The sequence below is a fragment of the Clostridia bacterium genome, assembly GCA_014360065.1.
GTDB lineage: Bacteria > Bacillota > DSM-521 > Neomoorellales > JACIYF01 > JACIYF01.
This window is the reverse complement of record JACIYF010000006.1, coordinates 1-52967: the sequence shown is the minus strand read 5'-3', so window position 1 is coordinate 52967 and position 52967 is coordinate 1. Positions and strand designations below refer to the sequence as shown.

The following is a 52967-nucleotide window of genomic DNA, read 5'->3' as shown; positions in this document are numbered from 1 at the left end:
GTCGCGATTCTTGCGCTGGCAGTTACCCAAAGCAATCACCAGCTCGCCGTCCTTTCTAGTAATGGGTAATTCCGTTTCCAGGCCTTTTAAGAAGGTGACCCCTTGGAATTGTTCCAGCAGCTTTTCCAGATCTCCGTTCTTTTTCATCCGGGTGAGGGACAGGAATAGCGAGCCGCTGCAGCCGCTGCAGGCCCTTCCTTCTACCACCGTGACCCCGGGGAATTCCCCTGCCACCTCGGGCCGGTGGTACTCCCGGCGGACTTGGGCTAAAGGCTCACCGGTTACCTCGATATCTCTGAGATCAATTGGTCCTAGCCCGCGCTGGCTAGCCAGAAGAAGGTGGTTTATTTCCGAGGGCGTGTAACCAATTATGGCGGCAGCCACTGCGTCCACAGCTACGGTATTGACTCCGGCCAGCATTACTCCCAGCCCTGCCGGGGTACCGCTTACCGGTCCCAGACCTTCCTGGCCCACAATACCATCCACTATGTTGAGGGCGGGGCGGACTACCTGGTTGAGGTCGACTATGGCTCCGTCCAGGCCTCGGAAATGGAACTGTTTTTTCATGCTTAGAGGAAGGACGCCCTTAAGGTTTTTCATGGCGCAGGTCAGAAGGGTGAGAATATGGTTTTTAAGAACCGGGATATTGATGACCACATCAGCTTCCCAGGCGGGCTGGGAGATTTTGACCTTCTTCATGATTTCTCCGCCGGGGACATCCAGCGTCACGGTGGGATAGTCATGGAGATTGATAACTTGGCAGCCGGTTTCCTCCAGCTGCTTGAGGTTGGTGACCTCATAGACCTTTTGCCAATCAACCCCAATGATGGGCCCCTCGCCGATGGTAATTTTAGCTGCCCCCGCCTCCCGGCATAGCTCGGCTACTGCTTGAATGACCTCCAGGTGGGTAGTCACGCCGGAGCTGGCCGGTTGGGGATCACAAAGGTTGGGCTTTATCAGCACCGAAGCGCCCGGGGGGACAAAAGCCTTCATTCCGCCCCAAGGCATCAACATCTCGGCCACTAGTGTCTTAATCTCGATGGGAGAAAGGGCAGGTAGATATCCATTGGCATTCTTGATTGATGGCGCTCGGCGAACGACCACTTGCTCCACTTTGGTATGACTCCTTTCGCAAAATAACTGCATTTCTGGCTTAATTACAGCTAACACTTAGCCCTGTGAACCAAAGTTTGTCCGTCTCTACCTGGTACCAGTATAAACCTAAACTAGGGCAGGGTCAAAGAAAACATTCTCCCAATATAACAAGCAAGCAGGGCGAATGAGAAGGGAAAAGGGTGACCTCGTAGCTAGGCGAAAGATGGGGAGGTATTGATGCCCAGAAGAACTTGGCTTAATATGGGCGTAAGCACCATGAGAGAGAAGAAGGTGTAACCAGCCAAGATGAACAAGAAAGTCCTAGCTTTGTTGAGCATGGGTCATGCTGCCACCGACATCAATCAGGGTGCGCTACCGATGATGCTGGCGTTCTTGCAGCCGGTGCTGGCGCTGAGTCAGCTACAGATTGGTGCGGTGATGCTGGCTTTCAACTTGAGCTCCTCTGTCATTCAACCGGTTTTTGGCATCCTCAGCGATCGGTTTAGCGCTGCCTACCTGATCCCTATAGGCTGTTTGCTGGCGGGGCTGGGCATGGCTTTCACTGGGTATGCGCCCAATTACCCTCTCCTGCTCTTGATTGCACTGGCCAGCGGGCTAGGCGTAGCTGCTTACCATCCCGAAGGGTCGAAGTTCTCCCGGTTTGCCAGCGGCCCGCGCAAAGCCTCCGGCATGTCCTTATTCTCGGTGGGCGGGAACTTTGGTTTTGCGGCTGGCCCGGCCCTGGCAACTCTTTTCGTCGGCCTGGCAGGGTTGTCTGGCTCCCTGGGTTTTCTGGCGCTGAATGGCGTCATGGCCCTGGTGCTTTGGTTTTACTTGCGGGCCATCACCAGCCTTTCCCCTGGTACAGCTGAGTTTCCGGCTCCTGCGGGAGCGCGGCCGGAGGCTGCCAACGCCGGCAAGCCAGAGGCAGGAAAACCAGGGGCAGAAAAACTGGAGGCAGGAAACCCGGGGGCAGAAAGGCGGGCGGCAGGGAAGCTGGCGGTAGGTCGAGTGGTTGTCCCGGTAGTCTTACTGGTGCTGGTAATTATCATGCGCACTTGGGTTCACCTGGGCATAGTCACCTTCCTGCCCCAATACTACGTCCACTATCTGCACCACAGCGAGACTTACGCCGCTACCCTCACCTCGCTGTTCCTTTTGGCGGGCGCGTTTGGTACTTTGGTGGGTGGTCCAGCAGCTGATCGCTGGGGGCTGAAGACTATTATCGTCGCCTCCATGGCGGCCATGGTGCCCTTGCTGTTCCTCTTTGGGCAGGCCAGGGGTTTCTGGGTGCCGGTGGTGGTGGTCCTGGCCGGGTTTACAGTGGTTTCCACCTTTTCAGTAACCGTGGTGCTCGGCCAAGAGCTTCTTCCCAATAATGTAGGGTTGGCTTCCGGGCTAACTTTGGGCTTTGCTATCGGCACCGGGGGAATAGGAGCTACTCTTCTAGGCTGGATCGGTGATCATTGGGGGCTGCCGGCTATATTTCACACCATGATTATCTTTCCGGTGATAGGCCTCATGCTCGCCCTTTTCTTGCCTGGCCAGGAGGAGATTTCTGAGCGGAAAGCCGCTACCGCATCTAGTTCCTGACCTTTTTTATTTGACATCTGCGGGAGCGGTTGTTATAATTAACATCGCTGTAAGGCAGTGGAGCCGTGGTGCAGAGGTCTAACACGCTGGCCTGTCAAGCCAGAGATCGCGGGTTCAATTCCCGTCGGCTCCGCCAGCTGCCTCGGTAGCTCAGTTGGTAGAGCAGTGGACTGAAAATCCACGTGTCGGCGGTTCGATTCCGCCCTGAGGCACCGGATGCGGAAGTAGCTCAGCGGTAGAGCATCGCCTTGCCAAGGCGGGGGCCGCGGGTTCAAATCCCGTCTTCCGCTCCGTTCCCGTCCCGGGTATTCTGGGGCGGGTTTTTTGTTATTGCTCTGGAGTTGGTGGTGCTGTATAATGTAGCTGTATATATCTTTAAGCGGTTCAATCCTTGCCTTGGAAGGAGGAACCCATATGGCGGTTCGGACCCAAATTTATCTCTCTGAGAAGCTGTACAAGAGAGTTAAGGCTAGGGCAGCTAAGACCGGCAAATCCATGGCCGAACAAATCCGGGAGTCCCTGGAGAGATACCTCGATGAAAAGGAAGCCGCAGAAGCCAAACCAGATGACCCGATCTGGAAGCTAGCCGGCCAGATCCAAAGCACGGAAGGGGACCTCTCTTCTAAGCATGATACCTATCTTTATGGCAAGGAGAATAAGCGATAATGCGCCCTATTTTTGTCGATACTTCAGGGTGGTGCGCTATCTATGACAGAGGGGATAGCAATCATCGCCAAGCCCTGGCTTATTGGCAGGAGCTGTCTAAAAACTTGGGCCTACTTTATACTAGCGAGTATGTACTTGATGAGACCCTAACCTTGCTGAGATTGAAGGTGGGTCACTTGGCTGCTGTACAGTTCGGGGATACAGTTTTAGGTAGTGAAGCTGTTGACTTAGTCTCCATTACCAAGGAGAGATGGCATAGAGCGTGGGAGCTTTTTAAGCAATGCCATGACCAGACCTTTTCTTTTACTGACTGTACTAGCTTCATCCTCATGAAGGAGCTAGGTCTTACTGAAGTTCTCGCTTTTGATCACCATTTTCGCCAAATGGGATTCATTACCCGGCCGATCTAAACGGGCAGGCATTTCTTGAACCGGGCATGCCCTGTGATCCTTATCTTTACCCTCTTGAGCGTATTAATCTTGCAGCTTACAGCTCTTGTCGCCCAAATATTAGGACCGATAGTGCTACCAAGACTACGGTAAGGGCCAAAGTGATGCCGACTGCCGGCAGGGTGTCGGCCAAGACTACACTTCCCTCGACTAGCTTGGCTTGGTACCCAATTAACGCCCCTGGTGAGTAGTGGGCCAACCAAGGGTTTAGCTGCGGTAAAAGTGACAGTAGCAGTACGCCAGCTATGGCAATTCCTCCCGACAGAGCCAAAGAACGCCCAACTGTGCTGGCTAGCAAAGTCAGTGCCAAAACCAAGAGATAAAAGATCATTGCCAAAAGGGTGGCCGCAAGGGAGGTCGCTAGGTGGGTCTCATGGAATATGAGCAAGGTGTAATACAAGCAGGCGGCATAAGACAGAGCGGTGGATAGAAGCACTAGGCCAGCGCTCACCACGTATTTGCTAGTAATAAATGCCCACCTGGGTACCGGCTTAGTGATCATCATGATGGCGGACCCGCGCATCTTTTCGTCTACCACTAACCCGATGAGGCTAAAGATTACTGCGAGGGTACCTAGGTTGTTTAAGTTCTTGAATAACTGGGAGTAAGCGTCCACGGCAGTCGGAGGGGGTATCTGGATGCTCAACCCTGAGTCTTTGGCCATAGATCCCAGTATATCTGGCGCCATCTTGGCCAGCAGCGGGCTGGTAAACCCGATCAGGACAAAAATGGCGAGGATAACATAAAGCCTGTGGGTGCTCCAGGTCTCGCGAAGCTCTTTCTTGAGAAAGGCCAGGGTTCCGGTCACTTTTCTTTCACCAACCTCACAAAGATATCTTCCAATGAAGGCTCCAAGATCTCAAACTTCCGCAAGGCCAAGCCGTGGGCGGATAAAAATTCCGGTAGGCGGTATTGGGCTACCCGGATGTTCCGGGGGCGGAGCCGCCAACCTTCGCCGTACCGTTCTACCTGCTCCACCCAATCTTGGCCTTTGAGAAGCGATGTTAGGTCGGAGTTTCCCTCCACCTCGACCTGGATAGAACGGGAGGCGTAAGACTCACGGAGTTCATGGATGCGCTGTTGGGCAAGGAGCTTGCCTTGGTGCAGGATAGCCACGGTATCGCAGACCCGTTCTACGTCATTGAGGATATGGGTGGAAAAGAAAACGGTGGTTTGCCCTGCTAGCCGCCCCATAGTGTCCAGGACCTCCTTTCGGCCAATGGGATCCAGCGCCGAAGTGGGCTCATCAAGGAATATCAGTTCTGGCCGGTTAAGCAGCGCCTGAGCCAGGCCCAGGCGCTGCTTCATCCCTCGGGAAAAGCCGCCGATCTTGGTCTTGACCCCGGCCAATCCGGTGAGTTCCAGCGCTTCCCCGATGCGAATGGTAAGGTCTCGACCTTTGAGGCCAAAAATTTCCCCGACCAGTTTGAGAAAGTCATAGGGTCGCATCCAATTGTAAAACCCGGGCACGTCGGGCAAATAGCCGATGCGGCCCAGGTAGCGGCGACTAGGGCGAGAAATCGGCTCGCCCAACACCCACGCCTCGCCGCTGGTGGGCCGGGCTAGGCCCACCAGCATCCTCAAGGTGGTGGTCTTGCCGGCGCCGTTGGGACCCAGGAATCCAAAGATGGAGCCTTGGGGTACCACCAGATTAAGCTCATCCACGGCGACATGGCCGTTAAACATTTTGGTAAGCTTTCTGGTCTCGATGGCGTTCATAACTCGATCCCAGCCCTTTCCCTCAATCCTTTCTTCCAAAGGCGAAATAAGCAATAGGGCCGATAATGTTGATGAATACTATTACCAAGGCCCAGATCAATTTGTTGCCGCCGGTTACTTGTTCTCGCCGCAACAGGTCCACTAGGCCGGCGATCATTAGTCCCAGTTGCAGGATAATGATGGGCAGTAGGAGGGTGAAGTTTTCGCGGAGAAATTCCATGATTATCCTCCTCTTGGCAAGTTCTTAATGATTCCTCAACTGTAATAGCCTAAACTCGGCAGCAAAGCTTGGTGGCCTGAAGATTATAGCCTTGTCGCTTGTACTAATACAACCCAAGCTCATTCTACCTTGTTCTAATACAAATGTCAAGTTAGTTGGAGTGGCGATTGAGTGGCAAGTGGCGAAATTACGGATGTGGCTTGGGGCCGGCTTACGTTGGACCAAGGCCGAGATCGGTGCCTGTAGCGCTATTGTAGTGAGAGGCTATAGAGAACCAGCGGGAATCAAATTTCGCTGAAGTACCGGCGTAACCAGCCTGTTTTTGGGACTTCCCTTTCGAAAACCCGGCGGCAAAACGGCGGCAAGCAAAAAGGCTTGAAGCCCTGTCCCGTATGGTCTTGTAGGAACGGGTTGGATCTACTTGGGCGGTTTTAGGGGCTGCAAAGGGCCGTGCACGGCGAACCCGGAAGAAGGTGGAACCCTTGATTTTCCTGTGCCCGAGGCCGGAGTCGAACCGGCACGGGGAGTACTCCCCACAGGATTTTAAGTCCCGTGCGTCTGCCTATTCCGTCATTCGGGCATAACTGAAGCCGCTTCCGATATTCCTAACCCTATTGCCACTGGATTTGAAGTCCGGTGGGTCTACCACCTTTACTGCTACAGCCATGATTATAACACAGCCCCAGTGCTTAGACAAGGTAGCGGGCTGGTGGCTGTAACGGGCTGGTGGCCACGGTCGGCTGCGCAATGGCCGTTCTTTCTAATTCTTGGATTCATTCTAGATTTTAGAAGAAGACGTATGAGCACCCAGGGAAGGTGCCTCCGGTGAGCGTTCTCTCCGGGCTGAGAGAAGTCGGTTGGGAGTGCCTCAAACAACCGATAGCCCAAAGCATCATATGGCATTACTTTTGCATGATGGTATAAGCAGAGGTGTACCTTGGAGGTGAGGTAGGTAAGCAAGCAGGTTCTGATTTGGCAAGGCCAACCTTAACTAAATACTGGCCAGCTGGGGATGGTAGCCACGGTCGTTGTCAGAGTAATGGCCAAGGTAGGCAAAGACATTAACTTCGCAGTATTTAAGCTGAATAGAAGGTGATCAGTTTTGAGCTGGCAGTTTGTGCACGACCTTTGGTTGAATGGTGTCTTGGCGGGTTTTTCCCACCTAACTTGGCAAAACGCAGCCATGATCGTTATTGGGTGCCTATTGATTTACCTAGCTGTAGCTCGTGGCTATGAGCCGTTGCTTCTCATCCCCATTGGCTTTGGCTGCATATTGGTCAACCTCCCCCTTTCTCACCTCATGGGAGAGGGAGGGCTGCTCCGCTACTTTTACGAGGCGGGGGTGGCGACGGAAATATTTCCTTGTCTGATCTTTATAGGCGTGGGGGCCATGACTGATTTCGAGCTTCTCCTTCAAAACCCGCGACTGCTGCTCTTGGGAGGAGCGGGGCAATTTGGCATCTTCTTGACTCTGCTTTTGGCCTTAGCCTTAGGGTTTAAAGAACTGGAGGCGGTTTGCGTAGGGGTGATTGGCGCCTGCGATGGCCCCACTTCCATCTACGTGACCAGCAGGTTTGCCCCCCATTTGCTCGGTCCCATCAGCGTTGCAGCTTATTCTTACATGTCGCTGGTGCCTCTGATCCAGCCGCCCATCATGAGAGCTTTCACTTCCAAATCAGAGCGGCAATGGAGAATGCCACCTTGGAACGGAAAGCCGGTTAGCAAAACTACCAAGGTCATGTTCCCGATTATAGTGACCATATTGACAATCTTGGTGGCGCCCATGGGAGCCCCCTTGATGGGTTCCCTAATGCTGGGAAACCTGCTGAAAGAATGCGGCGTGGTAGAAAGGCTCTCCAACGCTGCCCAAAACGAAATTACCAACGTGGCTACGCTGCTTTTGGGATTAACCATCGGGGCGACCATGGACGGAGAAATCTTTTTGAACATCCGCACCCTGTTTATTTTTGCTCTGGGCCTTATTGCCATCGTAGGCGACACTGCTGCCGGCATATTGCTGGCTAAGCTAATGAATGTGTTCTCAAAGTACAAGCTTAACCCCCTTATCGGCTCGGCGGGAATTTCCGCTTTTCCCATGGCAGCTAGGGTTTGCCAGCGAGTGGGGCAGCAGGAAAACCGCCGCAATTACCTCCTAATGTATGCTATGGGAGCCAATACTGGCGGCCAGATTGGCTCGGTTCTGGCGGCAGGCATCATGCTTTCAATCTTGAAGGCGCTGGGGGTGTGATCACCTGTTGGGGTCGCAGGCCGCCAACGATGGCCAAGTGACCTTGCCGCCAGCGCCCGGTCAAATAGCCAGCCAGGCATTGAGGTTACCCCTGCTGGTATTTGGCTATGAGGTCCTTCCAAAAGCCTTCTCCCGACGTCCCTCGGAGGGCGGTGTAAAAGCGGTGATGCAAGTAAGGATGGTTAGCTTCCAGCATGCTGATAATCTGAGCTGCCTCTTGGCGCTTGGTATTGCCTTGGGCTGGGCACAGGTTGGGTACTACTGGCAAGTTTTCCTTCCTTGCCAGAGCAGCTAGAACCTTTCCTTCCACGTAAACCAAAGGCCGGATGAGGGTGATTTGAGCGCGCTGGTAGTCGATGCGGGGTGGGAAAGTGGCCAGCCGGCCGTTGTATAAGAAATTCATGATCAGGGTTTGAGCGGCATCGTCCAGGTGGTGGCCCACGGCCACCTTGTTGCAACCCAAATCCTTGGCGGATTGGTTTAGGGCCCCGCGGCGGAGGTTGGCACACAGCGAACAGGGGTTTGTCTCCTGGCGCACCTCGAAGACAATTTTGCCGATTAAGGTCTTTTCAATGTGCAGCTTCAGCCCTAGCTCACGGCAGTAGGATTCCATAGGGCTCATATCCATCCCGTAGCCCAAGTCGAGAAAAATGGGGACTAAGCTGAAATCTACGGGCAGCCGCTGCCGGAGCAAGGATAAGATAAATAGGAGCGAACTGCTGTCCTTGCCACCGGACAATCCCACCGCAATGCGGTCACCATTGGCAATCATTTGGAAATCCTTGCAAGCCCGGATTACTTTGGAAAGAAACCACTTGGAGTAGTTTTTGCTCACTCGCTGATGCACTCTGGCCACCCCTGCTGGCCGGTTAGCCGCTTTGGGCATTCTAATGTATGGGATACCACAACCACCCGAGTTGGCGCAAGCCCACCCGTGGTTATGAATACGAAGACCAGTTGTCCGGCATTGATCCTGCCGTTTTCCAGCATTTCCCTTGCCCATCCTCCATTATCCACTTGCTCACTTCAATAGCTCCGAAATGGGCCTGAACAACGCCTCAATGGCTTTGGTCGGATTGGGCAGTTTTACCCCCAGGGCGTGGGGGATGCTTAGGGCCATACCTATGGCCAGGTACACCGCAAAGGCCGCCAGTTCCCGCCACATCTTCTTCTTGATCAGGCCTGGCGCCTCGAACAGGATAATGCCGATGAATAATGCGATCAACAGGGCGATCACGTTCCTCGTCCCCTTCATGATTTGGGCTCTTTCCCAAATCTATTCTTCTGGGGTGCTACCCGGCTTGGTTAAAAGGCCAATCTCCCGCACGTGCGCCTCCACGGCAATGTTAACCCTCGCCAGGGCAAATTCCTCGTCCCACCGGTCTTTCAATTCCCGCCATTCTTTTTTGTACCTCCGGTGGAAAACGTCCCCAAAGCCGAAGATGTCCACGCCGTACTCCCCCTGGGCTTTCTCCAGGGCGACGACGGCTCTTTTTTTGATCTCCCCGGCTATTTCTTTTTCCAGGGCTTTGATTTGCTCAGGCTTGGCCAGGTCTTCGCGGCTTTGCTGTTCAACCATGTCCCCTTCCACATTCACTTTTACGTCAAACCGCAGGTATTCCCCGTCGTATTCCGGCCTAACCTTTGTACTTCCCCGCCGGATCCTGATAGATACCTCTTTATCCGGCTCGCCCGGGCTGGGCACAGTGATTACTCCCTGCATGGCCTCGCCCTTCAGCCAGAGCAGACCCCTGGTCTCGTAAGCATCCAGCCAACCGATCAGCTTGTCTTCTTTAAACGCCGCTGCGCCGGAAAGGACCACCTGTTTAAGGGGCGAAGACCTGTTTTTCTCCGGCCCCGGTGTCACCCCCACTTCTTTTACCTCCACCGCCGTGGCCACCGGATGGATTCCCTTGCTGGCCAACATTTCAGCAAATTCGCGGAGTTGCACGGAGTAGCCGGTGCGCATCCGGGTCAAAAAACCGGCGGCCTGGGCCGAAGTCTTCGCTAGAGTCGAATAGGTTTCCAGGAAGTCTTTTGCCTCTCCTTTAGCCACCATTACCCACATGGTTTCCCGGGGCTGCCTGTCGCGAAGAAAGAAATCTGTCACCGTCTGCGTCTCCCTTTTGGCCATTTCTTCCCCAATAACCAGGATAACGCTGTGCCCCCAGTAAATGTCGCGGGGGACCTTCATGGCCAGGTATCTTTCAGCCTCTTCAATGGTCTTACCTTCCGCGGAGACCACCCAACTTGCTGCGGCAGCCTCCCTTCCTCCGCCCCCAGCCTCGCCGCCGCCAGCAAAAGCAGTTGGCCTGGCGATCTGGACCGTTAACCGAAGTCGGCCGTCCGCCGTCCAATCTACCCCCGTCCCCAGGACAACGGCCACCTCGGTTATTTCCTTGCGGCTCCAGCAGCCTCCCAGGAGGCTGGCAAGAAGCGCCAGCAAAAGGAGGATGGCAAATTTCTTAACCACCCGCTTCCCCTCCCTTTCTCCTGGTCAGGGCAACGATCAGCAATAATAATGGAATCCCCACCTCAAAGATGATCAGAAAAAAAGGCGCTTCAACTAGGGAAATGTAATGGAGCATTTCTACGATATTCTCGCCGTGAAGAAGGATGGAAAATGCCGCCAAGATCACCCCCGCCGGCAGCACCAGGGGCCGGTAGTCCTTAAGCCCCAGCCACTGGGCACTGCCCAAAACGGCGGCGTAGTAAAACACCCCCACCTTGACGAAGCCCCCCAACACCCATACTACCATAATGATGTAATCCAGCCGTTCTAGAAAATTGGCGATGGAAACCGCCCGGACCGCGTTGAAAGCTGGAAAGATCCAATAGCCTGCCAGGTTGGGGCCGAAGATCAGCAGCGCCTCTAGAATGCTCGCCGTTAAAAAAAAGGTGCTTAGCAGGACAGACAAAACGGCCACCCGGTAGGCTTCCTGTGGTTTGTTCAGGTAAGGAATGAGCATGGCCAGGGTGACGATCTCCCCCAGCCACATGGCGGGCGCAACGCTTCCCTTAATAACAGGGATCAAGCCGGTATCGAAAACCGGTAGCAGCCTGGCCAGCTTCATATCTTTGGCAGACAAAATGAAAGCTATGGCCAACAGTGCCGTAACGGGGATAAACAACTGGTTAAACCGACTTAATACCTCTAGCCCGTTGCGCACCGCGTAGGCCGCCACGGCAATTACCGCGATTTGAAAGACTATGATCGGGGTGTCGGGCATCATGGCCGTCACCAGAAAGGTGCCGAACTCCCTGACCGCTCCGGATCCTATATAAAGGAAAAACAGCCATATGTACAGGAAGCTGACAATCTTCCCCGGCACCTTGCCTAAAATTTCCTCCGCGAATTCCAACAGGGTTTTTCCCGGGAAACGGAGGCTCAGGCTTACCACCAGCATGGCGATCAATAATCCTGCCAGAGTGGCGAAAATGATCGACAGCCAGGCGTCCTGCCGGGCGTGCTTCACGACAACAGTAGGGACGGTGAGGATGGCCGTGGGCAAAATCGTGCTCAGCATCAACATCACGGCCTGTTTGCTGTCGATTTTCCCCGGTTCCAAACCTTGCTTCATCCCCTTCGCGTTTCCGGCGGGATGCTTCCGAAACATTTCCCATGCCGGGGCGCTGGCGCCGGCGAAAGACTGGCCTCGCCAGCGATCCGTACGGCTCCCCCTCACCCTTCGGCGGGGTTCCCGGCCAATTCGACCTCCTGTCTCAAGAGGCCGGCCTCCCCAGCACTCAACCAGCAAAACATACCATGGCCTATTGATACTCGCTTTCTGGGCAGGGTAACCCCATTACCAGGTTCGTAAGTTGAGTGCTGGGTCGGCCCCGCCTCCGGGCTCGGTCTCGCCAACGGCTCGCAGGGCTCCCCCAAAGTCGCCTTACGCCAGCATCCCCGGCCATTTTCATACTTCTTTCGGATGCACCTCCAGCGGGGTCGGTTTTAACCCCTGTTGCTGCCTTTTTTGATCCTGCCTTGCGATCAGCCGGGGGCGGGAAAGCATGGCCCACCAGGGCGCACGCCAGACCGCGTCCTTTAAGTCGGCGTCAGTCGTAGGAACCAGCGGGGAAAGGTAGGGAACCCCGAAAGAGCGCAGACAGCACAAGTGGATGCCGATGACCGCCAGCCCTCCGATCAATCCAAACAGGCCCAGGGTGGTCGCCAGCACCATCAAGCTGAACCGCAGCAGGCGAAAAGCAATGCTGAAGCTGTACACAAAAGCAAAGGAGGCAATGCCGGTTAAGGCCACCACGATGACCGTGGCGGCGGCCACCAGGCCGGCCCGCACAGCAGCCTCCCCGATGACCAAAGCTCCCACGATGCTGACCGCCTGACCGAGGGGCCGCGGCAGACGGATCCCAGCCTCCCTTAAAAGTTCGAAACTTAATTCCATGATTAACACCTCAATCAACACCGGGAAAGGAACCGCCTCGTGCTGGGCGGCGACACTCAACAAGAGCGCGGTGGGGAGCAGTTCGTAGTGAAAACTGAGCACGGCAATATACAGCGAAGGCAGCGTGAGCGAGATAAGCATGGCCAAGAACCGGACGAGCCGGACGGCGGAGGAAAAAATAAAGCGTTCGTAATAATCCTCGGGGACGTGGAGATACTCGACGAACAAATTTGGCACGGTCAGGGCAAAGGGAGTTCCGTCCACCAGAATGGCGACCCTTCCCTCCAGGAGCATTGCCGCTACTCGGTCCGGCTTCTCAGTGTGGTTGATCGTGGGAAAAGGGCTCCAGGGGTTATCCTCGATCAACTCTTCGATGTAGCCGCTTTCCAGGACGGCGTCGACCTTAATCCTTTCCAGCCGGCTTTTCACTTCCGCCAGCAGCTTGTCGTTGACGATGCCTTCGATATACACTACCGCCACGTCGGTACCGGTAACCTCGCCCAGCCTCAGGGCCTCGATTTTCAGGTCAGGGCTTTTTATTCTCCGCCGGATGAGCGATGTATTGGTCCGTAGGGTCTCAACAAAGGACTCCCGCGCCCCCCGCACCGTCGGTTCCGATTCCGGATCGGTAATGCTGCGCGTTTCCCAGCCTCTGGCCCCGTTGATGATGGCGGTGGCGTGCCCGTCCACCAGCAAAACGGTATCCCCGGACAGGATGGCGTGGACGAGATCCTTTAGCTTATCGGTTTCCTTGACTTGATGTATGCACAGGCCTCGCTGTTTGATGAATTCCAGGGCCCGGGCTTTGGTGATCTCCTGGCCGGGCACGGCCATGGGCACTTCCAGGGCCAGGGCCCGCATGATTTGGTCACTGACTTGCCTTTTGTCCGCCAGGCCGTCCGTGTATATCAGGGCCAGCCTGATCTCTTCATTCTGGGCAAAGACAAACTCCCGGTAAACCACGTCGCTGCATTTATTCAGGACGGCTTTAATTTGCCGGAGGTTGGCCTCCAGGTCCGGGCTCAAAACCTGGTCCTTTAGGGTGGCCTGGGTAAAGGGGCTGTCCCCAGGTTCTTGGGGTGAAGGATTACCCTGGCTCTTTGGCCTGCCCTGGCCCGGCCACCCGGCTCTGATCGGGTTACGGAAACGGATCATGGTTGAACCCCCTTGACGGCGCTACGCCACTTGCCTCAAGCGCCGCACCCCACACCCCGTGCCTCAGCTTTTGGCTGGCCTGGCTTCCGCCCGGCCTGGCGCCGCTGTCGCAATCCCTCCGCCAGTTGCTCCAGGGTCATGGACATACCCAGTCTTCCAGGATAAAGGCCTGGTACATTTAACTTCCATCGGTACCAATTTGCCCCGCCCCGTCGAAATTATACATTTGGAAAAAGGCGACAAGTTCCGTCCGTACGTCCGCTCGGCCCCCAGATCCACTGTGGAAGTGCTTGGGAAAGGTATTGTATCCAGACAGGCGAAGGTTACCAACGAGGCCTAAGTTGGTGATATGACTGGCCCAGTATCGGTTAGTCAGATCGAAAGTGGTTGTAACCTTGGGGGAGGAGCTGCTCGGCGCTACCGTCCCGGCGAACCAGCCTAATCCCTTGTTCTTGGGGCAGTATTTTTCCTACCACCCAAAAGCGGCTTTCCAGGCGCTTTAGGGCTTTGCTGATGCAAGCTCTGGCCTCGGGGGCAAAGGTGAACACCAGTTGGTAATCTTCCCCGCCAAATAGGGCCCAGCTAAGGGGATCGGCGCCCAGGGCTTCAGCCGCAGCTAGGGTGGCCTGACTGATGGGCACGTCCTCGCCATAGAGTATCGCCCCGACTTGGCCTTCCTCGGCAATGTGGTTGATTTCACTGGCTAGGCCATCGCTAATGTCCATCATGGCGCTGACGGCACCGGTGGCGGCAAGTTGCCTGCCCTCCTCCACCCGGGGGATAGGCTCCAGGTGAGCCCGCACCAGCTCTTGTGCCCAGGGCGGGGTCGAAACCGGAGTCGGGGAACCGATCGGGGAGGGGCGGGCAGGCCTGGCCTGGCTTTGCAGCCAGGCCAGGCCTGCCGCTGAACTTCCCAGATACCCAGTCACGCCAATTAAATCGCCCGGGCGTGCCCCCGATCGAGTGACCGGGTGGTCGCTCTCTCCCAGAATCGCCACATCTACAACTAACGGGCCTGGTGATTTGACTATGTCCCCACCTACCACCTTCACGCCGAAGCGGCTGGCCACGGCCGCCAAGCCTTGGTAAATCTCATCCACGTAGGCATCATCGATGTCATGGCTAAGGCCCAATGAGACCAAAGCGTAAAGCGGGGTCCCTCCCATGGCGGCAATATCGCTGATATTCACCGCTAGGGCTTTCCACCCCAGTTGCCAGGGGGTAATGTAACTCTTTTCGAAATGTATTCCTTCCACCAGCATATCTATGCTGGCCAAGAGCTTTCCTTTCGGTGGCTGGAGGATGGCAGCATCATCGCCGATCTTGCTGCCCATTTGTTCCCGGATGCGCTTGATGAGGCCGAATTCCCCGCCCTTGATGACCACTTCCTCAAGCAACCGCCTTTCCTCTATTTCTTTTTGCTTAAACGTACCTTGGGCATACTTAAGTAGAGCATCTACCTCAGTATAGCACAAGATGGCAGCATGCCAGGACATCGTGGCAGCCATGGAGCGCTAGAGGGAAGGCGGTGTTGGAGTCTTTTATTTGCCTCTAGAAGCAAAGGGGTTGTCATAGTAAATGATGATATCTACCCGGCGGTTCTTGCGGCGTTCTTCTTCTGAAGTGTTGGGAAAGAGGGGGTGATACTCGCCGTAGCCTACAGCAATAAAGCGCTCCGGCTTGAGACCCGTGGTTTCAGTAAAGAAACGAATTACGGTAGTCGCCCGGACCACTGATAGTTCCCAGTTACTGGGAAATTGGGAAGTATTGATGGGCAGATCATCAGTGGAGCCAGCTACGCCAATGTAATTGGGGATTTGCCGCAGGTAGTCACCGATCTTTTTCAGGATGGGCAAGGAACTTGACCGTACGACCGCCTGGCCACGCTCAAAAAGGACGGACCCCGTAAAACTGATAATAACCCCTTGGCTGGTAGTGGTGACAAAGACCTGGTCCTGAAGTCCGTGTTCCGCCAGGTAGGCTCGCAGGTTCTGGGTCATCTGGGCAAGCTCGTCCGGCGGCACCACCTGGTCGCCACCGTTGGGTTCGGGCAAGAGCATCCCGCCTCCGCTGCCGACGAAAACCTGGCTTAAGGCTCGGGCCAGCTGCTCATAGCGAGCTAGATCCACTTTGGATATGGCATACATGACGATAAAGAAAGCCATCAGCAAGGTGATCAGGTCGGCGTAAGTCAATAGCCAGCGCATGCTGCCGGAGCCAGCATGGGCGCTAGGCTGGCTGTCTTCCTCAGGCCCGATTTTGTTGGTCCAGAATGGCACCCGTTAACCCTCCTTTCAGCCAAGACAGCCCCCAACAGCCTCGCACCTGGTTACGGCTCGATAGGGCTCTCAATCCCAGCCAGGATTGCCAATTCACGGCGGATCAAGCGGGGGTTTTTGCCCTGGACGATGCCGATAATCCCCTCCATGATTATTCGGTCTGCCAGCATCTGCTGCTCCGCCCGGGCTTTTAGTTTAGTGGCAATTGGTAGCCAGAGAATATTGGCACTGGCTATACCGTACAGGGTGGCCAGAAAAGCCACGGCGATGGCAGCTGCCAGCTTGGTGGTGTCAGCAATGTTGCTTAAAACGTGTACTAGGCCGATAACGGTACCGATGATTCCCATGGTGGGGGCATAGCCACCAGCAATCTCGAAAATTTTGGCGCCGCTCTTGAAGTCTTGCTGGCGCCGCATGATTTCATTCTCCAGAATATGATGGATTTGTTCTGGATCCACCGCATCGACGGCGAAGGACAGACCATCGCGCAGGAGACGGTCATCAAACTGTTGGATGTAGCTGTCCAAAGCTAGAAGCCCCTCCCGCCGAGCGGTTTCCGCCAGCTTTACCAGAGTATTGATGGTGTCCTCGACGTCGTTGCGCTCAGATTGGAATACCTTGCGCAAAAGCTCCGGGATCCGCAGCAACTCCTTTACTGGGCAAGAAAAGGCGGTGGCACCTATGGTTCCCCCGAAAATAATAATAATGGCGGGAACATTGAGCAAGGCAGCCAAGCTGTTTCCTTCCATGATTAGAGCCACGATGATGGCTAGGACGGCGCCAGCAAGACCTAAAACACTGGCTAGGTCCATAAAACGTCTGGCGGCACCCGAGTGCTACCAGTTTGCCTCCCCTCTGTAAAGGTATTCGTTGGCGAGCCCTCACGCTACTGCCTCTCCCACCAAGACTATCGACAGAACCAGGGACAAGATTAAGGGGAGGGAACAAAGGCCATGGTAGGAAGCTGAGATTCTATATTGAATCAAATGGTGCGCAATAAATAACACCGTAGTTGCTGCTGCAGGGAGGCAAGAAAATGGTTGCTGGGAGCGAGCCTTTGTATGATAAACGCTACCAATGTCTTTTGTGTGGGCGGGAGTTCACTAACAAGAGGGTGCGACTAAGGCACATCCGCCAAATTAGCCGCGACAGTGACTTCTGCGGGCACTTTGAGGGTGAAAACCCCTATTTTTATGAAGTCATGGTTTGTCCTAACTGCGGCTACGCTTTTACGGCTAGCTTTGGGCCGGTCAAAAAAGAACGGCGCCAATTAATAATCGACCAGTATGCGAGCAAAATCAGCCGCAAGGATTATAGTGGGCCCCGAACTCTGGCCGATGCCTTAAGTGTATATAAATTGGGCCTACTCTGTGCCAACCTAAATCTGGAAAGAAGTTCGGTCATGGCGGGTTTATGCTTACACATCGCTTGGTTTTATCGTTACAGTCAGGAAGAAGCCGAGGAAAAAAGATACCTTCGCTATGCCTGCGATCTTTACCGGGAGGCCTACGAAAAAGAAAGTGGATCCGCCAAGGAGATGGATCCCAACTTAATGCTCTACCTGGTTGGGGAGTTGGAGGGGCGTTTGGGCAATTACCAGGCTGCGGTTCGGTGGCTAAGCCGCCTAATGCAGGAGCGGGGATTGCAACCTTACCTACGCGAGTTATTGCGCGAGCGTTGGGAGGCCTATCGTGAGCAAATGAAGGCGGCACAATCATAGTGCTTTTGACCTGGGCCTGGGGGCGGTATGTCCTGGCCATGTTGATCTTAAGCCTGCTCTTAGGTAAGGCGGAATGAAGAAACCTGCGGTATCGGGGAGGTAGCCGGTGGATCAGCCGGGATCAGCCGGCCAGGCCTTGACAATTTTTGACCATTGATCTATACCTAATCTTGTGCAATTCCTGAAGATATCGAGGTGACAATCATGCCTACTTATCAGTATAGGTGCGAGCATTGTGGTATCTTCGAGGAGACGCAAAAGATTACGGCTCCCCCCTTGGAGCATTGTCCCCGGTGCGGGGGTCAGGTACAGCGCTTAATCAGCCCTAATATAAACATCATTTTTAAAGGCCCAGGCTTTTACTGTACCGATAACCGGAAGCCCAGTTATACCCCTTCGCACGAGGAAAGCTCTACCGGCGCCTCCAATGGCGGTTCCTCGGGCGCCTCTTCCAGCACTTCTGGTGGTACCAGCAGCTTAAAGAAGGCCGTCCCCGACGATTGAGGTGGGAATATTAGCAGCGCTGGTGCCTATAATTGGTTAGCGGCATGGCAAGCCACCCAGTGATGGGGGGCTAGTTCCACCAGCTGGGGATCGGCTTCCCGGCAAGGCTCGCTAACCAGCGAACAGCGGCTCTGAAAGCGGCACCCGGGCGGGGGATTGACCGGGCTAGGGACATCGCCCTGGAGCATGGTCCGATGCCGCTCGCGCTCGGCCCGCGGGTCGGGGATAAGTATGGCGGACAAAAGCGCCCGGGTATAAGGGTGCAAGGGTTCCCGGAACAAGTCGTCGCTGGCTGCCAGTTCCACCAGCTTCCCCAGGTACATTACTCCTACCCGGTCGCTAATGTGCCTGACCACCGAAAGGTCGTGGGCGATAAAGAGATAGGTAAGTCCCCTTTGTTCTTGCAAGGAGAGGAGTAAGTTGATGATTTGGGCCCGTACCGATACGTCCAGGGCGGAAATGGGCTCATCGGCAATTATGAACTCCGGCTCCAAAGCCAGGGCCCGGGCAATGCCGATGCGTTGTCGTTGGCCCCCGCTGAATTCATGAGGGTAGCGGTTGGCATGTTCTCGGTTTAGCCCCACCGTCTCCAAAAGCTGTACTACCCTGTCTATCCTTTCCTTTCCGGAGGCCAATTTGTGGATGTCCAATCCCTCGGCCACTATGTCCGCCACCGTCATCCGCGGGTTCAAGGAGGAATAGGGATCCTGAAAAATCATTTGCATTTTTCTGGTTAGCCCCTTAACTGCCTTGCGCTTGGGGCGAGAGCCATTAATGGGTTGGCCCAAAAAGCGGATGTGGCCGCTGGTGGGCGGGTATAGCCCGATGATGCTCTTGCCCACCGTGGTTTTGCCGCAGCCGCTCTCGCCCACCAGGCCAAAGATTTCTCCGCGATTAATGGCAAAGCTGACGTCATCGACGGCGTGCAGCACCTGCCGGCGGCCAAAATAGAAGTATTTCTTTAAGTGTTGAACTTCAATTACTGGAGCTTGCTGCGCCAGTGTCATCTTCAGCCCCCCTGGACTTCTAAATTCTTAAGTGCCTGCTCTCTGGCCAAGGGATGAAGCAGCCAGCAGCAAGCCGAATGTTCAGCTTCTACGGTGTGAGTATCCGGCGGCATCTCTAGGCAGACCTGCATGGCCCTGGAGCAGCGGGGCGCGAAGGCGCATCCGGCCGGGGGACGAAATAGGTCGGGCGGAGTACCGGGGATGGCGACCAACTTGCTTTTGCCGCCAGCATCCAGCCGGGGGATAGATCCCAAAAGGGCCAGGGTATATGGGTGCTGAGGGTTATAGAATACCTGTTCGCTTTTCCCTTCTTCCACGATTTGGCCGGCGTACATGACCACGATCCGGTTGGCCAGCGCTGCCACCACTCCCATGTCATGGGTGATGAGGATGATGGAGGTCTCCAGCTGTTTTTGCAGGCTCTTCAAAAGTTCCAAGATCTGTGCCTGAATGGTAACATCCAGCGCGGTAGTGGGCTCATCGGCAATGAGAATGGTAGGCCGGCAGGCCAAGGCGATGGCGATCATCACCCGCTGGCGCATGCCGCCGCTAAACTGGTGAGGGTAATGGTTGATGCGCTCGCTGGGGCGAGGTATGCCTACCAGAGAAAGCATTTCCAAAGCTTGAGCCCGGGCCTGATGCCGGCTCAGCCCGCGGTGGCGCTCCAGCCCTTCCATGATCTGGCGGCCTATGGTCATAGTGGGATTGAGGGAGGTCATGGGATCCTGAAAGATCATGCCTATATTGGATCCGCGCAGCTTGGCCAGCTCCTTTTCGTTGGCGGCCTGGATTTTTCGGCCCCGAAACTGGATCCAGCCGCTGGTAATCCTTCCGGGAGGGGTGGGGATGAGGCCCATCAGAGCTTGGGCGCTGACGCTCTTTCCGCAGCCCGACTCTCCCACTATGGCTAGGGTTTCCCCGCGATCGAGGTAAAAGCTTACTCCCCGAACGGCGTGCACGATGCCCGCGTAGGTATGAAACTCAACTTTAAGATTTTTTACTTCCAGCAGATGTTCCATGTCAGCCACTTCCTACCACCTACTCCCTCAGGCGCGGGTCCAGGGCATCCCGTAGGCCATCGCCCATGAAGTTAAAACCCAGCATCAACAGGCTTATAGCGGAAGCTGGAAAGAAGAGCAGGTGGGGATAAATGCGGAGGTATTGGTAACCGTCATTGACCATGGTTCCTAGGCTGGCCTGGGGCAGGGGCACGCCTAGGCCGATGAAGCTCAAAAAGGCCTCGCCAAAGATGGCCACCGGGATGGTAAAGGTGAGCTGCACCACCATTACTCCCAAGGTGTTGGGCAGCAGGTGGCGAAAAATTATCCGGGCTGGGCTCGCCCCCAAGGCTTTGGCAGCTTGGACATAATCCTGCTCCCGAAGCTGGAGCACCTGGCCTCTTACTAGCCTGGCCATTCCTACCCAGTTGGTAATGCCCATGGCCAAGATGATGGTATTTATCCCCGGGTCGAGTACCACCAGCAGCAAGATTACGATCAAGAGGTAAGGAATGCCGTAGAGGATGTCCACGATCCGCATCATGATGTCATCTACCACGCCCCCCAGATAGCCAGAGATGCCGCCGTAAATAGCTCCAATGAAAAGGTCCAAGAGAGCGGCCATGACGCCGATGTAAAGGCTAATGCGGGTGCCGTAGCAGAGGCGGGTAAAGATATCTCGCCCTAAGAAATCAGTGCCCAACCAGTGCTGGGCGGAGGGCAAGGCAAAAGTATTGTCAAGAAATTGCTGCCTATACGTATAGGGGCTGACCAGAGGACCGATGACCAAGGCTACCAGCACCATGGCAATGATAATGCCCATCCCGGTCAGGGCCAGTCGATTTTGAGAAAAGCGGTGCCAAGCATCCCGCCAATAGGAGATGGGAGGGCGGTGCAGGGCCTCGCTTTCTAGCTCCGGTAAGCGTACTGGTCGAAACAGGCTAGCGTCAAGCATCTAATCTCTCTCCCTTACCAGGCGGATGCGCGGATCGATCAGGCCGTACGCTATATCCACCAAGAAGTTCATCAACAGCAGGATAACCGCGTAGAAAATGGTGGTACCCAGGATGAGGGGGTAATCGCGATTGTAAATGCTGGCCACATAATAGGACCCTAGCCCAGGAATACCAAAAATCTGCTCGATAACGAAGGTACCGGTAACGATGGTGGCAACCAGCGGTCCCAAGATGGTGACGATGGGCAAAAGGGCATTGCGGACAGCGTGCCTCCAGATCACCTGGCCGGTGGGCAGGCCCTTGGACTTGGCGGTACGAATGTAGTCTTGATTGAGCACATCCAACATGCTGGTTCGCATCATCCTAGCCATGAGAGCCAGGGTGGATAGACCTAGGGCAAAGGCGGGAAGAATGCTGTGCTGGAAGTCTCCCCATCGGGATACCGGAAGAATGCCCCACTTCACGCTTACTACATACTGGAGTACGGTGGCAACTACAAAGTTGGGCACGGAAATCCCGATGAGGGCAATGATCATAGCCACATAATCCCAAGTGCGGTTGTGGTAGAGGGAGGCGATTATACCTAGGGCTAGACCAGTGGTTACAGCAAAGAGGAGCGCCTCCAATCCCAAGGCAGCTGACACTGGAAAACCAGTAGCGATCATGCTGGTAACGGTGCGGTTGAGGTCCACCAGTGAAGTTCCCAGATCGCCCCGCAGCAAATTGGCAATGTAGATGAAGTATTGCTCCCACAGGGGCTTGTTGAGCCCGTACAGGTTGAGCATGGCCTGGCGGATGTGCTCAGGGACCCGGGGATTGAGAAAAGGGTCGCCGGGTATGGCGTGCATAATGAAAAAGGTAATGGTAACTATGGCCCAAAGGGCAATTAACATGAACGACAAGCGCCTCAAGATGTAACGACCCAATGTAGATCACCTGGCTCGGAAGTTGGTTTGGTATCGGGGGCAAGGCAATTGGGGCTAGGCCTTTGAGCCCTAAGGGCTCAAAGGCCTAGCCCCACCCATCTTACGCCTTGGGCATCTTGTAGCCTAGCTCTTTCAACCCTTCTTCTAGAAGTTTCTTGGCTTTTTCCGGATCCGCTTTCACCGGCAGGACATCCTTGACGTAAGTCTTCTGGAAGCTTTCGTTGGGTCCGGAATGAATCACTGGCGGCGTGTAAGCGGTGGCCGGCCAGGAGCCGTCTTTGGTTACGTTTTTAACGAAGGACTCGCGATCTACGGCTAGGGCAAAGGCTTGGCGGATCTTGGCGTTCTTAAACAGTGGATCTTGGCAGTTGAACTCCAGGTACCAGCAGGTAGCTTCGGAGATGGTCTTTAGGCCTTTGTCTTTATACTGATCGATGAATTGCCCTGGTACCCGGTAGAGGAAGTCAAGCTCGTTTTTCTCAAACATGTTGAGCGGAGTGTTGATGTCCTTGATCATATCCATATGGATCTTGGTGAGCTTAACGGTAGCAGCATCCCAGTAATTGGGGTTTTTCACTAAGGTGATTTCTGATTTGTGCTTCCAGGATTGGACCATGAAAGGCCCACTGGCGGCCATGAGGTTGGCCTCAGAGGCGTACTTATCGCCGTATTTTTCCACCAAGTGCTTGGGCTGAGGTAGGTAAGTGGGGAAGCTGGTTAGCCACAGGAAGAAGGGAGTGGGTTGCTCCAAGGTAACTTCTAAGGTCTTGGCATCCTTAGCTTTGACTCCTACGTTGGCCATGGCTTCCTCGATCTTCTTTACGGCTTGATCGTAGCCGGCCTTATCCTTGTTGGGGTCGGGGAGCTCGATGGTGTTTAGAGCTTGACCGCCTTTGAGGTAATACAGCTGGTAAGCGTATTGCGACCCGGTTCTAGGATCCAGAGCCCGCTTCCAGGAGTACTCGAAGTCTTCTGCTGTAATTGGCTTGCCGTCGCTCCATTTGGCATCCCGGAGGGTAAAAGTATAGACCTTGCCGTCGGGGGATACGGTCCAGTCTAGGGCTAGGCCGGAGCCTTTTTTGATCTCCCCATTGGGATCGGGGCGAACTAAGCCCTCAAGGACAGCATTCAAAATGTCGAAGGAAACTACGTCGGTGGATTTTTGAGCATCGAGGCTGGGTGGCTCTTCTCCTAGGTTCCAGTAAAGCTCATTTTCCTTGCCGGGGCGGCCTTCGGTGTAGGCCCACTTGAAGTCAAATTCGGCGCCCACGGCTTTGCGGACGATGCCCTTAACCCAAGGCTTGTCGACGAAGGGCCAGGCTCGCCAGTAGACCGGGGCAATGGGCAATTCCTGAAGAAGAATCTTTTCGGCTTCCGCCAGTGCCTGCATGCGCTCCTTTTGATCGGAGCTAGCTTTAGCCTTGTTAATCAGCTCATCGTATTTGGGGTTGGACCAATAGCAGTCGTTGAAGTCTCCGCCAGTGACCCAGAGGTCAAGGAAAGTGGCCGGGTCGTCGTAGTCGGCCCCCCACCCGGCAAACACCATGGAGAAATCTTTATTGCGCATTTTTTCCAGGCGAGTCTTGAAGTCGACTGATTGGATCTCGACCTGGATGCCCAGGTTGTCAAGAAACATTCCCTGCAAGGCTTGGCAAAGTTGCTTGGCCCGCTCGGTATCATCGGCGACCATTACCACTTTGGGCATTTCTTGTTGAGCAGCTTTCCCGCCGCCACACCCAGAAAGGGCTACGCTGGCAAGCAGCGCAATCAAGACTACCATACTCAATGCCTTAAGCTTACGCAAACTAGACCCTCCTCCTCCTTCATGCCAGGTTAATACTTCAAGTTCCACCGCCTGGCTCTACTTACTCCCCAACTCTCCTACCTACGTCTCATCTCCCTTCTCCCCACCGGTGGGGTGAATCCCGACAGGTACACGCCGAAAATCCAACAATGGGAATGTTCGCCAACATTAGCTAATCTCCTGTAACTCTCGGCAATTTTGGCTGGAAGTTTATTAACCATAGTTTCTGCTATAATTACCGATGAACACGAAAACTGCTAAGAGGAGAGTTGCACTTGAAGGGATTATGGTTTACCGAGCTGCAGACGCCGGAGTTAGCTATTTCTTTGCGGGCCCGGAGGGTCCTCCATCACCAACGTACTCCCTACCAAGAGCTGGCCGTGCTGGAAACGGAAGCGCTAGGCAAGATGCTGACCCTGGACGGAGTAATCCAGACCACAGTGGGTGATGAATTTGTATACCATGAGATGATCACTCTAGTGCCCCTAAACACCCATCCTAACCCCGAGCGGGTCTTGATCATCGGCGGAGGAGATGGAGGCAGCGCCCGGGAGTGCGTACGCCACCCGCGCACCCGCGAAGTGACCATGGTGGAGATCGACGGAGCAGTGGTGGAGGCGGCCAAAGAGTTCCTGCCTGAAATTGGAAGCGGCTTTGATTGCCCGAAGCTCAACTTGATCATCGGTGACGGCATCAAGTATGTGCAGGAGAAGCGCGATTACTATGACGTGGTGGTGGTAGATGCTCCCGATCCGGTAGGTCCGGCGGTAGGACTATTTACCCGGGAATTCTATGCCCAGGTGCATGCGGCCTTGCGGGAAGATGGGATCATGGTGGCCCAAACCGAATCCCCTTTTTTCAATAAGGACTTGGTGCTCAAAGCTTATCAGGATATGCAGAGCTTGTTCCCCATCGCCAGGGTATATCTGGCTACCATTCCTACTTACCCTGGGGGTTTATGGACCTTCACCTTGGGAAGCAAGCGCTACGATCCGGTGGCAGTGCAGCCAGAGACCATCCCTCCTTTGGAAACTAAGTATTATTCGCCCCAGATGCACCAGGCAGCCTTTGTCTTACCACCCTTTGTAAACAAGCTCTTGGGCAAGGCTTAGCTGGCCAGGCAGCATGACCAGGTAATGAAAAGCCGAGTGAGCGGCGCCAGCACGTTGGTCGCGAAGCGACAGTGCGCCAAGCTGCTCTGCACAAGCTTACGGAGCGGAGAACTAACGCGTCAGTTGAAACTAATGCCCTTGCAAAGGAGTGCCTAGTTTGCTTGAGCGGATCAAGCCCAATTGTCGCTTTTTAGCCAGCGGCGAGGATCTGAGCCGGGCCCGGATAGTGATGGCGGGAGCGCCCTTGGATGTTACTGCCAGCTTCCGCCCCGGCGCCCGAGAAGGGCCTACAGCTATTCGCTTGGCTTCCGCCTGCCTGGAAACCTATAGCTCCAAGTTCGACCGGGATTTGGAGGAAGTACAATTTTTTGATGCTGGGGATTTAGAGCTCGTAGGGGCGGATCCGGAGCAGAGCCTGAGGCAGGTGGAGGAGCTAATTCATGAAGTAGTGGCGGCAGGAAAGAAGCCGCTCCTTTTAGGGGGCGAGCATCTGGTTACCTTGCCGGCAGTAGAGGCCATGTTTTCCGCTTACCCTAATCTTGCGGTAGTGCAGATGGACGCCCACGCTGACTTAAGGCCCGAGTACTTGGGGCAAGCCCTCTCCCATGCCACCGTCATGTATGGGGTGGCCACAAAGGTGGGGGCAAAAAACTTGTTCCAGTTGGGAATCCGATCTGGGGTTAGGGAAGAGTGGCAATGGGGTGGCCAGCACACTAACTTCTATCCTTACCAGCTGCTAGCCCCATTGGCGCAGATTAAACCCCAGCTGGTCGACCGGCCCATATACCTTACCGTGGATATTGATGTGGTGGACCCGGCCTATGCCCCGGGGACCGGCAGCCCGGAACCGGAGGGGGTAACCGCAGAGGAGCTCTTGCAGGCCATAAGGATCCTGGCCGGGCTCAAAGTTGTGGGGGCTGACATCGTGGAGGTGGCTCCGGCCTGGGACCCCAGCCAGCGCACCGCCCTTCTCGCCGCCAAGATCGCCCGCGAGCTGCTCCTGGGCGTGCTCTAGCGTGGTTTTGCTGGCGACCACCTAAAACTCCTACTTGATTATGCCCGGGAATTAGAGGAGGAACTGACTTCGGAGGAAGCTGCCCATATTGAAGCTGGGAAGGCAGAAACAGCTCGGGGGGAATGGGTAGACTGGGATGAGCTCAAATGAGACCTCGATCTTTAAAGTCAGGCTATCTCGCCGGGCTGAAAACTACTTACGGCGTACCGATCGGAGCACGCAGAAGCGCATCGCAGCTGCCATAGAAGCCATTCGTCAAAGCCCGATCGGAGGTCCTCGCATCAAGGCTCTAGAAGGGTCTGATGGCGATTATCGCTATTTTCTCACCTGCGCATAGCCTATGGTGTTGATTGCGTGGAAGGATTATTGATATTGTCACCATCGGTCCACGGGGAGACGTTTACAAGAAATAGCTTTCGTACACTGTGATCAATGAGGCTTATGTTCCTGGTGCGGTGGGCGAGATTTGAACTCGCACGCCCGAAATGGGCACTACCCCCTCAAAGTAGCGTGTCTGCCTGTTCCACCACCACCGCATGCCCCCGGGCCTAATACCCTCAGGTATAGATTATACTACTCAAAAACTTTCGCCCTGTCAAGATTCAGCCGTACGCCGTTTAATCGTTGTATTCCCAAGGCGGTAAGTATATACTATGTATAAACCAGAAAAAGAGGGGGTACTTTTAGCTATGCAGCCACGGGTACAGAAGTGGGGCAACAGCTTGGGGGTCCGTATCCCTTCGCCGCTGGCCCAGAAAATTGGAATTACAGAGGGTACGCCGGTTGACTTCGAGCTTGGCGAAGATGCCATCATCATCCGCCGGAAGCGGTACAGCCTTGAGCAGATGCTGGCTAAAGTTACGCCAGAAAACATCCACACTGAAGTGGATACCGGGCCCCGGGTTGGTCGGGAAGCATGGTGAGAAAAGAGAAAGCCTATGTCCCCGAGCGCGGGGACGTGGTGTGGCTCCAATTTGATCCCCAGGCGGGACATGAGCAGACCGGAAGTCGCCCCGCGTTGGTTATCTCCCCAAAAGCATACAACGGCAAGGTGGGGCTGGCCCTTTTCTGCCCCATCACCACCAGAGCTAAGGGCTATCCCTTCGAGGTAGCGCTGCCTGAAGGTTCGCCAGTTTCGGGAGTAGTCCTTTCCGACCAGATAAAAAGCCTCGACTGGCGGGCGCGGAAGGGAGAGTTTGCCTGGAGAGTACCGGCAGAGGTAATGGCGGAGGTGCAGGCCAAGATCCAGCTGTTGATCAAGTAGGGCCAAGTCCGGGTTAGTGCCCTGGGCCTGCGGCCACGGCTGCTCTTTCTGGATGTTTTGGGCTTGCCGAGCTTCTCACCCTCCATCCAGCTTCACCTTCCTAGCTTCCCCTCAATCTTGATCTTTTCTTTACATCCCACCGGGATCTGCTGACACCTAATTGACTGCCAAAGCGGGTAAAATAAGCCCGACCAGGAAACAGTGGCCACCCAACTACGGGTAGCGGTGCCTCCAACCCATCCATGACCGGGCCGGCGAACTGGCACTGGCATGGGAATGATTCGGAGGCCCCGGGCACCAACAAGGAGGCGAATTCTTGATGCTGGACATCATTCTCGGTGGCCTGGTCATCCTGTTCTTACTGGCATATTTAGTCTATGCTCTGATGAAAGCTGAGGAGCTTTAAGGTGGAGTGACTGATGGCGGCCATCAATGCAGATATCTTGCAGATGCTTTTGTTCTTGGTGCTGTTATTGCTCCTGGCTGTACCTTTGGGGCGGTACATGGCTCGGGTCTTCACCGGCGAAAGGACCTGGCTCGACCCGGTGCTAAAGCCTTTGGAAAACCTTATCTACCGCCTTACCAGGGTAGATTCCTCACGGGAAATGAACTGGCGTGAGTATGCAGTCGCGTTACTGCTCTTCAATTTTCTGGGCATGGCGTCCCTCTATTTGCTGCAGCGCTTTCAAGGGTGGTTGCCCTTTAATCCCCAACAGTTTGGTCCCGTGCCCCCGGACCTGGCCTTTAACACCGCGGCCAGCTTTATGACCAACACCAACTGGCAGGCCTATGCCGGCGAAAGCACCATGAGCTATCTTACCCAAATGGCAGGGCTGACGGTGCAGAACTTCCTTTCTGCCGCTACCGGCATGGCCGTGGCTATCGCCCTGACCCGCGGCCTGGCCCGAAGGACGGCGGCCACCATTGGCAACTTCTGGGTGGACTTGACCCGGGCCACGGTGCGGGTGCTATTACCCCTCTCCCTGGTACTAGCGTTGGTGCTGGTTTCCCAGGGGGTAATCCAGAATCTGAGCCACTACCTGACGGTGACCACCTTGGAGGGTGGACGACAAACCCTGGCTCTAGGGCCGGTAGCTTCCCAGGAGGCCATCAAGGAGCTGGGTACCAACGGCGGTGGCTTCTTCAATGCCAACTCCAGCCACCCCTTTGAGAACCCGACCCCCTTGACCAATCTTTTGGAGATGCTGGCCATCCTGGTTATCCCCACTGGGCTGACGATTACTTACGGCCTGATGGTGGGCAATCGCCGTCAGGGTACGGTGATCCTGGCCGCCATGCTGCTGCTCTTTGTCCTGGACTTGGGGGTGGTCTACGGGGCTGAACATTATGGCAATCCTCAGCTGGCTTCCCTGGGGCTCAGTGGCCCTACCGCCATGGAAGGAAAGGAAGTTCGCTTCGGCGTCGCCAACTCTGCTCTCTTTGCCACCGTGACCACCGCCGCTTCTTGTGGCGCGGTCAATGCCATGCACGATAGCCTCACGCCCCTGGGCGGCCTCATTCCTTTGCTGCAGATGATGCTGGGCGAGGTAGTCCTGGGCGGCGTCGGCGCCGGCCTTTACGGCATGGTGGCTTTTGTAATTCTCACCGTGTTCATCGTCGGCCTAATGGTGGGGCGAACCCCCGAGTACCTGGGGAAGAAAATCGAGTCCCGGGAGATGAAGATGGCTACCCTGGCAGTCCTCATCCCGGCCGCCAGCATATTGCTGGGCAGCGGCCTGGCGGCGGCTACTACTGCTGGCACCTCCTCCATCGCCAATCCCGGACCGCACGGTTTGAGCGAGATCCTCTACGCCTTTTCCTCAGGTACGGGCAACAACGGCAGCGCCTTTGCTGGTCTAAACGCCAACACTCCCTTCTATAACCTGGCCATCGGCCTGGCCATGCTGATTGGCCGTTTTGGGGTTATCTTGCCGGTCTTGGCCATTGCTGGGAGCATGGCTGGCAAGAAGACGGTGCCGCCGGGCCCGGGCACCTTCCAGACTACCAGCTGGCTGTTCGCTGGCCTGTTGGCGGTGGTGGTGCTGGTGGTGGGTGCCTTGACCTTCTTCCCAGCTCTGGCCCTGGGGCCGGTGGTGGAGCACTTGCTGATGCTGGCCGGCAAGACCTTTTAAGAGTTGGGGAGGAAAGCTCTGATGCCGAAATTAGACAACGTTTCTAACCGGCTGGCTGGATCGCGGGGTAGCTTTAACCGAGCCCTGGTCATCCCGGCCATTAAGGATGCCTTTCGCAAACTAGATCCTCGGGTGCAGGTGCGCAACCCGGTGATGTTCGTGGTCGCCATCGGTGCCTTGCTCACTACCCTTTACACCCTGCGAGATCTGCTTGGGGGCGGAGGGACGGCGATAGCCCTCAATCTGCAACTGGCCCTGTGGCTATGGATAACCGTTCTCTTTGCCAACTTTGCCGAAGCTTTGGCGGAGGGGCGGGGTAAAGCCCAGGCCGAATCCCTGCGCCGCACCCGCAGCGAGACCGTGGCCAAGAAATTGGTGGGCGGTCAAGTGCAGCTGCTGCCAGCTTCTGGGCTGCGCAAAGGCGATGTGGTCTTGGTGGAGGCGGGAGATATAATTCCTGGCGATGGTGAGGTGATCGAAGGTATCGCCTCCGTAGATGAGAGCGCGGTCACCGGCGAGTCGGCGCCGGTCATCCGGGAGTCGGGTAGCGATCGCAGCGCTGTGACTGGGGGTACCCGCGTCCTCTCCGACTGGATTAAGGTGCAAATAACTGCTAACCCGGGCGAGACCTTTCTGGATCGGATGATCAGCCTGGTGGAAGGAGCGCGGCGGCAAAAGACGCCCAACGAAATCGCCCTGACCATCTTGCTGGTGGGGTTGACTATCGTCTTTCTTCTAGCGGTGGCAACCCTGGAGCCCTTTGCCATGTATTCTGGCGCCCCAGCTCCGGTGCCCATCTTGATTGCTCTATTGGTATGCCTGATCCCCACCACCATTGGCGGGCTGCTCTCCGCCATCGGCATCGCCGGCATGGACCGCCTGCTCAAGCGCAACGTCCTCGCCATGTCGGGTCGGGCGGTGGAAGCAGCTGGCGATGTGGACGTCCTGCTCCTGGACAAGACGGGCACCATAACCTTGGGCAACCGCATGGCTACTGCTTTCCTTCCGGCCCCCGGGGTAAGCGAGGAGCAGCTGGCTGATGCTGCTCAGCTGGCTTCCCTGGCGGATGAGACTCCGGAAGGGCGCAGCATCGTGGTGTTGGCCAAGAAGCAATTTCAGCTGCGGGAGCGGGATTTGGCCAGCCTAAAAGCTTCGTTTGTCCCCTTCAGCGCCCATACCCGCATGAGCGGCGTTAACTTGGAGGGGAGGGAGATTCGCAAGGGAGCTGCCGATGCTATTTCCGCCTACGTAGGGGAAAAGGGCGGTTCCCTGCCGGCACAGGTCAAGGACACGGTAGAGAAGGTGGCCAAGGAAGGTGGCACTCCCCTGGTGGTAGCCGAGGGTGCCCGGGTGCTGGGGACCATTTACCTCAAGGACATAATCAAAGGCGGCATCAAGGAGCGCTTTGCCGAGCTGCGCCGCATGGGCATAAAGACGGTAATGATCACCGGGGATAACCCGCTGACGGCGGCCGCTATTGCTGCCGAGGCCGGGGTGGACGATTTTTTGGCTGAAGCCACCCCCGAAGCCAAACTAAAGCTTATCCGCGATTATCAGGCTAAAGGTCACCTGGTGGCCATGACCGGTGACGGCACCAACGATGCCCCGGCCCTGGCCCAGGCCGATGTGGGCGTGGCCATGAATAGCGGTACCCAGGCCGCCAAGGAGGCCGGCAACATGGTGGATCTGGATTCCAATCCCACCAAGCTGATAGAGGTGGTGGAGATCGGCAAGCAGCTTTTAATGACCCGCGGCTCGCTTACCACCTTCAGCATTGCCAATGATGTAGCCAAATACTTTGCCATCATCCCGGCTCTGTTCACGGTCACCTACCCGCAGCTTCAGGCGCTAAATATCATGCGATTGGCTACCCCCCAGAGCGCGGTGCTTTCGGCGGTGATCTTTAATGCCTTGATCATCATTGCTCTGGTGCCCTTGGCCCTGCGCGGGGTGGCGTACCGGCCTTTGGGGGCCAACGTCATTCTCCGCCGCAACCTCCTGGTCTATGGTTTGGGTGGCCTGGTGGTGCCGTTTGTGGGCATTAAGCTGATCGACTTGGTCGTCCACGCCCTGGGCCTTGCCTAGCTTGGGCACCCGGAAATAAATGGGCGGTCAAAGGAGTGCCCTTGCGGCCAGCCGCACAACCAGACAGGAAAAAAGCACGTACGGGATGCTAGGGGCTGGTCCGGAAGCGATATTAAGCCGGGCGGATAAGCCGCCTTAGCGACGCGAGGACCAACCCAGCTTTCAACTCCGGAACCTGCCGGTAAGGGCTAATAAGGCGGTCCGGAAAGCAAGTACCTACGAGCCAGGATCTTCGGCCGGTTGAGGGCTGGGCGACCGGAAATAAATGGGTTGCTGCAGGAGGAGGATGCTCGATGGCTAAAAGACTGCTAACGGCGGTTTCGATGCTGGTGGTGATGACGGTTGTGACCGGGATCATTTATCCTCTGGCCGTCACCGGCCTGGCGCGGGTGCTTTTCCCGCAAAAGGCCTCCGGCTCCTTAATCTATCGCAATGGGCAACCAGTGGGGTCAGCTCTTATCGGCCAGAACTTTAGCGACCCCCGTTACTTTCATGGCCGACCCTCGGCTGCGGGCAAAGCGGGCTATGACGCTACTTTCTCCGGAGGTTCCAACCTCGGCCCTACCAACGGGAAACTGGTAGCGAGCGTGGCCCAGCGTTTGGCGGCAGTGCGGGCGGAAAACAGCCTGCCTGCTGGGGCGCCAGTGCCGGCTGACCTGGTAACTGCCTCGGCCAGCGGCTTGGACCCAGATATCAGCCCCGAGGCGGCTTACCTGCAAGTTCCCCGGGTGGCTCGAGCCCGGAATCTTCCTGAAGAAAAAGTGCGGGCTTTGGTAGAAAAGAACATTATCGGCCGCCAGTTTGGCATCTTGGGAGAACCGCGGGTAAATGTGCTAAGGTTAAATTTGGAGCTGGATAAGCTCTCCTGAAGGAGTGAGCCGGTTGGAAAGAGAGGCGGAGCGCCCGGATCCAGAGGATCTGTTGGCCCAGGCCCAAACTGAGAGCCGGGGACAGATGACCATCTTTCTGGGGGCGGCAGCGGGGGTGGGCAAGACCTATGCCATGCTGGAGGCTGCCCATGAGCGCTTGGCCGATGGCGTAGATGTGGTGATCGGCTGGGTAGAGACTCACGGCCGGCCCGAGACTGAAGCCTTGGTCAAGGGCCTTCCGATCATCCCGCCTCGAAAGCTGGAATACCGGGACAAGATCTTTTTGGAGATGGATTTGGATGCCATTCTCCAGCGCCGGCCCCGGCTAGTCTTGGTGGATGAACTAGCCCACACCAACATCCCTGGCTCCCGCCATGTGCGGCGCTACCAGGATGTAGAAGAGCTTTTAGCGGCGGGCATCAATGTGTATACCACCTTAAACATCCAGCACTTGGAGAGCCTCAACGATATTGTGGCTCAAATCACCGGGGTGCGAGTGCAGGAGACGGTACCGGATCGGTTCCTGGAGGAAGCTAGCCAGGTCCAGCTCATCGATATCCCGCCGGAGGAGCTGATCGAGCGTTTGCGGGAGGGCAAGGTCTACGTTCCCCCCGAGGCCGAACGGGCGCTAGAGAATTTCTTCCGGCCAGGCAACATCAACGCCCTGCGGGAACTGGCCCTGCGCTATACCGCCCAACGGGTGGAGGGGCAGCTGGACCGTTATATGCGCGTCCACGGTATTGCTGGCCCTTGGCCAGCTGGGGAGCGGGTTATGGCCTGCGTCAGCTCCAGCCCTTTCTCCGCCCAGGTAATCCGGGCTGCTAGGCGCATGGCGGCCAGCCTCAAGGCCGAGTGGCTGGCCGTCCACGTGGAGCCGCCCGATGGCCTCCCCGGCGACGAATCCCAGCAAGAGCAGCTGGCGCGAAACCTGCACTTAGCTGAAAAGCTGGGGGCGGAAGTAATAACTTTGGTGGGCGAGGATCCAGCTGAAGAGCTATTGAATCTAGCCCGCCGCAAAAACGTCACCCAGATCGTCATCGGGCGGCCCTTGCACCCTCGCTGGCAAGAGCTGTGGCAAGGGTCGTTGGTGGAGAAGATCGTTAGCGGCAGCCAAGGCATCAGCGTCCACATTATTCCTGGAAAGATGAGGCCCCGGGGCAGAACCCGGGCTCCGGAGCGGCGTTACCGGCGCGGCCCGTCTCCCGGCTCCTATGCCGGAGCGGCGGTGGCGGTGCTAGTGGTTACAGCCTTTGGCAAAGTCTTGCATCCGGCTTTTGATCTGGCCAATATCGAGCTGCTCTATTTGCTGCCGGTGTTAATCAGCGCTGTGCGCTGGGGTAGGGGACCTTCGATTCTGGCATCGCTGCTTGGAGTATTGGCCCTGGATTTCTTCTTTGTGCCGCCGACTTTAAGGTTTACCATTGCTGACCTCCGCTATTTCTTAAGCTTTGCGATTTTTTTAGTGGTTGCGATCATCACTGGCACCATGGCCACGCGCTTAAAGACCCAGGCCGAGAATGCCCGGCGCCGGGAGAACCGGCTAGCCGCCCTTTACTCCCTCAGCAAGAAACTGGCGGCCAATACTGACGCTCAGGAAATATTGGGGGCAGTAGCTAAGGCGGTGATGGAGGCTACCGATGGCGAAGCGGTCATCCTGATGCCTGACCAGGGCGGGCAGCTTGGCATCCGGGCAGTGGCGCCTTCTCTTCCTGGGAAGTGGCTGGACCACAATGAACAAGCAGTGGCCAAATGGGTTTTTGACCACGGCCAGATGGCCGGCTGGGGAACGGAAACTTTGGCTGGAGCCGAGGGCTTGTATTTACCCATGAAAACCCAGGAGAAGATCCTGGGAGTTTTGGGGGTACGGTTGGGACATCCCAAGCGCTACCTGAGCCCGGAGCGGCAGCGCTTGCTGGAGGCCTTTAGCAGCCTGGCGGCCATGGCAATCTTGCGGCTGCAATTGGCGGCCGAGGCTGAACAAGCCCGGTGTCTTGCGGCTTCAGAGCAGCTCCGTACCGCTCTCTTCAATTCCATTTCCCATGACTTGAGGACACCCCTCGCCTCCATCACTGCGGCGGTGACCGGATTGCTGGAAGGGGGAGAAATCTACCAGTCCGAAGCCCGGGAGGCCCTGCTGCAGACAATCAAAGATGGGGCTAGGCGCATGAACCGTCTGGTGAGCAATCTCTTAGACAAGGCGCGCTTGGAGAGCGGGATGTTGAAACTTAACCGGGAATGGTGTGACATCCAAGATATCGTGGGAGTAGTCTTGGACCAGCTGCAGGAAACCCTCGAGGACCATCCGGTGGAAGTGGATATCCCTCCCGAACTTCCTTTGGTCAAAGCTGACTTCAGCCTGATCGAGCAGGTGCTAACCAATTTGCTGGAGAATGCCAGCAAATACTCTCCGCCGGGGACGGAGATTGCCCTCAGCGTGCGCCAGGCAGGAGAAGAATTACAGGTGAGCGTAGCCGACCGGGGCTGCGGGATTCCCGAGGGCGATCAGGAGCGCATCTTTGACCCTTTCTACCGGCTGCACTTGCCCCACCGGGTAAGCGGTACCGGACTGGGCCTCTCCATCTGCAAGGGAATTGTCGAGGCCCATGGTGGCAGGATCTGGGCGGAACCGAGATCCGGGGGTGGGGCCGTGTTTACCTTTGCCCTGCCGATAGACCAGCAGCCGAAAGCCCAATTGCCTCCCCTGAAAGAAGGTGAAGCTGGTGGCCGATAAGGGCGCTCGCATTCTCATTATCGATGACGAGCCTCCCATCCGCCGCTTGCTGAAGGTGGGGCTGTCCGCCTACGGCTACGAGCTGGCAGAAGCGGCCTCGGGCTGGCAGGGGATACAGGAGGCTGCTTTTTTCCATCCGGACTTGATCATTCTAGATCTAGGATTACCCGACCTGGACGGCCTGGAGGTAGTGAAACGGTTACGAGAGTGGTGTCAGGCCCCCATAATTATTCTCTCGGTCCGGGAACAAGAAGGCGACAAGATCCAGGCTTTGGATGCGGGGGCCGATGACTATGTGACCAAGCCCTTTGGGATGGGCGAGCTCTTAGCCAGAATCCGGGTAGCCCTGCGCCACGCCGCCAAAAATGAAGATGAACCGGTGCTGACCCTGGGCGGGCTGACGGTGGATCTGGCCCGCCGGCTAGTATTGGTGGAGGGAGAAGAAGTAAAGCTTACCCCCACGGAGTACGAGATCCTGAAAAACCTGGCTACCCATGCCGGGCGGGTGCTTACCCACCGCCAGCTGCTTCGCACCATTTGGGGACCGGAATATGAGGGCGAAACCCATTACCTTCGGGTCTATATTGCCCAGCTGCGCCGGAAGATCGAGCCCGATCCTACTCGCCCCCGTTATATTCTTACCGAGCCCGGAGTTGGTTACCGGTTGGCTGTAAGCGAGTAAAGCAACTATAGCCCCACTGCTGCCAAGGCGGATGAATGGATCCGGCTTAAGCCCGGCTCCGATGCTGCCCTGGCCTTGGGGCTGGCCCGGGTGTTGATCGAGGAAAATTGGTGCGACCGCGACTTCATCACTAGCTTTACCGATTTGCCGCTCTTGGTTCGCCTGGATAACGGCAAGCGGCTACGGGCCGAGGAGGTCGAAGGATTAGATGTACCTTCCGGCATACCCCCTTACCGGGAAGCCTTTGTGGCCTATAACGGCCATCTCGTGGTCGTCCACCCGGAAAGGCTGGATCTGCCTGCCGACGTTATCCTGGACGGACAAATCGAAGTCCGCCTGAAGAACGGCAGCCGCACCAAGGCCAAGCCGGTATTCTCGCTCTTAAGGGACAAGCTTCGTACCTACACCCCTGCCTACGTGGAAGGGGAAACTGGGGTGAGGCGAGAGGTATTAGTTCGGTTGGCGCGGGAGATGGCCACCACCCGGCCTCTGCATGTGATCTACGGCGCTAGCGCCTACCAGTGGTACCACGGCGATTTAAAAGGCCGGGCTTTAGCGCTTTTGCCGGTGCTCACCGGCAATCTAGGCCAGCCTGGCGCCGGCATATCCACCTATGCCGGCCAGTACCGCATCAGGTTTGACATCAAGAGCTGGTGGTTTCCACAAAGCCCCAAGTGGGTACCCTGGCTCTATTTTCTCCATGGTCCTACCCGGGAGATGGCCGCCAAGTACCCGGCCCAAGGCATCAAGGGGCTGATCTTTGGTTGAACGAGCTGGAGGATTATCGGCCCAAGGTTTTTTTAAACCCCAGCGATGCTAAAGCCAAAGGCATCAGCGATGGTGATTTGGTGGAAATCTATAATAGCCGAGGCCGGGTACGGGGCTACGCCGCCCTTGACCCGGGAGTGGGCCCCAAGGTGGTGGTATTTGAGCAGGGGTGGTGGAGCCGCTACCTGGAAGGTGACTCCTATAACTCCCTTACTTACCCGTTTATTAAGCCTACCCATGAAGTCTACTTCATTCCTGGCATATGGTCTCCTAATACCGCTTGGAACGAGGCCCTATGCGATGTCAGGAAGGTAGGTGAGGAGAAGTGAAGCTGGCCATGGTAATTGATCTTGGCCGCTGCATCGGCTGCCGCACCTGCATGGTGGTCTGCAAAGGGCACAATTCCCAGCCTCCCGGTACCTGGTGGAACCGGGTTTTTACCCCTGGCAGCCGCTACCACCAGAGTGCCCATCCCAACGCTGGGGGGATAGGGATGTCTTTTTTGCCGGTCTCCTGCCAGATGTGCGAAAACGCGCCTTGCGCCAAGGTATGCCCGGTGGGAGCTACTTATATTGACAGCCGGGGTCGGGTGCTAGTCGATTTTGAGCGCTGCATCGGTTGTCGGTACTGTATGGCCGCCTGTCCCTATGGAGTCAGGCAATTCAACTGGGAAGATCCCAGAAGGGCTAAGGCCAGGGCTGGATATATGCCTGGTTACGATTACGGATACCCCTTTCAGCACCGAGATGGGGAAGGGCGCTTAGTCTATTTGCCCGATCGCCCCCGCGGGGTGGTGGAAAAGTGTACTTTTTGCGTTCAGTATACCGACCGCGGCCAGCTGCCCATCTGCGTTCAGGCCTGCCCGGCGCAAGCTCGTACCTTTGGCGACCTGGACCAGCCTGACTCCGAAGTTAGCCGTTTGGTGCGGGAGGAGGTGCCGGTGCGGCTGAAGGAGGAATTGGGGACCAGCCCCAAGGTCTTCTACCTTGAGGCTGGCCGGCGTCGTCCAGCCCTGAATTCGGGGACGTAGGTGCGGAGTTCACATTGCTCGGGCACTGCTCAGGCAGCCAAGATTCTGCCAAGGTGCAATGACCAATAGTTGAGTCTGGGGGATCCGGCCACGGACATGAACGTCCGATTGGCCGCCCAGCACTCAAACCACCGCAGTGGTCTGGCCTTGTAGATAGCTGGCGCATGGGCTTTGCCACCAGGCCTGGACTGGAGAGTTGAGTGCTGGGCGCCGAAGGGCGAGGGGGAGCCATACGGATCGCTGGTGAGGCCATTTGGAGCCGCGACAGCGCCTCGGCATGGGGAATGTTTCGGAAGCATCTGGTTTGGGGGGAGAGGATTGGGCCCATGAAAAAACATAACCTGGCATCCTATGTAGCTCTGGCGCTACTGGCGCTAAGCCTGTTGGCCTGGGGATATCAGCTGAAAGCCGGCCTCATCGTTACCCACATGCGCAACCCCTTCAGTTGGGGGCTCTATATTGCCACCTTTGCCTTCTTTGTGGGCATTGCTGCTGGCGGGTTAATCGTTTCTTCGTCAGTCTACCTGTTCAATCTCGCCTGACCAGGTGGTACTTGTTGGATAGATTGGTGGGTTGAGTGCTGGGACTTAGGCGGGTTGGCTGGGGTGGGCGGCTGGCCACCTCAGGGTTCGCATGGCGTTAAGTACCGCCAGCAAAGCTACCCCCACATCGGCAAAAACCGCCTCCCAGATGGTGGCCACCCCCAAGGCGCCTAGGCCTAGGAAGAAAGCCTTGATCCCTAAGGCTAGGGCCAGGTTTTGTTTGACGATGCCGGCGGTTCGCCGGGCGATTTCCACCGCAACTGGCAGCTTAAAAAGATCATCTTCCATGAGAACCACATCGGCGGCCTCGATGGCGGCGTCGCTTCCCAGGCTGCCCATGGCTATCCCCACATCAGCTCGGGTAATCACCGGGGCATCATTGATGCCATCGCCCACGAAGGCCAGCTTATGCCGGCGGCGATCGGGGAGGGCAGCTTGTAACTCCTCCAGCTTGGATACCTTGTCCTCAGGCAAAAGTTCAGCGAAGTAGCGATCCACGCCTAGCTCACTGGCTACCTGGCGGGCTGCTGTCTCCCCATCGCCGGTCAGCATGACCACTTGCTTTATGCCCAGCTCCCGGAGCCGGTCCAGGACCTGAGCTGCTCCTGGCTTTACCTGGTCGGAAATGACAATGTAGCCCGCAAAGGTGCCGTCAATGGCTACATGTACTCCGGTACCTCCCAAATTGCATATGTCATGGGCAATATCCTCCCGATGCATCAGCCGGTCATTTCCGGCCAACACCCTTTTGCCGTCCACCAGGGCGCTAATGCCGTGGCCCGGTATCTCTTGGTATTGGCTTACCCTCTCGGCGCCAATTCTCTCTCCGTGAGCCAGGCAAATGGATTGGGCCACTGGGTGGCTGGAATGGACTTCAGCGGCCGCGGCCGCCGCCAAGAGCTCGCCAGCTTGAAACCCGTTGTACGGGACCATATCAGTAACCTCAAAGCTCCCCTTGGTCAAGGTGCCGGTCTTGTCAAAAACTACTGTGTGCAAGCTAGTCAAGGCGTCCAAAAAGTTGGCGCCTTTGACTAGGATGCCTTGGCGGGAAGCGGCGCCGATGCCGCCGAAATAGCTGAGGGGGATGGAAATCACCAGCGCGCACGGGCAGGCGATTACTAAAAGCACCAAGGCCCGGTAAATCCAGGTGGCGAAAGTGGCTTCAGGAATTACTAGGGGCGGAATGATGGCCAAGGCCAAGGCTCCCATGACCACAGCTGGAGTGTAATAACGGGAAAAGGCGGTTATGAACTTCTCGGTAGGGGCCTTGCGCTCGGCAGCGCTCTCCACCAGCTCCAGGATGCGAGCTACCGAGGACTGGTTGAAAGGCTTGGTTACTCTCACGGTGAGAAGGCCAGCGCCGTTGACGGTTCCGGCCAAGATCTCGCTCCCCTCGGCTACCTCTCGGGGCACTGGCTCCCCGGTCAAGGCGGAAGTATCCACCCAGGAGGCCCCCTCCTCTATTACCCCATCCAAGGGTGCCCTTTCCCCGGGCTTGATTATGATGGCTTGACCCACTTCTACTTCTTCCGGCCGGACCCTTTTAGTCTCCCCGTTGCCTTTCAGGTTTGCGTACGTGGGCCGGACATCCAGTAGAGCAGTGATGGAGCGGCGGGAACGGTCCACGGCCTGGTCCTGGAAATGCTCCCCCACCGCATAAAAGAGCATCACTGCTGCTGCCTCCGGCAGCTGGTGAATGGCAATGGCCCCGATAGTGGCAACAGTCATCAATAAGTTTTCGTCAAAGACCTGTCCCCGGAGCAGGTTGCGGGCTGCTCTGGCCAGCACCGGCCAACCTGTCAGGAGGTAGGAGGAGAGAAGGACCACATATTCGGCCCAAGCGTATGGAGTCTGGTGTAGCTCCTGGTTAAAGATGAAACCCACGGCCAAAAGCAAGCCTGCGATTACTAATTTGGCCATAGACCTGTTCACCTCTCCTCAGCAAAGTGGGCTTGCGCCTCGCGGATCAGGTTGAGGATGTGGTCATCATCTAAGGAATAATAGACCATCTTTCCTTCCCGGCGGTACTTGACCAGGCGCATGGCCTTAAGGAGGCGCAGGTGGTGGGAGATGGCGGGCAGGCTAGTATTGAGAAGGGTGGCCAAATCGCAGACGCAAAGTTCCTGGTGAGCCAAAAGATAGAGGATCTTGGTTCTGGTTTCGTCGCCTAAGACCTTAAAGATCTCCGAAAGGCCGGCCACTTCCAGTACCAGGCCCTTCAAATGTTCCAGCTGGCTGGAAGGGCAAAAAGTGTCACAGACGTCGCCATTGAGGTAGCCGGGGCGGTTGTTACGATCGCGCTCCTCCTGATCCGATGGCAAGGATAATCACCTCAAACGATTAATCAATTGTTTAATTCATCATAACCTGGCTGTTCGCTTGGTGTCAAGATCTCGATGGGGAGAAGTCCGATCCCCATGCCGCCCAGGCGGCATCACGAAGCCCGCAAAAACTAAGAATCTGGGAGCGCGGGACTTCAGGGAGGCTCGAGCGCTAGGTAGCTCCGCGGAGGGTTACGGAGTGTAAGCCAGCCCAGAGCTGGAGGGAAATCATCGGTAGTTTGGGTAGTTTGGCCCGTGAAGGTCATGGAGCGAGCCGGAGCTTGGCAGGCTAGAAAAAACTTGCATGCTCCGGCTTGATGGGGATTTGAGGTCGCCGGGCTGAGGAAAGGGCGGGCGACCTTGTCAGGTCGCCTTTCCGCTTGGTTGGGGGCGCTAGCCCCAGCTTGCCCACTAGTTAGAACTTGGTTAGATACTCCTCGATTTCCCAGGGGTGGACCTGGATCCGGTAGCGGTCCCACTCGATCTTCTTGGCTTCGACGAAACGTCTGAAGATGTGCTCTCCCAGGGCCTGTTGAATTACCTCATCGCGTTCTAAGGCCTTAACTGCCTCTTCTAAACTGGTAGGCAGCACTTGGATGCCGTTTTTCCGCAACTCTTCCTCGGACATATCGAAGATGTTGCGATCGCAGGGGGGAGGCGGGGTAAGGCCGCGCTTGATGCCATCGATTCCCGCGGCTAGGCATACTGCCAGGGCCAGATAAGGGTTGCAAGACGGATCCGGACTCCTAAACTCGATCCGGGTGGACATTCCCCGCTTGGCAGGGATACGGATCAAGGGGCTGCGGTTGCGGTGCGACCAAGCAATATAAACTGGAGCCTCGAAACCGGAAACCAGTCGTTTGTATGAGTTGACGGTTGGGTTGGTGATGGCGGTAACCGCCGGGGCATGTTCCATAAGGCCGGCGATATAGTTCATGGCTACCTGGCTGAGCTGGTATTCACCGTTGGGATCGTAGAAAGCATTCTCCCCATCGCGCATCAAGGACTGATTTAAGTGCATGCCGGAGCCAGGTATGCCAATGATGGGCTTGGGCATAAAGGTGGCGTGGAGCCCGTGCCTTTGGGCGATGGAGCGGACCACAAAGCGAAAGGTGGCAATTTTGTCAGCCGTATCCAGAGCATCGGAGTACTTGAAGTCGATTTCATGCTGTCCAGGGGCTACCTCATGATGGGAAGCCTCTACCTCAAAACCTAGCTCTTCCAAAGCCAAGACCATGTCTCGACGAGCGTTTTCCCCTCGGTCCACCGGAGCTAGGTCAAAGTAGCCGGCTTGATCGTGGGTGTGCAAGGTAGGTTTGCCGTCCTCATCAGTATGGAACAGGAAAAACTCAGCCTCAGGGCCCACGTTCATGCTAAACCCCATGGCTTCGGCCTGGGCCAGAATGCGCTTGAGGTTGCACCGGGGGCAGCCACTGAAGGGGGTGCCATCGGGATTATAAACATCGCAGATCAGCCTAGCTACCGCGCCCTCGCTGCCGTTATGCCAGGGGAGAATGAGAAAGGTGGAGGGATCGGGCCGAAGGTACATGTCCGACTCCTCAATGCGGACGAAGCCCTCGATGGACGAACCATCGAACATTAACTCCCCGTCCAAAGCCTTGTCCAACTGAGCGTTGGAAATGGAAACGTTCTTTAACACGCCAAAAATGTCGGTGAACTGCAAACGAATGAAGCGGACGTTTAAATCCTTTACCAGGGTTCGCACATCATCGCTAGTTAGTTTGGCCATTGCCCCGCACCTACCTGTTGCCCAGATTTCTTGCTCGGATCTAAACCGGACTAATTATAGCATATAACCTTGCCCGCCAACCCCCCTTTACCCAGCCTGCCACCGCCCGCCGAAGGCGCGTCAGCCATGCCGGGCGCTTAGGTGGAAGGGGCCGCTATTGGACTGTTCTCCTGGCTTGACCCCTTGGGCGGTTTTCATTCCTATACCTGGTGACTGGTTGGGTGCCGGGGCAAGCGCGCCTAGACGTGTCAGCCGCCCCGGGTATGGCAGCCGTGGCTGGTGGATTGTCAGCTGAGGTTGGTGGCTTGGATGTAATGGGCCCGGCGCTAAACCAGTAAACCGATTTAGCGCTGGGCCCAAAAGCCAAAGCTTCGACTGCAATCTAGCCCATCCCCTGGCAGGCCTAGACCTTAGTCTTAACCCAAGATGGCGTCTACCTCTTCCTGGTCCAGGTCCATGATGTACTTGATACCGGTTATGGCAGCGGCCTCAGGAGTTAGAGCAGCAAGGTCATCCCGGCTGATGAGATCGGTCCGGAACTTGCGGGCGCCGCACATAAACTGCCGCAACCCTTGGGCGATCCTTTCGAAGTAGGTGTAAACGCCGATGGCTCCGGCCGGCAATTCTGCGAAGCGATCTCCCACCAGCTCCTTGACTTCCGAGGCCAGTACCATGACTTGGTCGAGCTCGGAACCGTAGCGCTGGTATTCAGCCGGCACTTTGCCCTCCTTGATGCGCTCGCCCACCAGCTTTCCGACCATGGCCGCAGTCAGCGGGGCCCGGGCCATCTCCACCGCTTTGACATAGGGGGCACCTAGGGCCAGCCCCTTAAACACATGATCCTCTAAGGTAAAGCCGCCGGCGATGGCCACGCTGGGAATAAAGGCTCCCTTGGCTGCCAGCCGCTCCAGGTACCGAACCAACAGGGCTTCGATGTAGACGGTGGGAATGCCCCATTCGTTCATCATCCGCCAGGGGCTCATACCGGTACCGCCGCCGGCACCGTCCACCACCAGGAGGTCCAGCTTAGCGTCGGAGGAAAACTTCACCGCCCGAGCCAGATCAGCAGGGCGGTAAGCGCCGGTTTTCAGGAAAATGTACTTGGCTCCGGCCCGGCGGAGCTCGTCCACTCGTTGATGGAAGGACTCTTCAGTTACCATGCCAATGCGGGAATGGCGTTCAAACTCCTTAAAAGCCCCATGGCGATAATCCTCTTGCACCCTTGGATCTTCAGGGTCGGGCAGGACTACATAGCCCCGGCTCTTAAGCTGCAAGGCTCGCTCCAGGGTGTCCAGCTTGACCTCGCCGCCGATGTCCTTGGCCCCCTGACCCCACTTGATCTCTACTGCTTCCACGCCCAACTTCTCCAGGGCATACTCCTGCACGCCCAGGTTGGTATCTTCAACGTTGGCCTGGACGGCGATGGCGCCATAGCCCCGGTACCAATCCTGGAAGGCCTTGACCCTACTTCTTAAAGCCGGCGACTCGACTACGCGGCCATTCTTGATGTCAGCATTAGGATCCATGCCGACCACGTTTTCACCGATGGTAATCAGCACTCCGGACAGAGCGGCGCCGGCAGCTAAGTGTGACCAGTTGTTGGCGGCCACGTTGGTGGACCCCATGGCTCCAATGACGATGGGCAAGCGGAGCTTGATTTTGTTCTCGGCGCCGATGATGGTCTCCAGGTTTACCGCTGGGAAAATGGCCTGGTTGCTATCGGCGGCGATGCCATGGGCTCCCACAGCAGTGCCCATGATATTGAAATGGGAAAGATCTACCGGATAATCCTTTTGGGATGCCGAAGTAGTGGTGCCGAAAGGTTGGGGATAAATTACTTCCTTGCCTCGGATAGCTGATTTGCCGATCTCGCAAAAGCCTACGCAACCATCCAGGCAGGTAGTGCACATGCCGCTGTAAGGGCAGTAGCTGTCCTTCAGGCGGTGCTTGGTTCGAGTGGCTTCAGTGGCGTTGGTACCTAGACTGTAAGTCATACCAAAAATACCTCCCTCAAATCGAAAAAAATTGTGCTTTTATGCCTTAGCCCGCGGCGTTAAAAAACCTGCGTGCCATCTGCCTAGTTAAAGGGGTGGGTCTGATTAGTAATTGGCGAAGTACTCCTTGACCTCCCAGCAATGCACGACCGATTGAAAGCGGTTCCACTCCGCCTCCTTCTGGCTAAAAACCCAGTCCAATAAGCCGTCTTCCATGCTTTCATGTAACCATAAGCAGCTTTTGGCAGCCTGGAGAGCCTCGCCCAAGTCCTTAGGCAATTCCTGGGCGGAGATAAGCTCGTGGATGGGCCTGGGCTCATCCGGTTCCGAGGCTGACGTTTCCCAAGTAGCTGCGACGGTAATGGCAGCCAGAGCTAGGTAGGGGTTGGCAGCCAGGTCTGGAAAGGCAAGCTCCCAAGTGTTGGCGGATGGAACCTGAATGCTTTCCTCCATAGGCATCCTTAGGAGTCGCTTGTAAGAATTGACCAGAGGGTTGGTAAACAGGAGGACGCTCTTGAGCCTCTTGGCCAGGTTAGCCGCCAGCTTTTGAGCTCGGTCTTCCTCCATCTCTACCTTTAAGGTCAAACCAGATCCGGGGAGATCTGCCAGCGGCTGGGGCATGAAGGAGGCCCTCAGGCCGTGGCGCTGGGCGATAGTTCGAACTACGAACTTGAAGGTGACCAGATTATCAGCCAGGGTCAACAAATCATCGCATTTAAAGGCGATTTCATGCTGGCCAGGACCAGCGGCATGGCGGGAATAATCGGCTTGGATGCCCATTTCTTCCAGGGTCAGGACCACATCCCGCCGGACATTTTCGCCCAAGTCCACCGGGCTCAAATCGCAGAAGCCAGCCTGGTCATGGACTTCGGTCCGGTTGGGTCCGTGCAGGTTGAGGTTGGCTCCCTCATTAAAAAGGTAGAACGCGCAGGTGGCGCTAATCTCAGAGAGGGTTGGCAGGCCAGCTGCCATCTTTAGGTTTATCCGGGGGCAAATATCATAATCCCTACCGAAATCAGGAATATCAATGTTGCATAGCAACCGGGCTACTGCCCCTTCCCGTGGCCGCCAAGGGAAGATGACAAAAGTCTTGGGATCCGGAGTTAAGCGAATGCTCTTGGCAGGGATTCCCAAGCGTGAAGCCGTAGAGCTGTTGAAAATCATGCCTTCCTGCAGGGCCCGGGGAAGATCTTTGACGGTGATGGCGATATTTTTTAAGATTCCCAGCGCATCCGTAAACTGCAGGCGGATAAACTTGACGTTATATTCTTCGGCGAAATGCAGGACATCCTGGACATTGGCAATCTCCATGGCGGAATAAACCACCTCTCCCGAAAATCTACTCCGAGCCCGCCCACTCGCCTGGCGCCCACCGGACCGGCTGTAATAGCCTCCCTAGCTTAGCTGGGCTCAAAAGCAAAAGCGTCCGCCGTTGGGCTGTGAGCCCAACTCCACGGACGCCTTCGCCCCAACTATTCCTTTGGTCTAGTGCCACATGTTAAAGGAGTAACAAGCTTCAGTCAAGGGGGCAAGCCTATGAATACTGTATACATTGGATCCCTTCTGCGGACCAACCAGGGTAACCTTCTCTTCGCAACTTGAGATGCCATTTCTCAAGATGGCAAGTGCTCAGCTGCCCAGAACCCAGGCCTTTCTGCTAGGAGCTCGAAGCTGTTTAGAGTTAGTGCCGCGGGCTTCTCTCTTCTCGACCTTTCTTTATGCTGCTGCAATGGCAAGGTTTTTGCAGGGTAAGCCTGTTAGTAACAGAACATGCCTTAGCGCTTATGTTTAGGAGGAATCATCATGCCATCCATCACCATCGATCCTCACCGCTGCAAGCAATGCGGCATCTGCATTGCCTTCTGCCCAAGGGAGGTTTTCGGATCCGACCGGGCCGGAGGGCCGGTAGTAGAAAGGCCTGACCGGTGCAGCGCCTGCGGGCTCTGCGTTATGCGCTGCCCGGATCTGGCCGTAGAAGTGGAGGGTGTATGATGCAGCTTTTCATGCAGGGAAATGAAGCCATAGCCGAAGGGGCCATAGCTTGCGGGGCCCGTTTCTATGCCGGCTACCCCATCACCCCCTCCTCGGAGATCGCCGAGGTGGCATCGAGAAGGCTTCCCCAGGTGGGCGGGGTATATTTGCAGATGGAGGATGAGCTGGCCAGCATGGCCGCCATCATCGGCGCCTCCCTTTCCGGGGTGAAGTCCTTTACCGCCACCAGCGGCCCCGGCTTCTCCCTGATGCAGGAGAACCTGGGGGTGGCGGTGATGGAGGAGGTGCCCTGCGTGGTGGTGGACGTCCAGCGCTCCGGCCCCAGCACCGGCCTTGCCACCAAGCCGGCCCAGGCCGACCTGATGCAGGCGAGGTGGGGCCGCCACGGGGACCAGGCCGTAATCTGCCTTTCCCCGGCCACGGTAAGGGAGTGCTTCGATCTTACCATCGAGGCCTTCAACCTCTCCGAGCGCTTCCGGGTGCCGGTAATCCTCTTGGCCGATGAGATCGTGGCCCACATGCGGGAGAACGTGGAGCTTCCCGACCCATCCTCCATAAAGGTGGTGGACCGAAAGCTCCCCACTTGCCCCCCGGAGGAATACCTCCCCTTTAAGCCTGACCCCGACGGGGTGCCGCCTTTAGCCTACTACGGGTCAGAGTACATCTTCCACGCCACCAGCTCCATGCACGGGGAGCGGGGCTACAGCCAAAACGACCCCGAAAATGCCGCAAAAAAGATCGAGCGGCTGTTCTCTAAGCTCACCCGGCATATGGACGAGATCGTTCATTTTAAGCGCTACTACCCCGGTGATGAATTCGACCTTCTCATCATAACCTTCGGGGCCACCACCCGCCCCGCCCGGGCGGCAGCCCAAAGGGCCAAAGGGGAGGGCATAAGGGCGGGGGTGCTTCAGCTTATCACCCTCTGGCCCTTCCCCGAGGAGCTGGTGGAAAAGGAAGCCCGGCGGGCCTCATCGGTCCTGGTATGCGAGCTAAACCTCGGCCAGCTGGTGCACGAGGTAAAAAGGGCCGCAGGAAAAGACAAGGTGTTTGGCCTCCACAAGGCCAACGGCGAAGGATTTACCCCCAAGGAGATCCTTTCCCGCATTAAGGAGGTGGCCGGCAGTGCCCAGGCTTAACCCCAGCTTTAAGCGCTACCTCGACCACAGCATGCTCCCCCACCTCTGGTGCTCGGGGTGCGGAAACGGCATCGTCCTCTCCTCCCTGGCTCGGGCCCTGGCTGAGCTCGGCCTTGAGAGAAACCAGGTGGTGGTGGTGACCGGCATCGGCTGCTGGGGCAAGGCCGACGACTACCTTTCCACCAACGCCCTCCACGGCACCCACGGGCGGGCCCTGGCCTTCGCCACCGGCATTAAAGCGGCAAACCCAAAGCTTTGTGTCATCGTCCTCATGGGGGACGGGGACGGGGCCACCATCGGCGGAAACCACCTGATCCATGCCGCAAGGAGGAACATCGATCTCCTGGCCGTGGTGGTCAACAACCACAACTACGGCATGACCGGCGGCCAGGTATCGGCCACCACTCCCGCCGGAGCCGTTACCAGCACCACCGCCTACGGCAACCCGGAGCGGGAGTTCGACCTCTGCGAGCTGGTTATGGCCGCCGGGGCAAACTACGTGGCCCGGGGCACCGCCTACCACGTGCCCCAGCTTGACCGGCTCCTAAGGGAAGGCATCGAAAAGAAGGGCTTTTCCTTCGTGGAGGTGATGAGCCCCTGCCCCACCCAATATGGCCGAAGAAACCAGCTGGGAGGGGCGGTAAAGATGATGGAGTGGCTCCGGGACCATGCCGTACCGGTAAAATCCTTCCGGGAAAAAAGGGATGATCTTCCCCCCGGCTCCTTCCCCATCGGCAAGCTCCACGAGGGGGACGACCCCGACTTTAACACCCGCTACCGGGACATCCAGGCCCGGGCCCAAAAGGAGGGACAGGTATGAAGGACACCTGGCAGGTGATTCTTGCCGGAGAGGGAGGGCAGGGGCTGATCGTGGCCGGCATCCTCCTTGCCGAAGCTGCCTCCGTGTTTGAGAACCTGAATGCCACCCAGACCCAGTCCTACGGCATCGCCAGCCGGGGCGGCTTCTCCCAATCGGAGGTGGTCATAAGCGCCCACGAGATCATCTACCCCGGGGTGGAGGATCCCGACATCGTCCTTGCCCTCACCCAGGAAGCCTACGACCTCTATGCTCCCAAGCTTTCGGAGGCGGCCCTTCTAATCTACGACTCCGACCTGGTAAGGCCGGATCCTAAGCCCAAGGCCCAATCCTTTGGGTTTCCCCTCACCGAGACCGCCCGGGACCTGGGCCGGGTGGGGGTAACCAACCTGGTGGCCCTGGGGGCCATCCAGGCGCTCTCCGGCCTCATAAAGCTTGAGTCCCTGGAGAGGGCCATAACCCACCGCTTCGGCCAGAAGGCGGCCGAGCTGAACCTTAAGGCTCTTGGGCGGGGAGTGGAGCTGGCGAGAGCAAAAGCATAGTGCTTCTTGGGTGAGGAGGTAGCTGCTGTGGGCGGGGGTTCTGATCATTACTCGACTACCTGCGTGCATCACGGGGAGAAGAAAGGGGATTTCCTCGATTCCATCGTTCCTCCAGTGTTTGAAACTGTTAACTTCTATTTCCATACCCTTGAGGAGGCCGAAGATTATTTTGCCGGGCGGGGGCCGGAACGCTACTATTATACCCGAGGTCTCAACCCTACGGTCCAGGTACTGGAAAAGAAAATTGCCGCCCTCGAGAAGGCTCCCGCCTGCAAATGCTTTGGCTCGGGTATGGCAGCTATTGCTGCTGCGGTGCTAGGTAAAGCCCAGGCTGGAGATCACATTGTCAGCGTAAGCGGTGTCTATAAGAACGCCTACCGGTTGCTTACGGAAGTTGCTCCCCGGTTTGGAATCGAGGTAACCTTCGTTTCTGGGGAGAGCCCAGATGATTTCCTTGAGGCCATGCGCCCTAACACCCGCGTCATCTATTTGGAGAGCCCTACCAGTTCAACCTTGGCCCTGCAGGACTTGGGTGCAGTAGCTGAACTTGCTAAGAGCCATGGCATCACAACTATCATCGATAATACTCTGGCAACCCCTTACAACCAGAACCCCCGAGACTTTGGAATTGACATTGTGGTGCATGCGGCTACTAAGTACCTGAACGGCCATGGGGATGTGCTCATGGGGGCGGTTTGCGGTGACGAGGAAACCATCGCCGGGCTGCTGCGCCGTGAGCATGCCCTCATCGGCGGCATTCCTGGCCCTTTCGAGGCATGGTTGGTCCTGCGAGGCTTACGCACTTTTCCTTTGCGGATGCAGCACTTCAACCGGGCCGGCCTTGAGGTGGCCAAGTTCCTGGAGCAGCACCCTCGGGTATCTCGGGTTTATTATCCTTTTTTACCTTCTCATCCCCAGCATGACTTGGCTTCTCGCCAAATGCGGGGCGCCAGCGCCATTATAGTCATGGAGCTAAAGGGCGGGCCTCAGGCGGTATCTCAATTCATGGATCGCCTCGAGCTTTTCCGCATTGCCGCTAGCTGGGGTAGCTTTGAGAGCCTGGTATGGTATCCCTTGAGCGGGGTTTCCGCTGCTAAGGATCCCGAATGGTTGCGGTTTCGCCAGCTCAATCCCTCCATGGTCCGCCTATCCTTGGGACTCGAGGACATCGACGATCTCATGGCTGATTTAGATCAGGCCTTGGCTAGGGCTGGTATGTGATATAATATCCCCCGGATAGCTTGTTCCCATAGATTACCCGGATAGGAGTCTTAGTGATGGCTGGAGCTTCTTGGGTTGAACGGGCAGCATTGCTGCCCCATGGGCTTACGGTTTTTTCTCAGGTTGCCAACGACAGGGTGGTAAGCTCACTGCAGCAGTTACTAGAGAGCCTAGCTTCCACGCCGCCTTGCCTTCAGGAGATCTTTAAAAAGTACCATCGTTTCTGCTCGCTGGCCTGGGAGTGCGGCTGGCCAGGCTACCTGCTGGATTTGATCATTGATGACGAAAACCAATTCAGCCGCCAGGCGGGCTTAGGCGGAATTGGCGCGGTTGATCCTGGTATTGCCGAGTTGGCGGCAAGAGACCTATCCACCCTTCAGCAATTGGCCGGCATAACGGCTGGGCAAATCAAAGCTACAGCTTGCCAAATATTAAAGGAGACAGGAGCTCCAGAGCTCTCACCAGGCTCGAAACAAATAGGCCATTTGACTGCTGGCCATGAGGTTGGTGTTGCTTGTGGCCTGGGCCAGGCATTGAATCCTTTTGATCCCCATACCTGGGCCGAATGGCCGAGCCAGTTTAAGTTGAACTGTGAGCCTACTACTCTGGTCCGCCACCCGCAGACTGTAAGTGCTGCTGTCTCTTGGCTAGAGGCTCGGCGCCAGCGGGTCAAGCTAGCGATCGCTGAGCGCAGTTCCTGGGAGTCAGCTTTGGATGAGCTGGGCCGTTATTATCAGGAGGTGGGTTGGGGCCTGTTTGCCCGGTTTGTGGCCTTTCGGTGGCAACGGGGTAAACAGGGGGGTAGCCGGGCTGACGGCTTTGGTGGAGGTCATCTGGTAGGCATTAGAAACCCTGACCCTATCTGCCTGGACCACCTGGTGGGTCTGGCTGAGGAACACCGAGTAATACTTGAAAATACCGAGTATTTTTTGGACGGCTATCCTGCCAATAATGTTCTTCTATATGGGGACCGCGGTACTGGTAAATCATCTACAGTTAAGGCCTTGTTGAACCAGTATGCTTACCGAGGGCTACGGTTGGTAGAACTAGCTAAGGCTGACGTGCTAGACCTTCCACTACTGATGCGGCAGTTGGCCGTCCGACCCCAGAAGTATATCATCTTTATTGATGACCTGGCCTTCGATGATGCTGATCCGGGGTACAGAGCTGCCAAAACCGCCCTGGAAGGAGGGCTTGAAGACCAGCCCGCTAACCTCTTGATTTATGCGACCTCTAACCGTAGGAACCTAGTTCGGGAAACCTTTAGCGAACGGCAAGGGGACGAAGTTCGAGTCCAAGATAGTTTTCAGGAGAAGCTATCTTTGGTCGACCGCTTTGGGTTGGTGGTGACTTTTGCCAGCCCAAACCAGGAAGGTTACCTTAGAATCGTCGACGCCTTGGCCGAGCAAAGGAAGTTGGACGTGGACCGGCACCAGCTTCGCCAACTAGCCTTGCGGTGGCAAGTATGGCATAATGGCCGGTCTGGCCGTAGCGCTCGCCAGTTCATCGATTACATAGAAGGTAGAATTAGAAGTGGCGAACCTCTAGCAATGGCTTGGTAAGAACAAGCTCGGGTTCAAGGCTAATCACAGCCCAACCCGAGCTTGATCCTTTCTAAGAGTTACCTGCTTACCGCAGGAGATAAGAAGAAATCACTACCTTTTGGATTTCGCTGGTACCTTCGTAAATCTCGGTAATCTTGGCGTCGCGCATCATTCTCTCAACTGGGTATTCGCGAGTGTAACCATAGCCGCCAAAGATTTGTACCGCCTTGGTGGTGACTTCCATGGCTACTTCGGCAGCAAAAAGCTTGGCCATGGCACTGGCGTGACCATAAGGCTCACCGGCATCTTTTAGCAAGGCGGCCTTGTAGACTAGCATCCGGGCTGCCTCAATCTTGGTGGCCATCTCTGCTAGCATGAACTGGATACCCTGCTGCTGGGCAATGGGTTTGCCGAACTGCTGGCGTTCCTTGGCGTAGTTTAGGGCTTCTTCGAAAGCACCTTGGGCAATTCCTACGGCCTGAGCAGCAATTCCGATCCGGCCTCCGTCCAACGTCGATAGGGCAATATAGAAGCCCTTGCCTTCCTCACCCAGCAAGTTTTCTGCTGGTATTTCGCAGTTTTCGAAGACCAATTCTACTGTAGCTGAACTCCGAATGCCCATTTTCTTTTCTTTTTTGCCAAAGGAAAAGCCAGGAGTTCCTTTCTCTACAATGAAAGCGCTGATACCGCGGTGACCCTTAGAGCGGTCGGTGGAAGCAAATACGACGTAAGTCTCGGCTTCGCCGGCGTTGGTAATAAAGATCTTGGTGCCATCAAGCACATAACCGGAATTGGTTTTCTTGGCCGAGAGGCGCAAGGATCCGGCATCAGACCCGGCTGAAGGCTCGGTTAGCCCAAAGGCGCCGAGGTGTTTGCCTTCACAGAGCGGTACCAAGTACTTCTGCTTTTGCTCTTCGGTCCCGTATTTATAGATGGGCCAGCTAGCAAGGGAGGTATGGGCAGAAAGAGTAGTACCAGCGGAGGCATCAACCCGGGATATTTCCTCCACAGCTATGGCATAGCTTAGCGTATCCGCTCCGCCACCGCCATATTCAACCGGAAAAGGAATGCCGGTGAGCCCTAGTTCTGCCATTTGATCAAAAAGAGAACGGTCGAAATGCTCGGTTTCATCGCGCTCAGCTGCTCCCGGCTTGACCTTCTCCTCAGCAAAGTCCCGGACCATTTGGCGCAACATCTGCTGTTCCTCGGTCAACTTTAGATCCATGGTATTACTCCTCTCGTTGTTGAATTTTATAGTTGGGCCTAGGATCAGACCCTGAGCATGCACTTGGCCTTGTGTAACCTTTCACAATCGTATCCAATTATAACCTTCATTCCTTCAACGTAAACTCCCAAGCGCAAAAGTAATCATCACCCACTGGATCGGGCGGACACCCCAAACAGCGAGTCTCGATTCGGGGATCGATGGTATGAGCAAAACCACTATATTCTACCAGCCCCACCGACTTGCATGGAAAATCAGCTAATCCCTTGCGTCGGCGCGCGGCTTGGACCCGGCAGTCAATCATCTTAAACACCATTTTATTCGGCGCTAACCACTGGATTTCCTGCCTGTTAATGTAAGCATAAAGGCGCCATTTCAAAGCTTCTTCCAGGGCCTTCAGTCCGCCCCCAGGAGCGATGTTGTGCCGCTGCATGATTCGTTTGGCTT

General features: G+C 56.4%; 50 protein-coding genes, 5 tRNA genes and 1 pseudogene. 30 read left to right on the top strand and 26 right to left on the bottom strand.

The features are described from left to right. Positions 1–1113: DUF362 domain-containing protein (locus tag H5U02_02330; GenBank protein MBC7341279.1), on the bottom strand; the 1113-nt coding region annotated here is incomplete at its 3' end. Positions 1114–1401: 288 nt separating this feature from the next. Between H5U02_02330 and H5U02_02325 the strand changes: the two genes are divergently transcribed. From H5U02_02325 to H5U02_02300, 6 genes are all read left to right on the top strand, one after another. Further along, positions 1402–2688, top strand: coding sequence for an MFS transporter (locus H5U02_02325; protein ID MBC7341278.1), 1287 nt, complete (start codon positions 1402–1404; stop codon positions 2686–2688). A 59-nt stretch (positions 2689–2747) separates the two neighbouring features. Continuing rightward, a tRNA-Asp gene (locus H5U02_02320) sits at positions 2748–2824 on the top strand. A gap of 3 nt (positions 2825–2827) precedes the next feature. Continuing rightward, positions 2828–2900: transfer RNA gene (locus H5U02_02315), tRNA-Phe, on the top strand. Between the two features lie 6 nt (positions 2901–2906). Next, a tRNA-Gly gene (locus H5U02_02310) sits at positions 2907–2978 on the top strand. 124 nt (positions 2979–3102) lie between these two features. Next, on the top strand, positions 3103–3354 hold the full coding sequence (locus tag H5U02_02305; GenBank protein MBC7341277.1) for a CopG family transcriptional regulator: 252 nt from the start codon (positions 3103–3105) through the stop codon (positions 3352–3354). Beyond that, positions 3354–3764 (top strand): type II toxin-antitoxin system VapC family toxin, encoded by a 411-nt coding sequence (locus H5U02_02300; protein MBC7341276.1) that lies wholly within the window; start codon positions 3354–3356, stop codon positions 3762–3764. Before H5U02_02305 ends, H5U02_02300 begins: the two co-directional genes overlap by 1 nt. Positions 3765–3840: 76 nt before the next feature. Here H5U02_02300 and H5U02_02295 read toward each other — a convergent pair whose 3' ends face one another. The 4 genes from H5U02_02295 to H5U02_02280 all read right to left on the bottom strand — a co-directional run bounded on the left by H5U02_02295 (position 3841) and on the right by H5U02_02280 (position 6322). Beyond that, complete coding sequence (locus H5U02_02295) at positions 3841–4611, bottom strand: ABC transporter permease subunit (GenBank protein ID MBC7341275.1); 771 nt, start codon at positions 4609–4611, stop codon at positions 3841–3843. Continuing rightward, the gene (locus H5U02_02290) at positions 4608–5522 is read right to left on the bottom strand and encodes an ABC transporter ATP-binding protein (protein MBC7341274.1); all 915 of its coding nucleotides are present in this window, start codon (positions 5520–5522) and stop codon (positions 4608–4610) included. Before H5U02_02290 ends, H5U02_02295 begins: the two co-directional genes overlap by 4 nt. Before the next feature lie 22 nt (positions 5523–5544). After that, positions 5545–5742 carry a PLDc_N domain-containing protein gene (locus H5U02_02285; GenBank protein ID MBC7341273.1) on the bottom strand — a complete coding sequence of 66 codons (198 nt, stop codon included), beginning with the start codon at positions 5740–5742 and terminating at the stop codon, positions 5545–5547. A 494-nt stretch (positions 5743–6236) separates the two neighbouring features. Beyond that, positions 6237–6322, bottom strand: a tRNA-Leu gene (locus H5U02_02280). 603 nt (positions 6323–6925) lie between these two features. On the opposite strand from H5U02_02280, the gene H5U02_02275 reads away from it, so the two are divergent. Continuing rightward, entirely contained in the window at positions 6926–7990 is a 1065-nt protein-coding gene (locus H5U02_02275) for a sodium ion-translocating decarboxylase subunit beta (protein ID MBC7341272.1), read from the top strand. A gap of 85 nt (positions 7991–8075) precedes the next feature. Here the strand turns inward: H5U02_02275 and H5U02_02270 are convergent, their stop codons facing one another. The 8 genes from H5U02_02270 to H5U02_02235 all read right to left on the bottom strand — a co-directional run bounded on the left by H5U02_02270 (position 8076) and on the right by H5U02_02235 (position 16642). After that, entirely contained in the window at positions 8076–8876 is an 801-nt protein-coding gene (locus H5U02_02270; GenBank protein ID MBC7341271.1) for a tRNA 2-thiocytidine(32) synthetase TtcA, read from the bottom strand. 135 nt (positions 8877–9011) lie between these two features. After that, positions 9012–9227, bottom strand: a complete 216-nt coding sequence (locus H5U02_02265; GenBank protein ID MBC7341270.1) for a hypothetical protein — start codon at positions 9225–9227, stop codon at positions 9012–9014. A 39-nt stretch (positions 9228–9266) separates the two neighbouring features. Continuing rightward, positions 9267–10463 carry a Ger(x)C family spore germination protein gene (locus tag H5U02_02260; GenBank protein ID MBC7341269.1) on the bottom strand — a complete coding sequence of 399 codons (1197 nt, stop codon included), beginning with the start codon at positions 10461–10463 and terminating at the stop codon, positions 9267–9269. Next, on the bottom strand, positions 10456–11571 hold the full coding sequence (locus tag H5U02_02255; protein ID MBC7341268.1) for an endospore germination permease: 1116 nt from the start codon (positions 11569–11571) through the stop codon (positions 10456–10458). Before H5U02_02255 ends, H5U02_02260 begins: the two co-directional genes overlap by 8 nt. Before the next feature lie 336 nt (positions 11572–11907). After that, entirely contained in the window at positions 11908–13551 is a 1644-nt protein-coding gene (locus H5U02_02250; GenBank protein MBC7341267.1) for a spore germination protein, read from the bottom strand. A 368-nt stretch (positions 13552–13919) separates the two neighbouring features. Then, positions 13920–15026: a thiamine-phosphate kinase gene (gene thiL, locus H5U02_02245; GenBank protein ID MBC7341266.1), complete on the bottom strand. Its 1107-nt coding sequence runs from the start codon at positions 15024–15026 to the stop codon at positions 13920–13922. Positions 15027–15092: 66 nt separating this feature from the next. Further along, positions 15093–15830, bottom strand: coding sequence for an OmpA family protein (locus H5U02_02240; protein ID MBC7341265.1), 738 nt, complete (start codon positions 15828–15830; stop codon positions 15093–15095). A gap of 50 nt (positions 15831–15880) precedes the next feature. Beyond that, positions 15881–16642 (bottom strand): flagellar motor protein, encoded by a 762-nt coding sequence (locus tag H5U02_02235; GenBank protein MBC7341264.1) that lies wholly within the window; start codon positions 16640–16642, stop codon positions 15881–15883. Positions 16643–16866: 224 nt separating this feature from the next. Between H5U02_02235 and H5U02_02230 the strand changes: the two genes are divergently transcribed. Together H5U02_02230 and H5U02_02225 are read left to right on the top strand one after the other, a co-directional pair. Continuing rightward, complete coding sequence (locus H5U02_02230; protein MBC7341263.1) at positions 16867–17550, top strand: DUF2225 domain-containing protein; 684 nt, start codon at positions 16867–16869, stop codon at positions 17548–17550. A gap of 204 nt (positions 17551–17754) precedes the next feature. After that, complete coding sequence (locus H5U02_02225) at positions 17755–18054, top strand: zinc ribbon domain-containing protein (GenBank protein MBC7341262.1); 300 nt, start codon at positions 17755–17757, stop codon at positions 18052–18054. Between the two features lie 26 nt (positions 18055–18080). Here the strand turns inward: H5U02_02225 and H5U02_02220 are convergent, their stop codons facing one another. From H5U02_02220 to H5U02_02200, 5 genes are all read right to left on the bottom strand, one after another. Next, entirely contained in the window at positions 18081–19061 is a 981-nt protein-coding gene (locus H5U02_02220; protein MBC7341261.1) for an ABC transporter ATP-binding protein, read from the bottom strand. Between the two features lie 2 nt (positions 19062–19063). Next, a complete protein-coding gene (locus H5U02_02215) occupies positions 19064–20080 on the bottom strand; it encodes an ABC transporter ATP-binding protein (GenBank protein MBC7341260.1) in 1017 nt (338 codons plus the stop codon). Positions 20081–20099: 19 nt separating this feature from the next. Beyond that, positions 20100–21014 (bottom strand): ABC transporter permease, encoded by a 915-nt coding sequence (locus H5U02_02210; protein ID MBC7341259.1) that lies wholly within the window; start codon positions 21012–21014, stop codon positions 20100–20102. Then, positions 21015–21941 (bottom strand): ABC transporter permease, encoded by a 927-nt coding sequence (locus H5U02_02205; protein ID MBC7341258.1) that lies wholly within the window; start codon positions 21939–21941, stop codon positions 21015–21017. Between the two features lie 100 nt (positions 21942–22041). Next, positions 22042–23745 (bottom strand): hypothetical protein, encoded by a 1704-nt coding sequence (locus H5U02_02200; GenBank protein MBC7341257.1) that lies wholly within the window; start codon positions 23743–23745, stop codon positions 22042–22044. A gap of 275 nt (positions 23746–24020) precedes the next feature. On the opposite strand from H5U02_02200, the gene speE reads away from it, so the two are divergent. The 3 genes from speE (at position 24021) to H5U02_02185 (ending at position 26209) form a co-directional block, all read left to right on the top strand. Further along, entirely contained in the window at positions 24021–24857 is an 837-nt protein-coding gene (speE, locus tag H5U02_02195; GenBank protein ID MBC7341256.1) for a polyamine aminopropyltransferase, read from the top strand. A gap of 229 nt (positions 24858–25086) precedes the next feature. After that, positions 25087–25872 carry an agmatinase gene (gene speB / locus H5U02_02190; GenBank protein MBC7341255.1) on the top strand — a complete coding sequence of 262 codons (786 nt, stop codon included), beginning with the start codon at positions 25087–25089 and terminating at the stop codon, positions 25870–25872. Between the two features lie 136 nt (positions 25873–26008). Further along, positions 26009–26209 (top strand): hypothetical protein, encoded by a 201-nt coding sequence (locus H5U02_02185; protein ID MBC7341254.1) that lies wholly within the window; start codon positions 26009–26011, stop codon positions 26207–26209. 111 nt (positions 26210–26320) lie between these two features. Here the strand turns inward: H5U02_02185 and H5U02_02180 are convergent. Further along, a tRNA-Leu gene (locus H5U02_02180) sits at positions 26321–26408 on the bottom strand. Between the two features lie 153 nt (positions 26409–26561). On the opposite strand from H5U02_02180, the gene H5U02_02175 reads away from it, so the two are divergent. The 12 genes and pseudogenes from H5U02_02175 to nrfD all read left to right on the top strand — a co-directional run bounded on the left by H5U02_02175 (position 26562) and on the right by nrfD (position 37969). Further along, the gene (locus tag H5U02_02175; protein ID MBC7341253.1) at positions 26562–26795 is read left to right on the top strand and encodes an AbrB/MazE/SpoVT family DNA-binding domain-containing protein; all 234 of its coding nucleotides are present in this window, start codon (positions 26562–26564) and stop codon (positions 26793–26795) included. Then, entirely contained in the window at positions 26789–27136 is a 348-nt protein-coding gene (gene mazF / locus H5U02_02170; GenBank protein ID MBC7341252.1) for an endoribonuclease MazF, read from the top strand. The genes H5U02_02175 and mazF overlap by 7 nt, the downstream gene beginning before the upstream one ends. A gap of 316 nt (positions 27137–27452) precedes the next feature. After that, positions 27453–27542 carry a K(+)-transporting ATPase subunit F gene (gene kdpF / locus H5U02_02165; GenBank protein MBC7341251.1) on the top strand — a complete coding sequence of 30 codons (90 nt, stop codon included), beginning with the start codon at positions 27453–27455 and terminating at the stop codon, positions 27540–27542. Between the two features lie 13 nt (positions 27543–27555). Next, positions 27556–29268, top strand: a complete 1713-nt coding sequence (kdpA, locus tag H5U02_02160) for a potassium-transporting ATPase subunit KdpA (protein ID MBC7341250.1) — start codon at positions 27556–27558, stop codon at positions 29266–29268. A 21-nt stretch (positions 29269–29289) separates the two neighbouring features. Beyond that, positions 29290–31353, top strand: a complete 2064-nt coding sequence (gene kdpB, locus H5U02_02155; protein MBC7341249.1) for a potassium-transporting ATPase subunit KdpB — start codon at positions 29290–29292, stop codon at positions 31351–31353. A gap of 293 nt (positions 31354–31646) precedes the next feature. Then, a complete protein-coding gene (gene kdpC / locus H5U02_02150; protein ID MBC7341248.1) occupies positions 31647–32222 on the top strand; it encodes a potassium-transporting ATPase subunit KdpC in 576 nt (191 codons plus the stop codon). 85 nt (positions 32223–32307) lie between these two features. Further along, positions 32308–34953 (top strand): sensor histidine kinase KdpD, encoded by a 2646-nt coding sequence (locus tag H5U02_02145; protein MBC7341247.1) that lies wholly within the window; start codon positions 32308–32310, stop codon positions 34951–34953. Further along, a complete protein-coding gene (locus H5U02_02140) occupies positions 34943–35635 on the top strand; it encodes a response regulator (protein MBC7341246.1) in 693 nt (230 codons plus the stop codon). The genes H5U02_02145 and H5U02_02140 overlap by 11 nt, the downstream gene beginning before the upstream one ends. Positions 35636–35674: 39 nt before the next feature. Further along, the gene (locus tag H5U02_02135) at positions 35675–36403 is read left to right on the top strand and encodes a molybdopterin-dependent oxidoreductase (GenBank protein MBC7341245.1); all 729 of its coding nucleotides are present in this window, start codon (positions 35675–35677) and stop codon (positions 36401–36403) included. Then, on the top strand, positions 36400–36732 hold the full coding sequence (locus tag H5U02_02130) for a hypothetical protein (protein MBC7341244.1): 333 nt from the start codon (positions 36400–36402) through the stop codon (positions 36730–36732). The genes H5U02_02135 and H5U02_02130 overlap by 4 nt, the downstream gene beginning before the upstream one ends. Then, positions 36729–37433, top strand: a complete 705-nt coding sequence (locus H5U02_02125) for a 4Fe-4S dicluster domain-containing protein (protein MBC7341243.1) — start codon at positions 36729–36731, stop codon at positions 37431–37433. The genes H5U02_02130 and H5U02_02125 overlap by 4 nt, the downstream gene beginning before the upstream one ends. Positions 37434–37759: 326 nt before the next feature. After that, positions 37760–37969 (top strand): annotated as a pseudogene (nrfD, locus tag H5U02_02120) (polysulfide reductase NrfD). Between the two features lie 51 nt (positions 37970–38020). Here nrfD and cadA read toward each other — a convergent pair. The 5 genes from cadA to H5U02_02095 form a co-directional block, all read right to left on the bottom strand. Further along, positions 38021–39895 (bottom strand): cadmium-translocating P-type ATPase, encoded by a 1875-nt coding sequence (cadA, locus tag H5U02_02115; GenBank protein ID MBC7341242.1) that lies wholly within the window; start codon positions 39893–39895, stop codon positions 38021–38023. 8 nt (positions 39896–39903) lie between these two features. After that, positions 39904–40296: a helix-turn-helix transcriptional regulator gene (locus tag H5U02_02110; GenBank protein ID MBC7341241.1), complete on the bottom strand. Its 393-nt coding sequence runs from the start codon at positions 40294–40296 to the stop codon at positions 39904–39906. A gap of 415 nt (positions 40297–40711) precedes the next feature. Then, the gene (glnA, locus tag H5U02_02105) at positions 40712–42046 is read right to left on the bottom strand and encodes a type I glutamate--ammonia ligase (GenBank protein ID MBC7341240.1); all 1335 of its coding nucleotides are present in this window, start codon (positions 42044–42046) and stop codon (positions 40712–40714) included. A gap of 416 nt (positions 42047–42462) precedes the next feature. Further along, the gene (locus tag H5U02_02100) at positions 42463–44040 is read right to left on the bottom strand and encodes an FMN-binding glutamate synthase family protein (protein ID MBC7341239.1); all 1578 of its coding nucleotides are present in this window, start codon (positions 44038–44040) and stop codon (positions 42463–42465) included. Positions 44041–44145: 105 nt separating this feature from the next. Beyond that, on the bottom strand, positions 44146–45351 hold the full coding sequence (locus tag H5U02_02095) for a glutamine synthetase (GenBank protein ID MBC7341238.1): 1206 nt from the start codon (positions 45349–45351) through the stop codon (positions 44146–44148). 492 nt (positions 45352–45843) lie between these two features. Between H5U02_02095 and H5U02_02090 the strand changes: the two genes are divergently transcribed. The 6 genes from H5U02_02090 to H5U02_02065 are packed head-to-tail and all read left to right on the top strand — an operon-like array spanning position 45844 to position 51313. Continuing rightward, on the top strand, positions 45844–46032 hold the full coding sequence (locus tag H5U02_02090) for a ferredoxin family protein (protein MBC7341237.1): 189 nt from the start codon (positions 45844–45846) through the stop codon (positions 46030–46032). After that, positions 46029–47171, top strand: a complete 1143-nt coding sequence (locus H5U02_02085; GenBank protein MBC7341236.1) for a 2-oxoacid:acceptor oxidoreductase subunit alpha — start codon at positions 46029–46031, stop codon at positions 47169–47171. Before H5U02_02090 ends, H5U02_02085 begins: the two co-directional genes overlap by 4 nt. Positions 47172–47202: 31 nt before the next feature. Beyond that, complete coding sequence (locus H5U02_02080; GenBank protein MBC7341235.1) at positions 47203–47991, top strand: 2-oxoacid:ferredoxin oxidoreductase subunit beta; 789 nt, start codon at positions 47203–47205, stop codon at positions 47989–47991. Next, entirely contained in the window at positions 47988–48530 is a 543-nt protein-coding gene (locus tag H5U02_02075; GenBank protein ID MBC7341234.1) for a 2-oxoacid:acceptor oxidoreductase family protein, read from the top strand. Before H5U02_02080 ends, H5U02_02075 begins: the two co-directional genes overlap by 4 nt. A 27-nt stretch (positions 48531–48557) precedes the next feature. Then, a complete protein-coding gene (locus H5U02_02070) occupies positions 48558–49751 on the top strand; it encodes an aminotransferase class I/II-fold pyridoxal phosphate-dependent enzyme (GenBank protein ID MBC7341233.1) in 1194 nt (397 codons plus the stop codon). Between the two features lie 56 nt (positions 49752–49807). Next, on the top strand, positions 49808–51313 hold the full coding sequence (locus tag H5U02_02065) for an ATP-binding protein (GenBank protein MBC7341232.1): 1506 nt from the start codon (positions 49808–49810) through the stop codon (positions 51311–51313). Between the two features lie 67 nt (positions 51314–51380). Here the strand turns inward: H5U02_02065 and H5U02_02060 are convergent, their stop codons facing one another. Both H5U02_02060 and H5U02_02055 read right to left on the bottom strand, forming a co-directional pair. Continuing rightward, positions 51381–52520: an acyl-CoA dehydrogenase gene (locus H5U02_02060; protein MBC7341231.1), complete on the bottom strand. Its 1140-nt coding sequence runs from the start codon at positions 52518–52520 to the stop codon at positions 51381–51383. Between the two features lie 106 nt (positions 52521–52626). Further along, positions 52627–52967 (bottom strand): hypothetical protein (locus H5U02_02055; protein MBC7341230.1); only part of this gene is annotated, 341 nt, incomplete at its 5' end.

What these genes read in the sequence shown, in the direction of transcription:
- kdpA (MBC7341250.1), top strand. Translation starts at nt 27,556, where the DNA reads ATGGCGGCCATCAATGCAGATATCTTGCAGATGCTTTTGTTCTTGGTG.
- H5U02_02285 (MBC7341273.1), bottom strand. Translation starts at nt 5,742, where the DNA reads ATGGAATTTCTCCGCGAAAACTTCACCCTCCTACTGCCCATCATTATC.
- H5U02_02210 (MBC7341259.1), bottom strand. Translation starts at nt 21,014, where the DNA reads ATGCTTGACGCTAGCCTGTTTCGACCAGTACGCTTACCGGAGCTAGAA.
- mazF (MBC7341252.1), top strand. Translation starts at nt 26,789, where the DNA reads ATGGTGAGAAAAGAGAAAGCCTATGTCCCCGAGCGCGGGGACGTGGTG.
- H5U02_02305 (MBC7341277.1), top strand. Translation starts at nt 3,103, where the DNA reads ATGGCGGTTCGGACCCAAATTTATCTCTCTGAGAAGCTGTACAAGAGA.
- H5U02_02095 (MBC7341238.1), bottom strand. Translation starts at nt 45,351, where the DNA reads ATGGAGATTGCCAATGTCCAGGATGTCCTGCATTTCGCCGAAGAATAT.
- H5U02_02270 (MBC7341271.1), bottom strand. Translation starts at nt 8,876, where the DNA reads ATGCCCAAAGCGGCTAACCGGCCAGCAGGGGTGGCCAGAGTGCATCAG.
- H5U02_02145 (MBC7341247.1), top strand. Translation starts at nt 32,308, where the DNA reads ATGACCATCTTTCTGGGGGCGGCAGCGGGGGTGGGCAAGACCTATGCC.
- H5U02_02075 (MBC7341234.1), top strand. Translation starts at nt 47,988, where the DNA reads ATGAAGGACACCTGGCAGGTGATTCTTGCCGGAGAGGGAGGGCAGGGG.
- kdpB (MBC7341249.1), top strand. Translation starts at nt 29,290, where the DNA reads ATGCCGAAATTAGACAACGTTTCTAACCGGCTGGCTGGATCGCGGGGT.
- H5U02_02250 (MBC7341267.1), bottom strand. Translation starts at nt 13,551, where the DNA reads ATGATCCGTTTCCGTAACCCGATCAGAGCCGGGTGGCCGGGCCAGGGC.
- H5U02_02290 (MBC7341274.1), bottom strand. Translation starts at nt 5,522, where the DNA reads ATGAACGCCATCGAGACCAGAAAGCTTACCAAAATGTTTAACGGCCAT.
- H5U02_02230 (MBC7341263.1), top strand. Translation starts at nt 16,867, where the DNA reads ATGGTTGCTGGGAGCGAGCCTTTGTATGATAAACGCTACCAATGTCTT.
- H5U02_02255 (MBC7341268.1), bottom strand. Translation starts at nt 11,571, where the DNA reads ATGAAGCAAGGTTTGGAACCGGGGAAAATCGACAGCAAACAGGCCGTG.
- kdpC (MBC7341248.1), top strand. Translation starts at nt 31,647, where the DNA reads ATGGCTAAAAGACTGCTAACGGCGGTTTCGATGCTGGTGGTGATGACG.
- H5U02_02220 (MBC7341261.1), bottom strand. Translation starts at nt 19,061, where the DNA reads ATGACACTGGCGCAGCAAGCTCCAGTAATTGAAGTTCAACACTTAAAG.
- H5U02_02300 (MBC7341276.1), top strand. Translation starts at nt 3,354, where the DNA reads ATGCGCCCTATTTTTGTCGATACTTCAGGGTGGTGCGCTATCTATGAC.
- H5U02_02325 (MBC7341278.1), top strand. Translation starts at nt 1,402, where the DNA reads ATGAACAAGAAAGTCCTAGCTTTGTTGAGCATGGGTCATGCTGCCACC.
- H5U02_02175 (MBC7341253.1), top strand. Translation starts at nt 26,562, where the DNA reads ATGCAGCCACGGGTACAGAAGTGGGGCAACAGCTTGGGGGTCCGTATC.
- H5U02_02090 (MBC7341237.1), top strand. Translation starts at nt 45,844, where the DNA reads ATGCCATCCATCACCATCGATCCTCACCGCTGCAAGCAATGCGGCATC.
- H5U02_02100 (MBC7341239.1), bottom strand. Translation starts at nt 44,040, where the DNA reads ATGACTTACAGTCTAGGTACCAACGCCACTGAAGCCACTCGAACCAAG.
- glnA (MBC7341240.1), bottom strand. Translation starts at nt 42,046, where the DNA reads ATGGCCAAACTAACTAGCGATGATGTGCGAACCCTGGTAAAGGATTTA.
- H5U02_02235 (MBC7341264.1), bottom strand. Translation starts at nt 16,642, where the DNA reads ATGGACCTAGCCAGTGTTTTAGGTCTTGCTGGCGCCGTCCTAGCCATC.
- H5U02_02275 (MBC7341272.1), top strand. Translation starts at nt 6,926, where the DNA reads ATGATCGTTATTGGGTGCCTATTGATTTACCTAGCTGTAGCTCGTGGC.
- cadA (MBC7341242.1), bottom strand. Translation starts at nt 39,895, where the DNA reads ATGGCCAAATTAGTAATCGCAGGCTTGCTTTTGGCCGTGGGTTTCATC.
- H5U02_02085 (MBC7341236.1), top strand. Translation starts at nt 46,029, where the DNA reads ATGATGCAGCTTTTCATGCAGGGAAATGAAGCCATAGCCGAAGGGGCC.
- speB (MBC7341255.1), top strand. Translation starts at nt 25,087, where the DNA reads ATGGCGGGAGCGCCCTTGGATGTTACTGCCAGCTTCCGCCCCGGCGCC.
- H5U02_02080 (MBC7341235.1), top strand. Translation starts at nt 47,203, where the DNA reads ATGCTCCCCCACCTCTGGTGCTCGGGGTGCGGAAACGGCATCGTCCTC.
- H5U02_02215 (MBC7341260.1), bottom strand. Translation starts at nt 20,080, where the DNA reads ATGGAACATCTGCTGGAAGTAAAAAATCTTAAAGTTGAGTTTCATACC.
- H5U02_02185 (MBC7341254.1), top strand. Translation starts at nt 26,009, where the DNA reads ATGAGCTCAAATGAGACCTCGATCTTTAAAGTCAGGCTATCTCGCCGG.
- H5U02_02060 (MBC7341231.1), bottom strand. Translation starts at nt 52,520, where the DNA reads ATGGATCTAAAGTTGACCGAGGAACAGCAGATGTTGCGCCAAATGGTC.
- H5U02_02225 (MBC7341262.1), top strand. Translation starts at nt 17,755, where the DNA reads ATGCCTACTTATCAGTATAGGTGCGAGCATTGTGGTATCTTCGAGGAG.
- H5U02_02065 (MBC7341232.1), top strand. Translation starts at nt 49,808, where the DNA reads ATGGCTGGAGCTTCTTGGGTTGAACGGGCAGCATTGCTGCCCCATGGG.